The 55,023-nt window shown below is 67.1% G+C and carries 39 protein-coding genes and 2 pseudogenes; 19 read left to right on the top strand and 22 right to left on the bottom strand.

The window, feature by feature from the left end:
• Positions 1 to 56: 56 nt before the first annotated feature.
• Positions 57 to 2,774, bottom strand: a complete 2,718-nt coding sequence (gene acnA, locus ACFWN1_RS06105; protein ID WP_384358699.1) for an aconitate hydratase AcnA — start codon at positions 2,772 to 2,774, stop codon at positions 57 to 59.
• Positions 2,775 to 3,029: 255 nt separating this feature from the next.
• On the opposite strand from acnA, the gene ACFWN1_RS06100 reads away from it, so the two are divergent.
• The gene (locus ACFWN1_RS06100) at positions 3,030 to 3,521 is read left to right on the top strand and encodes a hypothetical protein (protein WP_384358697.1); all 492 of its coding nucleotides are present in this window, start codon (positions 3,030 to 3,032) and stop codon (positions 3,519 to 3,521) included.
• Positions 3,522 to 3,570: 49 nt separating this feature from the next.
• Here ACFWN1_RS06100 and ACFWN1_RS06095 read toward each other — a convergent pair whose 3' ends face one another.
• The 7 genes from ACFWN1_RS06095 to ACFWN1_RS06065 form a co-directional block, all read right to left on the bottom strand.
• Positions 3,571 to 4,167 (bottom strand): DUF4291 domain-containing protein, encoded by a 597-nt coding sequence (locus ACFWN1_RS06095; RefSeq protein WP_384358695.1) that lies wholly within the window; start codon positions 4,165 to 4,167, stop codon positions 3,571 to 3,573.
• Positions 4,164 to 4,667: a hypothetical protein gene (locus ACFWN1_RS06090; protein WP_384358693.1), complete on the bottom strand. Its 504-nt coding sequence runs from the start codon at positions 4,665 to 4,667 to the stop codon at positions 4,164 to 4,166. Before ACFWN1_RS06090 ends, ACFWN1_RS06095 begins: the two co-directional genes overlap by 4 nt.
• 248 nt (positions 4,668 to 4,915) lie before the next feature.
• Positions 4,916 to 5,347 carry a hypothetical protein gene (locus ACFWN1_RS06085; RefSeq protein ID WP_384358692.1) on the bottom strand — a complete coding sequence of 144 codons (432 nt, stop codon included), beginning with the start codon at positions 5,345 to 5,347 and terminating at the stop codon, positions 4,916 to 4,918.
• Between the two features lie 22 nt (positions 5,348 to 5,369).
• Positions 5,370 to 5,801 (bottom strand): DUF4279 domain-containing protein, encoded by a 432-nt coding sequence (locus tag ACFWN1_RS06080; protein ID WP_384358690.1) that lies wholly within the window; start codon positions 5,799 to 5,801, stop codon positions 5,370 to 5,372.
• A gap of 9 nt (positions 5,802 to 5,810) precedes the next feature.
• Positions 5,811 to 7,475 carry a putative T7SS-secreted protein gene (locus ACFWN1_RS06075; protein ID WP_384358688.1) on the bottom strand — a complete coding sequence of 555 codons (1,665 nt, stop codon included), beginning with the start codon at positions 7,473 to 7,475 and terminating at the stop codon, positions 5,811 to 5,813.
• Positions 7,475 to 8,110: a hypothetical protein gene (locus tag ACFWN1_RS06070; RefSeq protein WP_384358686.1), complete on the bottom strand. Its 636-nt coding sequence runs from the start codon at positions 8,108 to 8,110 to the stop codon at positions 7,475 to 7,477. The genes ACFWN1_RS06075 and ACFWN1_RS06070 overlap by 1 nt, the downstream gene beginning before the upstream one ends.
• 44 nt (positions 8,111 to 8,154) lie before the next feature.
• Complete coding sequence (locus ACFWN1_RS06065) at positions 8,155 to 8,565, bottom strand: SseB family protein (protein WP_384358684.1); 411 nt, start codon at positions 8,563 to 8,565, stop codon at positions 8,155 to 8,157.
• 170 nt (positions 8,566 to 8,735) lie between these two features.
• Here ACFWN1_RS06065 and ACFWN1_RS06060 point away from each other — a divergent pair, with 170 nt between their 5' ends.
• Positions 8,736 to 8,933 carry a DUF4236 domain-containing protein gene (locus ACFWN1_RS06060; RefSeq protein ID WP_031181605.1) on the top strand — a complete coding sequence of 66 codons (198 nt, stop codon included), beginning with the start codon at positions 8,736 to 8,738 and terminating at the stop codon, positions 8,931 to 8,933.
• Positions 8,934 to 9,017: 84 nt separating this feature from the next.
• On the top strand, positions 9,018 to 10,547 hold the full coding sequence (locus ACFWN1_RS06055; RefSeq protein WP_384358682.1) for a helix-turn-helix domain-containing protein: 1,530 nt from the start codon (positions 9,018 to 9,020) through the stop codon (positions 10,545 to 10,547).
• A 272-nt stretch (positions 10,548 to 10,819) separates the two neighbouring features.
• Here the strand turns inward: ACFWN1_RS06055 and ACFWN1_RS06050 are convergent.
• Positions 10,820 to 10,971 (bottom strand): annotated as a pseudogene (locus ACFWN1_RS06050) (IS630 family transposase); the annotation flags it as partial.
• A 262-nt stretch (positions 10,972 to 11,233) separates the two neighbouring features.
• Here ACFWN1_RS06050 and ACFWN1_RS06045 point away from each other — a divergent pair.
• Both ACFWN1_RS06045 and ACFWN1_RS06040 read left to right on the top strand, forming a co-directional pair.
• A complete protein-coding gene (locus ACFWN1_RS06045; protein WP_384358680.1) occupies positions 11,234 to 11,635 on the top strand; it encodes a hypothetical protein in 402 nt (133 codons plus the stop codon).
• Between the two features lie 53 nt (positions 11,636 to 11,688).
• Positions 11,689 to 14,097 (top strand): tetratricopeptide repeat protein, encoded by a 2,409-nt coding sequence (locus ACFWN1_RS06040; RefSeq protein ID WP_384358678.1) that lies wholly within the window; start codon positions 11,689 to 11,691, stop codon positions 14,095 to 14,097.
• A gap of 113 nt (positions 14,098 to 14,210) precedes the next feature.
• Here the strand turns inward: ACFWN1_RS06040 and ACFWN1_RS06035 are convergent, their stop codons facing one another.
• The 10 genes from ACFWN1_RS06035 to ACFWN1_RS05990 all read right to left on the bottom strand — a co-directional run bounded on the left by ACFWN1_RS06035 (position 14,211) and on the right by ACFWN1_RS05990 (position 36,598).
• Entirely contained in the window at positions 14,211 to 14,654 is a 444-nt protein-coding gene (locus tag ACFWN1_RS06035; protein WP_384358676.1) for a transposase, read from the bottom strand.
• Between the two features lie 78 nt (positions 14,655 to 14,732).
• The gene (gene drmC / locus ACFWN1_RS06030; RefSeq protein WP_384358674.1) at positions 14,733 to 15,578 is read right to left on the bottom strand and encodes a DISARM system phospholipase D-like protein DrmC; all 846 of its coding nucleotides are present in this window, start codon (positions 15,576 to 15,578) and stop codon (positions 14,733 to 14,735) included.
• Entirely contained in the window at positions 15,575 to 17,446 is a 1,872-nt protein-coding gene (gene drmB, locus ACFWN1_RS06025) for a DrmB family protein (protein ID WP_384358672.1), read from the bottom strand. The genes drmC and drmB overlap by 4 nt, the downstream gene beginning before the upstream one ends.
• Entirely contained in the window at positions 17,443 to 20,970 is a 3,528-nt protein-coding gene (gene drmA, locus ACFWN1_RS06020; protein ID WP_384358670.1) for a DISARM system helicase DrmA, read from the bottom strand. Before drmA ends, drmB begins: the two co-directional genes overlap by 4 nt.
• Positions 20,971 to 21,059: 89 nt before the next feature.
• On the bottom strand, positions 21,060 to 25,175 hold the full coding sequence (locus tag ACFWN1_RS06015; protein WP_384358668.1) for a DNA methyltransferase: 4,116 nt from the start codon (positions 25,173 to 25,175) through the stop codon (positions 21,060 to 21,062).
• Positions 25,175 to 28,462, bottom strand: coding sequence for a DISARM system SNF2-like helicase DrmD (gene drmD, locus ACFWN1_RS06010; protein WP_384358666.1), 3,288 nt, complete (start codon positions 28,460 to 28,462; stop codon positions 25,175 to 25,177). Before drmD ends, ACFWN1_RS06015 begins: the two co-directional genes overlap by 1 nt.
• 126 nt (positions 28,463 to 28,588) lie before the next feature.
• Positions 28,589 to 31,252 (bottom strand): RNaseH domain-containing protein, encoded by a 2,664-nt coding sequence (locus tag ACFWN1_RS06005; protein WP_384358664.1) that lies wholly within the window; start codon positions 31,250 to 31,252, stop codon positions 28,589 to 28,591.
• A 23-nt stretch (positions 31,253 to 31,275) separates the two neighbouring features.
• Complete coding sequence (locus tag ACFWN1_RS06000) at positions 31,276 to 34,542, bottom strand: hypothetical protein (protein ID WP_384358662.1); 3,267 nt, start codon at positions 34,540 to 34,542, stop codon at positions 31,276 to 31,278.
• Positions 34,533 to 35,825: a hypothetical protein gene (locus tag ACFWN1_RS05995; RefSeq protein ID WP_384358660.1), complete on the bottom strand. Its 1,293-nt coding sequence runs from the start codon at positions 35,823 to 35,825 to the stop codon at positions 34,533 to 34,535. The genes ACFWN1_RS06000 and ACFWN1_RS05995 overlap by 10 nt, the downstream gene beginning before the upstream one ends.
• 65 nt (positions 35,826 to 35,890) lie before the next feature.
• Positions 35,891 to 36,598 (bottom strand): hypothetical protein, encoded by a 708-nt coding sequence (locus ACFWN1_RS05990; RefSeq protein ID WP_359315927.1) that lies wholly within the window; start codon positions 36,596 to 36,598, stop codon positions 35,891 to 35,893.
• A gap of 748 nt (positions 36,599 to 37,346) precedes the next feature.
• On the opposite strand from ACFWN1_RS05990, the gene ACFWN1_RS05985 reads away from it, so the two are divergent.
• A complete protein-coding gene (locus ACFWN1_RS05985; RefSeq protein WP_384358657.1) occupies positions 37,347 to 39,608 on the top strand; it encodes a hypothetical protein in 2,262 nt (753 codons plus the stop codon).
• A gap of 114 nt (positions 39,609 to 39,722) precedes the next feature.
• On the opposite strand, the gene ACFWN1_RS05980 is transcribed toward ACFWN1_RS05985, so the two are convergent.
• Positions 39,723 to 40,469, bottom strand: coding sequence for a DNA methyltransferase (locus tag ACFWN1_RS05980; protein WP_359315932.1), 747 nt, complete (start codon positions 40,467 to 40,469; stop codon positions 39,723 to 39,725).
• A gap of 578 nt (positions 40,470 to 41,047) precedes the next feature.
• On the opposite strand from ACFWN1_RS05980, the gene ACFWN1_RS05975 reads away from it, so the two are divergent.
• The 11 genes and pseudogenes from ACFWN1_RS05975 (at position 41,048) to ACFWN1_RS05925 (ending at position 51,751) form a co-directional block, all read left to right on the top strand.
• Positions 41,048 to 42,193, top strand: a complete 1,146-nt coding sequence (locus ACFWN1_RS05975; RefSeq protein WP_384358655.1) for a C40 family peptidase — start codon at positions 41,048 to 41,050, stop codon at positions 42,191 to 42,193.
• Between the two features lie 87 nt (positions 42,194 to 42,280).
• Positions 42,281 to 42,588, top strand: a pseudogene (locus ACFWN1_RS05970) (DUF6112 family protein).
• Entirely contained in the window at positions 42,588 to 43,277 is a 690-nt protein-coding gene (locus tag ACFWN1_RS05965) for a hypothetical protein (RefSeq protein WP_384358653.1), read from the top strand. The pseudogene ACFWN1_RS05970 and the gene ACFWN1_RS05965 overlap by 1 nt, the downstream one beginning before the upstream one ends.
• A gap of 27 nt (positions 43,278 to 43,304) precedes the next feature.
• The gene (locus tag ACFWN1_RS05960) at positions 43,305 to 44,699 is read left to right on the top strand and encodes an ATP-binding protein (RefSeq protein ID WP_384358651.1); all 1,395 of its coding nucleotides are present in this window, start codon (positions 43,305 to 43,307) and stop codon (positions 44,697 to 44,699) included.
• Positions 44,700 to 44,844: 145 nt separating this feature from the next.
• Entirely contained in the window at positions 44,845 to 46,317 is a 1,473-nt protein-coding gene (locus ACFWN1_RS05955) for an SCO6880 family protein (RefSeq protein ID WP_384358649.1), read from the top strand.
• Between the two features lie 34 nt (positions 46,318 to 46,351).
• Positions 46,352 to 46,804 (top strand): DUF6238 family protein, encoded by a 453-nt coding sequence (locus ACFWN1_RS05950; RefSeq protein WP_359315948.1) that lies wholly within the window; start codon positions 46,352 to 46,354, stop codon positions 46,802 to 46,804.
• A gap of 29 nt (positions 46,805 to 46,833) precedes the next feature.
• Positions 46,834 to 48,405: an ATP-binding protein gene (locus ACFWN1_RS05945; protein WP_384358647.1), complete on the top strand. Its 1,572-nt coding sequence runs from the start codon at positions 46,834 to 46,836 to the stop codon at positions 48,403 to 48,405.
• 55 nt (positions 48,406 to 48,460) lie between these two features.
• Positions 48,461 to 48,922 carry a hypothetical protein gene (locus tag ACFWN1_RS05940; RefSeq protein WP_384358645.1) on the top strand — a complete coding sequence of 154 codons (462 nt, stop codon included), beginning with the start codon at positions 48,461 to 48,463 and terminating at the stop codon, positions 48,920 to 48,922.
• A gap of 28 nt (positions 48,923 to 48,950) precedes the next feature.
• Positions 48,951 to 49,649, top strand: coding sequence for a hypothetical protein (locus ACFWN1_RS05935; RefSeq protein ID WP_384358643.1), 699 nt, complete (start codon positions 48,951 to 48,953; stop codon positions 49,647 to 49,649).
• A 141-nt stretch (positions 49,650 to 49,790) separates the two neighbouring features.
• Positions 49,791 to 50,936: a hypothetical protein gene (locus ACFWN1_RS05930; protein WP_384358641.1), complete on the top strand. Its 1,146-nt coding sequence runs from the start codon at positions 49,791 to 49,793 to the stop codon at positions 50,934 to 50,936.
• Between the two features lie 182 nt (positions 50,937 to 51,118).
• Positions 51,119 to 51,751 carry a hypothetical protein gene (locus ACFWN1_RS05925; RefSeq protein WP_384358639.1) on the top strand — a complete coding sequence of 211 codons (633 nt, stop codon included), beginning with the start codon at positions 51,119 to 51,121 and terminating at the stop codon, positions 51,749 to 51,751.
• A 175-nt stretch (positions 51,752 to 51,926) separates the two neighbouring features.
• On the opposite strand, the gene ACFWN1_RS05920 is transcribed toward ACFWN1_RS05925, so the two are convergent.
• Both ACFWN1_RS05920 and ACFWN1_RS05915 read right to left on the bottom strand, forming a co-directional pair.
• The gene (locus ACFWN1_RS05920) at positions 51,927 to 52,331 is read right to left on the bottom strand and encodes a hypothetical protein (protein WP_359315966.1); all 405 of its coding nucleotides are present in this window, start codon (positions 52,329 to 52,331) and stop codon (positions 51,927 to 51,929) included.
• Positions 52,324 to 53,310, bottom strand: a complete 987-nt coding sequence (locus tag ACFWN1_RS05915) for a hypothetical protein (protein ID WP_384358637.1) — start codon at positions 53,308 to 53,310, stop codon at positions 52,324 to 52,326. Before ACFWN1_RS05915 ends, ACFWN1_RS05920 begins: the two co-directional genes overlap by 8 nt.
• A 514-nt stretch (positions 53,311 to 53,824) precedes the next feature.
• On the opposite strand from ACFWN1_RS05915, the gene ACFWN1_RS05910 reads away from it, so the two are divergent.
• Positions 53,825 to 54,034, top strand: a complete 210-nt coding sequence (locus ACFWN1_RS05910; RefSeq protein WP_384358635.1) for a hypothetical protein — start codon at positions 53,825 to 53,827, stop codon at positions 54,032 to 54,034.
• A 413-nt stretch (positions 54,035 to 54,447) separates the two neighbouring features.
• Positions 54,448 to 54,942: a hypothetical protein gene (locus tag ACFWN1_RS05905; protein WP_384358633.1), complete on the top strand. Its 495-nt coding sequence runs from the start codon at positions 54,448 to 54,450 to the stop codon at positions 54,940 to 54,942.
• Positions 54,943 to 55,023: the final 81 nt, after the last annotated feature.

The following is a 55,023-nucleotide window of genomic DNA, read 5'->3' as shown; positions in this document are numbered from 1 at the left end:
GCCGTGCCCCGTACTCTCCGTACGGGACACGGCCCTCGTTTCCGTCGCGGCGCCTGCTACTTGCGGATCAGGCTGCGCAGCACGTACTGCATGATGCCGCCGTTGCGGTAGTAGTCCGCCTCGCCGGGGGTGTCGATGCGGACGACCGCGTCGAACTCCACGCCGGTGTCGGTGGTGACCTTGACCGTGCGCGGGGTGGTGCCGTTGTTCAGCTCCTCGACGCCGGTGAAGGAGAAGGTCTCCTCGCCGGTCAGGCCGAGGGAGGCCGCCGTGGCGCCCTCGGGGAACTGGAGCGGGAGGACGCCCATGCCGATGAGGTTCGAGCGGTGGATGCGCTCGTAGGACTCGGCGATGACGGCCTTGACGCCGAGCAGCGCGGTGCCCTTGGCGGCCCAGTCGCGGGACGAGCCGGAGCCGTACTCCTTGCCGGCCAGCACGACGAGCGGGATGCCCTGCTCGATGTAGTTGCGCGAGGCGTCGTAGATGAACGACACCGGCGCGTCCGCCTGGGTGAAGTCGCGGGTGTAGCCGCCCTCGGTGCCCGGCGCGATCTGGTTGCGCAGGCGGATGTTGGCGAAGGTGCCGCGGATCATGACCTCGTGGTTGCCGCGGCGCGAGCCGTAGGAGTTGAAGTCACGACGCTCCACACCGTGCTCGGTGAGGTACTTGCCGGCCGGGGTGTCGGCCTTGATGGCACCGGCCGGGGAGATGTGGTCGGTGGTGACCGAGTCGCCCAGCTTGGCCAGCACCCGGGCACCGGAGATGTCGGTGACCGGGGCGGGCTCCATGCCCATGCCCTCGAAGTACGGGGGCTTGCGGACGTAGGTGGACTCCGCGTCCCACTCGAAGGTGTTGCCGGTCGGGACCGGCAGCGCCTGCCACTGGGCGTCGCCCGCGAAGACGTCCTGGTAGGACTTGTTGAACATGTCCTCGCCGATGGCGTTCGCCACGACGTCGTTGACCTCGGCCTCGGTCGGCCAGATGTCGGCCAGGAAGACCGGCTTGCCGTCCTGGTCGGTGCCGAGCGCGTCCTTGGTGACGTCCACCTTCATGGAACCCGCGAGGGCGTACGCGACGACCAGCGGCGGGGAGGCCAGGTAGTTCATCTTGACGTCGGGGTTGATGCGGCCCTCGAAGTTGCGGTTGCCCGACAGGACCGAGGTGACGGCGAGGTCGTGTTCGTTGACCGCCTGGGAGACCTCCTCCGGCAGCGGGCCGGAGTTGCCGATGCAGGTGGTGCAGCCGTACCCGACGAGGTTGAAGCCGACCTTGTCCAGGTACGGGGTCAGGCCCGCCTTGTCGAAGTAGTCGGTGACGACCTTCGAGCCCGGGGCGAGGGTGGTCTTCACCCACGGCTTGCGGGTCAGGCCCTTCTCCACGGCCTTCTTCGCGACGAGCGCGGCGGCGATCATGACGTACGGGTTCGACGTGTTGGTGCAGGAGGTGATGGCCGCGACCGTCACCGCACCGTGGTCCAGCTCGTAGGTGGTGCCGTCGGGGGCGGTCACGGTGACCGGGTTCGACGGGGCGCCGTTGGGGGCGACGGCCGGGGAGTCGGAGGCCGGGAAGGACTCCTTGCCCGCCTCGTCCACGACGTCGACGTAGTTGAGGACGTCCGTCTTGAACTGCTCGGCGGCGTTCGCGAGGACGATGCGGTCCTGCGGGCGCTTCGGGCCGGCGATGGAGGGGACGACCGTGGAGAGGTCCAGCTCCAGCTTCTCGGAGAAGTCGGGCTCGGCGGCCGGGTCCAGCCAGAGGCCCTGCTCCTTGGCGTACGCCTCGACCAGCGCGACCTGCTGCTCGTCGCGGCCCGTAAGGCGCAGGTACTTCAGGGTCTCGTCGTCGATCGGGAAGACGGCGGCGGTGGAGCCGAACTCCGGCGACATGTTGCCGATGGTGGCGCGGTTGGCGAGGCTCGTGGCGGCCACACCCTCGCCGTAGAACTCGACGAACTTGCCGACCACACCGTGCCGGCGCAGCATCTCGGTGATGGTGAGCACCAGGTCGGTGGCCGTGGTGCCGGGCTTCAGCTCACCGGTGAGCTTGAAGCCGACCACGCGCGGGATGAGCATGGAGACCGGCTGGCCGAGCATCGCGGCCTCGGCCTCGATGCCGCCGACGCCCCAGCCCAGCACGCCGAGGCCGTTGACCATGGTGGTGTGCGAGTCGGTGCCGACCAGGGTGTCGGGGTACGCCTGGCCACCGCGGACCATGACGGTGCGGGCCAGGTGCTCGATGTTGACCTGGTGGACGATGCCGGTGCCCGGGGGGACGACCTTGAACTCGTCGAACGCGGTCTGGCCCCAGCGCAGGAACTGGTAGCGCTCCTTGTTGCGGCCGTACTCCAGCTCGACGTTCTGCTTGAAGGCGGCGTCGGTGCCGAACTTGTCGGCGATCACGGAGTGGTCGATGACCAGCTCGGCGGGGGCGAGGGGGTTGATCTTCGCCGGGTCGCCGCCCAGTTCCTTCACGGCCTCACGCATCGTGGCGAGGTCCACGACACAGGGGACGCCGGTGAAGTCCTGCATGATCACGCGGGCCGGCGTGAACTGGATCTCCTGGCTGGGCTGGGCCTGCGAGTCCCAGCCCCCGAGGGCGCGGATGTGGTCGGCGGTGATGTTTGCGCCGTCCTCCGTGCGGAGCAGGTTCTCCAGCAGGACCTTCAGGCTGTAGGGCAGGCGGGCCGAGCCCTCGACCTTGTCCAGCCGGAAGATCTCGTACGACTCGTCGCCCACCTGCAGCGTGCTGCGGGCGTCGAAGCTGTTCGCCGACACGACAGTCTCCTTCATTGATGTGCGCGTTCCACCGCATCCTGCCGCCACGCCGGTCCGACGATCCGCTGAGGTAAGGCTAAGTCAGGTCACCCTTACCGGTGTGGCTGCCGCGGTGCGCCTTCGGCAGATATCTCGATGTCGAGATAACTCTAGTACATGAGGGCTGGATGGTCATGCCCGGACGGCGGGTGTGAGCGGTCCGTCACGCCCGGAATGGGGAGGCACGCGGGGGTGGGCGGCTGGGACGATCACCGGATGAACCATTTCTCGTACCACTCCGCCGTCCCGGGCCCGGAGCCCGAGTCGTGGACCCGTCCGGTCGAGCCTGGCAGCCGGCCCGACCTGGAGGCCGCGCTGGCGGCGGTGAACCGGGACCTGGCGGCGACACTGCCGGAGGCCGGGCCGGTGCGGCTGGTGTGGACGCCGTCGGACGACGAGGACATCCCGGACCAGTACCACGCGGCCCTGCCCGACGGCCGCTGGCACGACGGCGTGACGGACCCCGTCGCCGACGACATGGCCGGCGCCGCCCAGGAGACGGTCCAAGCGGTGCTGTGGCAGGTGTGGCCGGTGTGCCCGGAACACCGCACCGGAGTGCACGCGGGTTCCGGCGCGGACGAGCGGGCGGTGTGGTGGTGCCGGGCCGACGAGGGCCACGAGCTCTGCGAGGTGGGCGAACTGGCGCATACCCTCCCGGGCAAGTGGCGCCGGGCCCTGCGCCGCGAAGAACGCAGGCGGAACGGGTGACCGACGGCGGCAAGCACGGTCCCCGTCACACCCACAGCGGGCTCGGGCTTCAGCCGATGCGTGCCGTCAGCTCGTCCGAGAGCGGGTACGGCCGCTCGACGGGAAGCAGTGCGCGGGCCGCGTCCTCGCCCCCCGCGCGTACGGCCCCGTGCACCTCGTGGGCGAGCTGAGTCACATCCCTGACCGAGACGATCCAGTCCGCCACGTACCGGGGCACCGCTTCCCCCGACAGTCCGATCTGGATCGCCCGGTGCGGCAACGGGTTGAGTTGGAGATCACGTTCGGGGTCCCACTGGACCCGTACGGGACTGGCCCGAAGCGCCTCGCGCCAGTCCGCCTGGGTGGCGAAGCGGGCGCGGTCGAAGTGGCTGAGGCAGGAGCTGGCGAGCGCCCACTCGAAGCCCTCACGCGTGATGTCGAGGGCGAGGACCCGCTCCTGATCCGGCTTGGCCGCCCAGCCGCAGCGGTACATCATCCACAGGAACGACGGCTTGATCCACGTCATCCGCGTCAGCTTGAAGGGCTCGACGAACGTCCCGGCACGCAGGGCCGGTTCCGCGATCCGGGCGCCGTACGCCTGATATACGGTGACGACCCGCTCGTCGAAGGCCGCGCGGACCTGGCGGGTCGGGGGTACGCCGTTCATATCGTCATCTCCGCGGCCCAGGAGTCGGCCCCGACCACCATCGGGTCGGCAATCGCTTCCGCGCCGCAGGCGTGGAGCAGCCAGCGCAGCTCCTCACGGGAGAACATCGGCTCACCCCGGGTGTCGAGCCACAGGTGAAGCAGTCCGCTGCCGTCTTCAGCACGCGTGAGATCCCAGAACTCCCAGCCGCGCGCCTCCATTTCGGGGTCGAAGCGGAAGAGCCAGTCCTGGATCTCCCAGGCGCCGAGGGTGCGCCCGGCACCGAGGAACCAGTCCGGGATGCCGTCCACGGGAACCTCTTCCTGGTCGAAGTCCGCCTGCACGGCGAGGGAGAGAACCGCCCGCAGCGCTTCCCGCAGCCGGCCCGCGTAAGCCTCCGCATCACCTTCCGGAGTCACCGCGATGCAGGCAAGAACGGGAGTGCCCGAGTCGATTCCGGGACGCTCGGACACCCGCGCCAACTCCTGTGTGACACCCTCGATCTCGTGCAGCACACGCATCACTTCCACTCTTCACAGGTAGGCGAGGTCGCCGCCGTCGGCGAAGAACTTGACGATCTCTCGCTCGCCCCGATCCCCTTGCCTCGGGTCACACAGAATCCAGAACGCGGAGACGTCTCCGAGACTGCCCTCGAGGGCCGACGACCGGTCCCCCATCCCATGCGCATCCCATGACCGTTGGCCGATGACGCGATCGGCCCGCCTTCCCCGGGGGTTCTCGTCCCGTACCGGGCAGGGCGCACCGGGATTCAAGCGTCGAGCCAGGCGAGCGGGTCTTCCGGGTCCGCTCCGGATTCCGTGACCGTCGTGAAGGTGACCGGAATTCCCAGGTCGGCGAGTCCGGTGAGTACCGCCGGCGAGAAGTGAAGTCCCGATCCCGGTTCGGAACCGACGCCCGAGACGTCGACCTGGACCGACCTGCCCGCCTGCCGCAGCGCGTCGAGTTCCGGCTCGCGAGAGCGCAGGAATCCGAGGAGTTCCGTCACCTGCTCGTCGGCGCTCTCCGCGTCACGGTCGTGCACGGTGAGCGTGGCCCAGCCGGGTCCGGAATAGATACCCACACCTTCCGGCAAGGAGAAATCCCCACCGAGTCGCATCGCGGAAATCAGGAGACCAGAATGCACGCCCTCCCCCGTGACCACCAGGGATGTACTCAACCTGCCCCACGGCTTCAATCCCACCACTGACTCCCTGACCACCATTTCAACGCTCGTTCATATTGGCCGCGACCTTGAGGGGGAACCCCAGGGCGGCGATTCTCTCGACCTCGTCCGGCCGGAGAGTGAGGACGCAGTCGTTCCCGGCAAACCCGTAGAAGTCGACGGTCACGTCGTACCCGCGCCCGACCAGTCGCGTCAGCTCGTCCTTCTTGCTCTCCATGATGGACAGGACGTGAGCCAACTGTTCACGGAAGTCGTGAGTAAGGTTCGAGTCGCAGCGGATTCCCCAGAGTCCGTCGGTGTCGCCCGGCCGACTCCACCTGCTCGGTCCCGGACTACGCGTACCAGTCGGCTCGATTCCAAGGAGAGCAGTGACCTCTTCCGGCTGCAGATCATGCCCCGAGACGACGAATGACACGGCCGTCGACAGCCAGTAACGCTTTTCTGTTGCAGTCACGCATGACTCCCTAGACATCCGACTATTCTACTTCAGCTCACGGCATGCCGCCCAGTGAGTATTTCCCATGCCGGGCTTCAGCAGCTCACTCAGAGAGGCATTTCTGCCGACGGTCGTCGAATTCTCGAACACACTGAAACCTCCACCGCCCGTGGCGGCCGGAGGCCCCAGCGTATAGTTCGGGACGACCTCTCCCGGCCCGAATGTCTCCACGTACCCTCCCGGATACACTCCCCGCTCGACGGTCAGACCGTTGAGCCCCGTAAGACGCTCACCGTGCTGCACATAGAAGGAAATGTTGGTTCCCTCGGGAACCACTGTCTCCCCGGCCAGTCGTTCGAGATGCCCGTGACCGGCGAAGACGATCTCCCCGTCCGGGCGGCCACCGGCAAGCACCCGGTCGGCATAATAACGGCCGTCGGTGTCCGGCCATTTCTTGTTCAGTACCTGCGGGCTGGTTTCACGCAGCGCGTTCTTGGCTGCCTCGTGTTCCGGGATGGGGTCCCCGACACCTCTGGCGGCCTCACGCTCCATGCCCTGTCGCACGCCGCGTTGCGCCGCCGACTCCAGGCCCTCCTTCGCCGCCAGCCGCAGCCCGCCCCGCGCCAGCCCCGCCCCCTTGGTGCCCACCAGCTCGGGGATCAGCCGCCCCACGAACTCGGAGGGGTCCTTCTTCAGACCGTCGATGGCCGCCTGGACCGTGCGTTCGGGATGGGTGGCCGTGGAGACCAGGCCGGAGAGCGTCATGTTGACGTTCTGGAGGTAGGCCGCCGGGTGGGTCAGGTTGTACGCGTCGGTGGGGTTGAGGCCGCGGGCGAAGTTGACCAGGCCGGCCGTGCCCTTCAGGGCGCCGCCGACCACGTGGGTCAGTTCGGTGTTGGCGGCCTGGTAGCCGTCGGTGAAGTCGTGACCGAGGCGCTCCAGCGGCGGGGGCTCGGCCGGGGCGTGCGCCATGGCAGCCGTGACCTTGCCCTGGGCCTCCGCGGCGGCGCTGTTGCGCTGCTTGCGGGCCTCGTTCAGCTTCGTCGCGGCCGCGTCGCGGTCGGACTTGCCCGCCTGCATGTCCTGCACCGGCTTCGTACCAGGGTCCGCGCCCGCGCGCGCCTCGGCGTTATAGGCGTCGGCCTTCTTCTGGTACTCGTCGGCCGCGTCCTCGAACGCCTTCTTCCCCTTCTTGTACAGCTCGACGGCCTCCGCCGCCTGCTTCTGCGCCCAGGTGACCGTGTCGGCGTACCGTTCCAGCGCGTCCGCCGCCGACCCGCATGCCTCGGCCGCGTGGGCCCACTTGGTGGGGTGGACGCCGAACTTCTCCCGGAAGGCGTTGCCGCCCTCGCCCTTCCAGGCCGCCGAGTCGATCTTCTTCAGGCCGGACCCGACCTTGTCGAAGGCCCCGTGGAAGTCCTTCAGGTGCTTCGCGCTCTCGCGGATCTTCTCCGGCTTGCCGTGGACCAGCTCGTCCGGCTGCTCGGTCTGGTCCAGCTGCTGCTCGCCCGGGGTCGCGCCCAGGTCGGAGGCGACGTCGTCGCCCCAGTCCTCCACACCGTCGGCCCAGTCGTGCAGGCCGACGCGGTCCATCGCGCCGCCCAGCTCGTCCGTGCCCGCGTCGACCAGCTCGCCGACCTTCTTCTTACCCTTGTCGTAGAGGTCCTCGGCGCCGCCCAGCACCGAGTTGGTGATGTCCCCCAGCCCCATCAGCCCTCAACGCCCTGCTGCTGCTCGGCGGCCTTGGCGCGGGCCTCCGGGGACGGGCCGAAGGTGTCGTCGAGGAACTGGCCGTACTCCTGGTCCGACACGCCCAGCGCGCCGTGCGTGTTCTCCGGGGTGAGGGGGATAGAGCCGATCATGTGCGCGGTCATCGCGTCCCGGCCCGCGTCCTTCCAGCCCTGCTTGCTGTTCTCCCACGCCTGCTCGAAAGACTCCTGCGAGTAGTCCACCGTCTGAGCGGACTTGGCGATGTCCCCCCAGCCCATCTTCTCCACATCCTCCTCGGAGGCGTACGGATTGCCCACCGCCGAGTTCGCCACGATCTTCACACTGCCCTTGAGGTACTGCTCGGTCTCGTAGTACGTGCCCGCCGACAGACTCGTCTTCTGCGCGAACGCGTTACCCTCCGCGACCAACGCGCGCACCCCCCACTCCCAGCGCTCACAGAACGTCTTCAGCTCACCGGTGAGGCCCTCATGCCCCAACTCCAGCCCCGACAGGGCGATTCCGGAGAAACCCCGGCCCGCGCCGGCCTGGCCGGCCATGCCCAGCTCGCCCAGTTCACCCAGCGCCTCCGTCAGGCCCTTGGCGATCTCCTCCAAGCCCTGCGCCTGGAGATCCATCCCGCCCTCACCGCTCACACCGCACCCCCGTGCCGCACCTCGTCCTAGTCCAGGTCCACCGCCGCGCCGTCCGGCACGATGCCCGCCACCGGCGGGAACACCATCCCCTCCGACCCGTCCGCACAGTCCAGCGCCACCCCGCACGGCACACCCGCCGCAGGCACCGCCACATCCAGAAGCCGCCCGCCCAGAACCCGCTGATACGCCCACTCCCGCGCCGACTCCCCGCGCGCGGTGGCGTACCGGGCGAGCGCCTGCTCGTCGGAGAACGCCAGGATGAAGCGGATGCCGTTGAAGTCGGCGGTCAGCAACGCCTGTTCATCACCCAGCGGCACGAGAACCGGCGTTCGGCGGAACTCTCCGAGCAGCTCGGCGAACTCCCGTCTGCGCGACGCCACTTGCCTCCCGGCCGGCGTGACATCCGAACCCGCTGTCCGGTCCCCGTTCTCAGACATGCGGCCATCATCACGACCGCGAACGGCAGAAAACAAGCTCGTACCCGTCACACCCTTGGCACAGGGTGCGCCCGGCCGCAAGCCGCACGGTCTGTCGGTCATCAGTTCCCCGAATGGGGGTATCCGGCTTGTGCGCCACTCAGGAGCGCCGACAATCGGAGGAGACAGCCATGGGTCTGACGTTCCGCAAGAGCTTCCGCATCCTTCCCGGCGTACGGCTGAACATCAACCGCCACTCCTGGTCCATCACGACCGGCGGCGGCAAGCACGGACCCCGTCACACCCACAGCAGCACCGGACGCCGTACGACCTCCATGGACCTGCCGGGCCCGTTCGGCTGGCGCAAGACCACGACCAAGAAGCGCTGACCGCCCCAGACGGCCGCTGACCCCGCGTCACCCGAACGGACCCCCCAAGAGGCGCCATCTCATATCTGAGATAGCCTCGACCTCATGTCAGACGACTACCTCGTACGCATCGGCAAGCTCATCCGTGACGCCCGGCAGCACCGTGGCTGGACTCAGGCTCAGCTCGCGGACGCGCTCGGCACCAGCCAGAGCGCGGTCAACCGCATCGAGCGCGGCAACCAGAACATCAGCCTTGAGATGATCGCCCGGATCGGTGAGGCCCTGGACAGCGAGATCGTGTCGCTGGGCTACGCGGGTCCGATGCACCTGCGGGTCGTCGGCGGCCGTCGGCTGTCCGGCGCCATCGACGTCAAGACGAGCAAGAACGCGTGTGTGGCACTCCTGTGCGCGTCCCTCCTCAACAAGGGCCGCACGGTGCTGCGCCGGGTGGCGCGGATCGAGGAGGTGTACCGCCTGCTGGAGGTGCTGAACTCCATCGGCGTGCGCACCCGCTGGATCAACGACGGCGTGGACCTGGAGCTGGTCCCGCCGGCCGAACTGGAGATGGACGCCATCGACGCGGAGGCGGCCGTCCGCACCCGCTCGATCATCATGTTCCTCGGCCCGCTGCTGCACCGTATGGACCGCTTCATGCTGCCGTACGCGGGCGGCTGCGACCTCGGCACCCGCACCATCGAGCCGCACATGATCGCACTGCGCCGGTTCGGCCTGGACGTCGCGGCGACCGAGGGCCAGTACCACGCCGTGGTGGACCGTACGGTGCACCCGGACCGCCCGATCGTGCTGACCGAGCGCGGCGACACCGTGACGGAGAACGCGCTGCTCGCCGCCGCCCGCCACGACGGCCCGACCGTCATCCGCAACGCCTCCTCCAACTACATGGTCCAGGATCTCTGCTTCTTCCTGGAGGCCCTGGGCGTACGGGTCGAGGGCATCGGCACCACCACCCTCACCGTGCACGGCGTCCCGAACATCGACATCGACGTCGACTACTCTCCTTCCGAGGACCCGGTCGAGGCGATGAGCCTGGTCGCGGCGGCCGTGGTGACCGAGTCGGAGCTGACGGTGCGCCGGGTGCCGATCGAGTTCCTGGAGATCGAGCTGGCGGTCCTGGAGGAGATGGGCCTCGACCACGACCGCAGCCGCGAGTACTTCGCCGACAACGGCCGCACCCGCCTGGTCGACCTCACGGTCCGCCCCTCCAAGCTGGAGGCGCCGATCGACAAGATCCACCCGATGCCGTTCCCCGGCCTGAACATCGACAACGTCCCCTTCTTCGCGGCGATCGCCGCCGTCGCCCAGGGCCAGACCCTCATCCACGACTGGGTCTACGACAACCGCGCCATCTACCTCACCGACCTCAACCGCCTCGGCGGCCGCCTCCAACTCCTCGACCCCCACCGCGTCCTGGTCGAGGGCCCCACCCGCTGGCGCGCGGCCGAGATGATGTGCCCACCCGCCCTCCGCCCCGCCGTGGTCGTCCTCCTCGCGATGATGGCCGCCGAGGGCACCTCGGTACTCCGCAACGTGTACGTCATCAACCGGGGGTACGAGGATCTGGCGGAGCGGTTGAACTCGATCGGGGCGCAGATCGAGATCTTCCGGGACATCTGATACGCGCGGTGTCGTGCCCCTTGGAGGCAAAGGGCACGACACCTCAACATGTCAGTTGACCTGCGGATACCCACCTTCACGACCCTCCATTGATCATTGTTGTTTTTCAGCACCTTGTGCAACACACGTGCAAGATGATCTTAAATGGTTGACGATGCGTCAGAGATGCCTGAGTATCCGTCAGCCTTCACGGAGGGTTGTCGCCGAAGTGGCCTCGCAACGTCCGATGTCGGTCGTGTCACGCTGACCCCATCTGGTCGACCATCGGCACCCACGTCGAATGCGGCGAACAGGCTGGTAACGCCGTGCCGCAGGTAGTCGTGGGTGCGGCGCTCGGGCATCCCGGCAGCACGGGCTGCGACCGGTCCAGGGCCTACACCTGGGACTTCTCGTCGACACAGAGCACCACCGCACGCTCGAGCGGATTGCGGTGGCGGCCTTCGGCGTGGGCTTCCGATGGCCCATCTACGGCAGGAAAGATTCCGGTTTCTGGTTCTCCCGCTGCCTCGATGACGTCGTGACTGGGGGCACCAGCCCAGCGCTGCACCCTGCGGGTGCGCCAGAGCGGCCGCCGCCCATCCACAAGAGCTACCCCGCACCGTCTAGACTCAACGGCCTTGCATCTCAAGGCTGTTCGATACAGTGGACATCTCTTACGCACTCGATCATCCTCTGGGGAGGAATGCGTGGATCCATCGCTTGTCGATGCGGTGATGCCCAGCGTGACGGCGGCCGTGGCCGCCTACGGAGCGAACGTCTTGGTGCATGCCGAGGACGCGGCGGCCGTGGAGACCGTGCGCCTGGGACAACGGTTGCTGGCACGGTTGCGACGGAATGAGGACGTGCAGCCCCGTATCGATGTTGCCGTTCAGGATCTGGCCAGTGCCCTCGACGACGAGGACTTCCTCGGTGCATTGCGCGCCCAATTAAAGAAGGCCCTTGTAGAAGACGCCGGCTTGGCCTCCGACCTCAAGAAGCTTCTGACTGGATCGCCTGTGACGGCTCAGGCGACGGGAACACGTTCCGTCGCGGTCACGCACAACGACGGAGTCATCTCCACAGGCGACAACGCGACCATCCAGAGGTAGGTGTGGATCAGGGCTTCGAACGATCCGTCCTTGTCGGGAACAACACCGGGATCGTGTCCACCGGCGACAATGCCTCGATCACCCAGATCACTCTTGCGCCGGGCGCACCGAAGCCGACAGCGGCGGTGCCTGCTCCCCCCGATGTGTTCGGGTTCCACAGCGGCAAAAGCCCAGTTTTCTCGGGCCGGATCGGCGAGCAGAAACGTTTGAAGGGCATCCTCGGTGGGCCCCCCGGTTCGGTCGCTGTGATCACTGGATGCGGCGGCGTGGGCAAAACGTCGTTGGCCGCTCAGACAGCCTCCGAGTACCGGGGCAAGTACAACCCTGTTTGGGAAATATCGGCCGGAGACGCGACCCAGATCGAGTACGGTCTGTCCCGGCTGGCCTGTCGCATTGACCCTGGGCTGGTCGATCAGCCGAGCGAAGTTGCTGCGGAGTGGGCGCGAGCCTGGCTTCAGACTCATGACGACTGGTTGCTCGTTCTGGACAACGCCTCGTCCCCCAGGGAGGTACGCGCTCTACTCAGCCAGCTGCCTCGGGGACGATTCATCGTCACCAGCCAACAGGCTACAGGCTGGCACCACATCGGCCCGGTGATGCCCCTCGACGTTCTGGACCCGGACGCTGCGCTGGGCCTACTGGTCACGATCGCCGGACGGTCAGCCCTGAACAGTGAGGACCTGAGCGACGCTTCCCTCGTGTGTGAAGAGCTGGGCTACCTGCCGCTCGCGATCGAACTAGCGGCAGCCAATATCGCGCAGACCCGAACCAGACCACGCCACTATCTTGAGAATCTGAGCGCCACCCCGCTCGACGTACTCATCGACCATTCGGCTTCCGGGGACTCAGCGCACACAGTTGCCAGGGTCCTTCAGACAAACCTGAAGAGAATCAGCGGCCATCCACTTGCGGAAGAGCTGCTGCACGTAATGGCATGGTTTGCGCCTGACGGAATCCCCCGTTCGCTGCTTTTCCGGATGGAGTCTCCGCAAGCGGTGCGCACAGCGGTGGGACTGCTCGCGAAATACAGCGTGATCCGGTGGACCGAAGGTGCCGACGAGCCGACGTTGAATGTCCACCGCCTCGTGCAAAAGTTTGTCATTGCTAGGAGTCGAACCTCCCCTGATGGGACGTTCGAGTCGTCGTTTACCGCTACAGATCTTCTGCGTCAGGCACTGCGCGATGAGGATCCCGAGGAGGGTTTCAAAACACGGTGGCGCCGCAGTCTGATGCCGCACGTCGACTCGCTGACCTCAAAAATTGAAGCGAGCGACGAAACCCTTGGAGCAGCCGCACTCTATCAGATTGCCGCATATTTTCTATTGAGCCAAGGTCAGTTGGGGCACGCAAACTACTATACACAGAGGGCACATCAAGTAATGGCCCGGATCGGAGCGGGACCTTCAGGCTCACCAGACATCCAAAACTTGCTTGGACAGATACAAGTTGCCGCAGGAAATGCGTCGGGGGCTACCGAGCACTTCAAATGGGCTCTGGATGAAGCGACTCCGAGCTTTAGCGAAGACAGTCGAAGCGTTTTGACCTATCGGGTGAACTATGCGCGGGCCATCCTCGCAGGGGGCGATCACTCTGCTGCGATCTCCATGCTCGACGACGCCGTGTCCGACTGCGTAAACATCCTTGGCGGGGACGACCCGATGACCTTCTCCGCGCGAGCCTGTCTTGGTCATGCGTATGAGACCAGCGGAGATATAGCCACAGCGATGTCACTGTACAGCCAGGTCCTGTTCGATCGGTTGCGTACGCTCGGTTTGGATCACGAAGCAACTGCCGCTTCATCAGCCGTGCTCGGCGGTGTCCATCTTGCCAACGGGGATCCATCTGGCGCCATCCCCTATCTAGAACTGGCCCTTGTCGTGAGGGTTCGGATACTGGGGAGTGATCACCTGGACACAGTGACGTCGCGGAACAACCTCGCAGTTGCTCTCTGCGAGATTGATGAACCACACCGCGCCATTCCACTCTTAGAGCAGGTGATCGATGATGCGCCAGGCATCTTCGCCCCCGATAGCGCCGAGTTGACGAGCACGCAAGAAAGACTCGCCAGCCTGTACATTTCAACAGGGCAGCCGGATCGCGCCATCTCGATGTACAGCCAGCTGCTGGAAAATCGAATCCAAACTATTGGAGTCGACCATCCCACGACCCTCGCAACCCAGAACATGTTGGGATTCACGTACAGGGCAGCTGGTGATCTTTCCCGTGCCATCGTCTTCTACGAACAGGCGCTGATCGGCCGTACCCGAGTCCTTGGGCCGGAGCATCAAGACACGTTCAACTCGCGGAACAATCTCGTCTACGCATACAAGCTTGCCGGAGACCTCGCTCGGGCAATTCCGCTCTACGAGGAGACGCTTGAATTTGCCGCCAGCAGGCTGGGGCCTAACGATCCAGCCGTCGTCAACATGCGCGACGATATTTGCTCCCTGCGAGCTCAGTGACGAGTCCCTCCGACGACCGCCATTCAGCACGCCGTGGGGCGTTGTCAAGTTATCCGCGAGCGGGCTGGCTGATGGTGCGTCAGGGGGTGGTGGGGCCGGTGGTGGTGCTGTGTTCAGACCGCAGTGGATACGCCGGTGATCGCTTGTTCGGTGACCAGCACCCTGGGCACCCGGTACTGCTTCTTCATCAGCTTGGCCATAACCGCTTGGCGGCCTTCGCGTCCCGCCGGGACTGGACCAGGATGTCCAGGGATGTTGCCGTCCTGGTCGACGGCCCGCCACAGGTAGTGGCGCATGCCGTTGATCTTGATGAAGACCTCGTCCAGGTGCCGCTTGTCACCGGCCTGCGGCCGACGGCGGCGCAGGCCGGCCGCTTCCTGGGGCCCGAACCGGTCACACCAGGCCCGGATCGTCTCGTCGGAGACGACGATCCCGCGCACGAGCAGCAATTTCTCGACCTCCCGGTAGCTGAGGGGGAAACGGTGGTACAGCCACACCGCATGGGAGATGGTCTCCGCCGGGAACCGGAAACCCTTGCACGTCGCTTCGTTCTCCACAACCAGCCCTCCCAGATGATCAACAAATCTGACGATCACCCCAACCCCAAAGCTGGCAACTCAAGTTGACAATGCCCCCTATGAGACTGGTTGCCAAGGCAGACGGACCAGGGGGCCGTCCTCTGAGTGCATCAGGTTGATGAAGTGATCGACGAGACTGGCGACGGCGCTGGGGTCGCGGATGACAGCGCCTATTTCCAGGTTATCGCTGTATGCGTTGTCGGTGAGGTTGGCGCTGCCGAGTAGGGCGGTGTTCCGGTCGGCGGCGATGACCTTGGCGTGCATGCTGCCGCGTCGGCCGCCGGGACCGTGCCGCTCGTCGTTCACCCACTGCCACAGGTGCACGTCAGGGTGGAAGCGCAGTTCGTGGAACGCGGTACGCCCGTCGCCGTCTCCGTGCAGTCTGCCGCCGGAAGCGCGGGCGGTCTCCAGGACCAGATCCACGCTTACGCCGCGGTCTGCCGCTGCTCTGATCTCGCTGACGATCTCCTGGATGCCGAACGCGGCGTAGCTGGTGACCAGGAGCGTGATGCTGGCGGCCTGGATTACCTGGATTGCGACGGATGCGGTGAGCCTGATCGGCACCGCGTCGCTCACTGGTCCTGAGACGGCGATTTCGACGTGATGAGCGGCGAGATCCTGCTCGTATCGGTTGGCGGCAGCTTCGAGGGCCAGGGCCAGGGCGCATCCTGGCGGTTGTGGATCGGCGGACCGCCATGCGGACAGCAGCAGGCCGGCGCGCGGACCGAGTCCGACGCCCGGGTGCGCGGCGATGAGACGAGACTCCGTGCGTCCGTCAGGGGCAGGCACCGTGTGTAGGACGTTGATCCAGGCAGCGAGGTACGTCTCGGGGAGAGTGGCGACGAGTCCGGAGAGTACTTCGGACAGGCTGGGCGCGGTCTTGGGGGCGTTGTGGCTGGTCATGCAGTGAAGAACCCGCCCGGTCGGCCGCTGAATGTTTCGACGAGCAGTTCGCGATCCAGGAAGTGGTTGCCCCGTTCGCAGGACGTTTCTGCGGCGAACAGGCAGGCGTGACAGGCAGCACCATGCAGGCGGCCGTGGGCGACCGGGTCGTGGTCGGCGCACAGAGGATCCGAACCGCACAGCCGCGCGGCTTCGAGCGCTTGGTCGATCAACGTACCGAGTCGGTTCTGTCCGCCGAGGCTGACCAGCCCGCCGAGGGTGCCCTCGCTGTCGGGGGCTGCGGTGTACAGCAGGATCCCGGCCATCGGATCGGCGCCGGAGCGCGCGTAGATCCGCTCGCCGATTCCGGAGGCGCCGTATCCGCACTCAAGGGCGAACTCTCGGATCAGGACGTGGGAGAAGGTGTGGAGCAGCACATAGCGGATGCCTGGCCACTCCGCGTCGGTGCGCCGCTGGGCGCACCACTTCTCGTGTGCCTTCATCAGGGTTCTGGTGCGTCGGATGACGTTCGGGTCCTGTTCCCAGGCGGCGACCCGCTTCTCGTCGAAGCGCAGGAAGATCCCCTCGCCGCGGGTTTCCGCGCATGGCAGCCAGGTCGGCGCGGAGCTGGACAGGGGCGCGCGGTTCTCCTCCAGGGCCTCGCCTCCGCTGGTCGCGGAGCCCCATTCCGGAGCGTCGATCCGGCTGAATCCGTACAGTGCGGATACTTCGCGCAAGCGCTTGACAAGACGCACCTGGCTGAGCCAGCCGCGGTGCGCGGCCGGGACAGGCTCGTTGCTGACGCTGAAGTCGGGGTGGTTCTGCGGGCTGCCGATGAAGGCGAGCCATTCCGGTCCGGCGATGTCCAGTGCGTCGGTGTCTTCCGCGGCGCTGGACTGGTTCTCGCCCTGGCGCCGGGTGATCGCGTCCAACACCTCGTCTGCGCCGAAGCGTTCGAGTTGTGGCCACATCACCTGGGTGGGCAGGACCAGGCGCGCGGTTTCGCGTGGCAGCTGCGCCACCACCCGCAGCCCGGCCCAGTGTTCGGCCACGGCACTGTCCACCGGATTGTCGGCGTGCGGGATGGAGAAGACCCGCAGCTGCATGGCGAACCAGCCGTTCGTCGCGCCCAGCGCCATGGTCCGGGTCTGTTCGGTGCAGGGTTCGAAGGTTCCCAGGTGCGGGTGCCGGCCCCGGCAGGCCGGTAGTACCTGCTCGCTGCGGGTGCCGATCGCCTCGGCCATGGACCGGGCTTTCACCTCGCAGGAGCATTCGACGAAGATGTTCGCCGCCTCGCCGGTGGTGCCGCGCTCGACGAGCTTCAGTGTGTGGTCCGTCCCGTACGGTGCGCCGCGGTGGACGAAGTACATCCACGGGAAGTCGTCCACATGCCCGGCCGGGCAGGCGGAGACGAACCTGGCCGGCACCGCGGTCGGCCGTTTGCGGCCGGTCTCGCGGCAGGAGTGGACGAAGCGGGTCTGGTCGGGTGCGACGCTGTTGGGCAGCAGGTGAAAGAGTCCTGAGTCGGCCGGGGCGAGCCGGTTGCACCGGTTGTCGGTGCAACGCAGCCAGCCCGGGAACACCGCGACCGGCACACCGATCCGGGACCAGACACCGGTGAAATCGTTCGGGTCCTCCGGCGTGTACGGCGGCATCCGCAGGTTCTGCACCTGAGCGCCGAGCTTGCTGCGCACCGCCGCCAGGAGCCGCTCCTCCGGCACGATCGCGGCCTTCTCCAGCTCCCACTCGTCGAGCCCGAGGATCATCACCGACAGGTTCGGGAGGTCTGCCACCGCGCCGACACCGTAGGTGTGCAGCAGTTGGCTGGGCCTCAGCTCCCCGACCCGCAGGTCGGTCGCCGAGCGTGCACCGTCTGCGGTGATGGTCATGAGGGGTCCCCTTCGTGTCCGGCGCCGTCGGCGTCCGGGTTCGGGCGCGGGAGGAACGGGTGCTGCTCGTGGTCGTCGGCGTTGCCCGGAGCGGTCCGCAGCACCAGCCGGATACCCGGCTCGACTTCGCGCAGCGAGGTCGGACAGGTCGTGCGCTTCCACGGGCCCGAATCCGGGCTGTGGAGCAGGCCGACGATGTCGTCGGCCTTGCCCTTGGCGTCGAAGGCGAGTCGGGCGGCGGGGCGGCGCTGTTCGCGCGCCCACAGGTCCAGGATGCTGTCGAGCTCCTCGCGTACTCGGGTCGCGACGGCCCGGTCGGTGGCTACCTCGCCCGCGCGGCGTTCCAGGTAGCGGACGATGTGGTCGGCCTTGCTGCTGTGTGTATCGAAGGTCTGCGCGCCGAGGTTGCCGTTGTCGCCGGCCTCCAGGTTGCGGGCCAGCGCCACCAGTACCCCGGTCAGGCCGCGGTCTATGGCGCGTTCTGCGAACGGGGTGACTGAGAGTGCTTCGACATGTCGGTACACGGTGGCGTGGAAGTGTTCGAAGGTCTCGTAGTGGGACAGGTCGCGCGGGCGGGCCCAGTTGAACACGGTGAAGACGAGGCCGGGCGCGGCGCGGCCGACACGGCTAGTGGCCTGGATGTACTCGGCGGTGGATTTGGGCTGGTTGGCAACGACCATGACACCGAGTCGGGAGACGTCGACCCCGACAGCGATCATGTTGGTGGCCAGGAGCACGTCGATCGGCGTCAGTTTGTTCGCCCGGGGGAAGGTGTACTCCAGTTGCTGGAGGATGTCCGGGATCTTCTCCGAGGTCAGGCGCGAGGTGAGTTCCTCAAGCCTCAGGTCGTAGCGCCGTGACAGGCCGCGTTCGTTAATCCGCTCCAGTCGCGTGGAGACATCGTCCTCGACCGACAGACGCATGCCGCCCAGATCACGCAGGCTGTTGAAGTAGCCAACGAGAGTCATATAGGGATCGGTCACCGGGTTGTGCCCGTACTTCTTGTGCACGGTCTGTGCGGCGGCGAGCACCGCGACGTACACCCGGATCATCGTGGACTTCGTGCGCACCCCCTGGGCGCAGATCCCGATGTAGCGGCGGCCGGGATGCGAGTCCGTGGACCGCTGCCTGGCGAAGAAGCTGTCGCCGATCTCCAGGCCCTGCGGCGGGAAGACCTCAGTGCGCCGGTCGAACAGGGCATGAATCTGCCGCTCGGCGCGCCGCACGGTGGCCGTCGAGGCGATCACCTTCGGCCGCGCCGTCTTGCCCGGCGCGTACTCCCAGGTGGCAAGACGGTCCACGGCGGCCTCGTACAGGCCGGTCAGCGAGCCTAGCGGACCGGAGATCAGGTGGAGTTCGTCCTGCACGACCAGGTCTGGGGGACGCACCGGCCTGGCCGCTGTGAGCGTCGCGGCGCGATAGCGTCCTTCCGCGAGATGGCTGGTGGCTTCCCAGTCCTCCTCGGCGATCTGTGCGGTGACATAGCCGTGTCGGGAGCAGTGCCGCGACGCGCGTCCGAACAGCGCCTGTGTGCGCCCGTTCCAGGTGAGCTGCGCGAACTTGTCGACGGTCGCGATCACCAGGCTCGGCAGCAGCCGGTAGATCTCCTCGTCGACGACGACGACCGGCAGGCCCTCCCCGTTCGGGTCGCCGCCGCCGAAGGGGCAACCGAACAGCTCAGGGCAACGCAGGAAGGTGCGGCGAAGGGTCTTGTCGACATCGACGTCCCGGCCCTTCTCGATCTTCGTTCCGCACCATGGGCAACTGGTTAGCTGATAGGGAGTGCCGGAGTTCTGATGGGGCTTCCCGCTCGCCCGCCGGACGTCTTTGACCCAGTCCGCGGCCTTGTCGGTCGTGTTCGGGGACACCTTCCCCCCGACCCACAGGCCGATCCGAAACGGTTCCTCACCCCACCGCTCCTCGTCCTTCCGGCGCAGGACCTCGCATGCGCAGATCAGCGCGGTGGCACGCTGGAACTGCTGGATCGTCAACAGCCGCAGGGTGTAGCGCATCAGGACAGCGACCCCGTGGCCCGCATCGAGACCGCCGAGGTTCGGTCGCAGCCTGCGGATGGCGAGGGTGTAGGCGGTCAGGCCGAGGTACGCCTCGGTCTTGCCGCCACCGGTGGGGAACCACAGCAGGTCCGCCACCGCATTGGCTCCCGTGACGCGCTCCGGGTGCGCCGGATCGGTCAGCGCGGGAAGGTTCAGCAATAGGAACGCGAGCTGAAACGGACGCCAGGAGCGGTTGGCTGGCTTGTCCTCGTCGCGGAACACCGCGTCGGGGTCACGGGATCCGTCACGGCGTCGGGCGGCGGCGACCCGTGTATGAACACGCTGCAAGTGCATCGCGCTGTTCGCGAAGCGGAACGCGGCAAGGGCATCCGGGTCACCGAGTACCAGCTCGATCCCCGCTTCGATTCGGTCGGCAGCCCGCTTCGCCTCGATCAGCGCCTCCCTGGCCTGATCCGCGTAGTCATCGAGATACTGGCCGTCCTGTCCGATCCGCGCCTCGGCCCGCTCGATCCACGTCCGATAGCCGGCCACCAGTGGCACCAGCCCCGCCCGCAGTCGTTGCGGCTCGCACTCGCCGAGTTCCTTCATGTCGACCAACAGGTCCACCAGCTCCGGCAGGTCCGGATCGCTGTCGAACGACGGCGCGTCGGTCTGCGCGATGTCGTACTCCGGCGCGGCCTTCGTCCGAACCGCGACAGCTCTCATCGGGTCGGCGCCACTGGCCGTCGCGCCCACCCCGGTCGCGTGCCCCACCACGAACTCCGGGCTGAACCGGTAGGCCATCGCCAATCGCCGCTGCTCGCCCTGGTCGACGGCATCGCCACCGGATCCGGGCTCATGCCGGGGCAGGAACACCGCCGCGCCGTCCGCGCCGGCCGCCGACAGCTCAGCCTGGAACACCCAGTGCAGCGCGGAGTTGGAGTCGGTCTCGGTCGCGTTGACCAGAAACAGCGTGACCAACCAGTCGTCGTGGAAACGGCGCACCCGCCCGCGCAGCACCACCTTTTCGTCCTCGGGATCGAGCACAAGCGCCTCCACCAGGCCCTCGACCAGCTTGACCGGGACGCAGCCGGTGTGGGGCGCACGACGCCAGATCAGCTTCTCGATGCTCGGATCCGTCGAATGCGAGCGGATGTAACGCGCCCATCGCCCGGTCACCTCCAGACGGTCGGCGTCGCCGCGCACCCGCGCGGTGAAACCGACCGACGACGGAGCCAGGCTCGGCACGTTCGGCGCGTCCGCGTCCGGCGACCCTTCATCCGCACCCGGCAGCTCATTGTCGCCGAGCGAGGCATCCAGCTCCTCCGGCACGATCGTGGTGCCGTTCGGTGCAAGCCGCCCCAGCACATACCAGTCCGTCGGTGAGTCAGCGACCTCCTCCAGCTCGCCGCCCACCGGTCCGAGCAGGTCCAGCACCACGAGCTCGGCCAGCTCGTCACGTACCGCGCCTGGGGACGGGACAGCCAGAATCGGGCTGTTCGACGTCGTGGACGGCAACTTATCGCTCATGGGTCACAACGATAGGGCGAGGCACTGACAGAGCAGGCGGGTCGTGGCCAAAGCGTGCACCGCAGGTGACCTCCGATGGCGGACGGCTCCTACCAGATCACATCGCCAGGGTCGTGGGTCGCCCTAGGGGCGGCGGTCTTCCTGGGCTTGGCGGATCCCCTCTTGTTGTGGAGGCCGCGGCGGACTTCGTCTTCGTAGAGGGAATGGTTGAGTTCGAGGAGACGGTCGTTCATCTCGATCTGGACATCCGGGTCTACGGTCCATCGCAGCCCGTGGACGGTCTCGTGGAAATCATGGTTCAGCACGAGCGGCGTCCAGCCGAACCCCGCGGCGAGAGGATGGGCGAGGTACGACTCAGCGACCGCCTCGTCGATCTCCACATGGATCTCACGCAGACGCTGGATGTCGGAGTCGAGATTCGCCGGGTTGTGAACCTCGTTGTAGAGGTCGGTCATTCCGAGCTGCGGTGTCCGCGACAGCTGGACATGGCGACGGTAGGTATCCAAATCCTCGCCAGCGGCACGGATACGCGGGGTAAGAGCTGGCTGCGGGAACGTGTCGAAGCCATCGGAGGGGGTGTAGCGGAGCCGCGTCTCCAGCGAAGATTCACCTTTGACGGTCCACCAATTGAAATGCCAGGCGCTGGTCAGGAGCGCAAGCGTGGCTCTCTGATCGGGAGTATAGAAGACGGCCAACGAGTTAGAGTAGACCTGACCATTGGGGACGATACTTGGCAACCCGTACTTGCTGTGCAATCCGATTACGAGCACCCGGCCCAATCCGGCAATGGCGTTGCGCATAGCAGACCGCTTCTCCGCGTACTGCCACCACCTTTGCGGCAGTGGACTGCGCAACTTGAAGCTTCCGTCCGCTGTCTTACGTTGACGCTCGGGACGTACCCTTTCATTGAGAATCGCGAAACAATCTGGGTACAGGCGTGCTTCTTCCTCAGGCATTTCATTGAAGTCGATTGCCCATCGTTTTGCTGAGGAGTCAGGTCGACCATTGACCTCATCGTTGATGAGATAGGGGAGAACGACCTCCCTGTTCCTGTCATCCTTCGCGATCAGTGCCTGTGCCTCGGCCGGTTCAAGTAGGAAGCCCGCGCCAGTGACCTGGCAGCCTACAGAAACTTGCCCCGCCGAAGCGGAAAGCTTGTTCGGGCTTCCAACTACCCGGGAAGGCAACGTGAGGCCCGGAGAGATCTTATGTACTGCCCGCCCCTCGAGCACGGGTCGTTCGGCTGCGCTATCGAGGCCGATCCACACCAGCGAGACATACACGCCAGCTTCGCCAGGCCATGGTTGTGACTTAACTGCGCGGCTGATCTGCCAACCGTGCGCCACAATTCGATCCAGACCGACTTCCCGCGAGTCGGTCTGAGCGATGGTGTTGGTCGCGATGATGCCAGTACGTCGATCCGTTGCGAGTTGGAGATTCCGTAGCAGAAAGTAAGTGCACAGGTCGGCGCGCCCGCCTGCGGTGTGGCCGTCAGCAATAACTTGGCCGACGTAACTCAAGCTGTCTTTGCCGATGCGCGCGCTGGTCTGAACGCCGCCCGAGAACGGCGGGTTCCCCACCACCGCGTCGAAGCGGTGCTCACCACGAGCGGGATCGGCCATGATCTCCGGGAATTCGAGTGGCCAGTGCAGCGGACGCAGCGAGGCCGTGCGCGGTCCGCCGCTGGGGCCGAGAAGCCAGCCGTCGACGATGGTGCGGGCCTCAGCCCCTGCGGCCTTGTCTCCCCGCAGCGCCTGTTCGACGAGGTCGGCGATGGAAGCGAGGCGGTTGTCGTATGCGTCATCGGACTTGGTGGTCGCGGTGGACAGTTTCGCCGCGACCACAGCGTCCGCGGCGAGGCGGAGCTGTTCCGTCAGCGCTTCGGCCTCGACGAGCTTCGCAGCCTTCGCCCGAGCGTCTCGGATGTCGATGACCTCATGCTGCTCGATGTCACGGCGCAGTTCCGCGGCTTGGGCGAGTAGCGGACCAGTGATCTTGTCGATTTCGCCGCTAAGGCGGGTGTTGAGGCGATGACCTTCGCCTGGGGTGAGGTGGAAGGCTTCGATCTGGTCCGCCGTCAGACAGCCGATAAGGGAGTCGCCGCAGCGCAGGGCGTGGTCGACGAAGTTGAAGGGACGGCTCTTCGCCAGGGTGACCAGCCACAGCGAGAGTTTGGCGAGTTCCACCGCCATGTCGTCGATGTCGACACCGTAGAGGCAGCGGTCGGCGACCATGCGACGGGCTTCGAGGAGTTTCGCGTCCCGGTCCTCGCGATGCTCGCCGAGACGTGCACCGACCGCGTCCGGCAGCCCATCGCGGTCCCATGCCTCAACGACCCTCTCCGACAGGTACCGGCAAGCCGAGACCAGGAACGCACCAGAGCCCATCGCGGGGTCGAGGATCTTGAGCGCAAGGAGTTCCGACGCCGGACGCACTCGCCATTCGGGCGGCTGGATCCCATCGGCGGGTCGCGGAATTCCGTCCGGCGAGCCGGGCGAGAAGCACAGCGGGTCGAGGGTGTGCAGGACAATCTCTTCGGCGAGGGCGCGCGGTGTGTAGTGAGTGCCGGAGTCACGCCGGTCGCCGACCTGGGTGACGATGACCGTCCCGGCGGGGTGGACAATCGGCTCACCGCGCAGGTCGGGCCGCAGCAGTCCGAAGAACGGCAGGACGCGGGCGGCGAGTTCGGAGTCGTTGTCGCATGCGGCGTCGAGCTTCCCGATCTCCTCTCCGGTTGGGACAGTTGCCAGTGCGGAGGCGAATTGCTTTGCAGTCAAGCCGACGAGCTTGGCTGCTTCAGCTTGCAAGCGATCGGCAGCGTGCCACGCTTCAAGGTCAGCGAGCTTGGCGTCAGCACCGGCCTTGCCTTTGAGCCCGAGGCGTGTCTCGTCGAGCCGAATGGCGGAGTGTTCGAGCAGACCCTCGTAGACATGGCCGATCTGTTCGACGTCGAGGCCCTTGTAGGACAGGCGTTCCGTCGAGGTGACCTTGCCTGCCGGCGTGGTGCGCTTGAGCTTGATCAGCGCGTCGAGCATGGCGAAGACGACGCGGTCGGTGACCTTCAGGCGTTCCAGCCAGGCAAACCGCTTCGGGTCGAACAGTGATCCGCCGTATGCGGGGATCCACATGTCCGGGTGCCGAGCCCCGCCGTGGACGGCTCGGAAGGTGGCAAGGAGCGTGGGCCAGGCGGCCTTCCAGCGGTCGGCGATGTCGGCGTCGTCCTGGTCGAGGCGGTCGTAGAGCCTCGTAACGGAGTACGAGTCGGCGTACAGCTCGTCATCGGCCGGGAGCAGGTTCTGTTCCTCCGCGTAGAGGAGGAAGACGATGCGCATCATGACGGTCAGCGCGGCGCGGTAGACGGTAGGCGGGGCGACGCCTTCCAGCACGGTGCCGTCGGCCTCGCGGTCGAGGCGGGAGAGTTCCGCGACGAGGAGTTCGACGGCTGCGCGGACCTGCTTGCCGAGGGTCTTGGTGACGGCGGTGGTGTCGTCGGCTGTGCGGGTGAACAGGGCGGCGAGGGAGTCGGTGTCCTTGCCCTCGCGGTCCTTGGGCGCGATCGCGGCGCAGCGGACACCGAGCAGAGAGGTGAAGGCGCGAAGCAGCAGCGGTTCTTCGAACCAGGTGTCGGCGTCGAAGACCGCCACCGATGTCGGCGCTCCGGGTCGGGCGTGGACGAGAACCCACAGGGTGCCGTTGGTGAGCAACGCGAGGGGGACGGCACGGCGCCGGCACAGTTCGGCGGCCTGTTCGGCCAGCGACGGCAGGCCCTTCACTGCACGGGTGAGGGGTTCGCCCCAGGGGCGGCGGTAGATCAGAGCGCGTTCGGCCGCGCCGGGCAGGCCGGTGGTCGGGTCGGGCGGGCCCATCAGCAGTGCGTCGGGGGCTGTGCCGAGGTGGTCGGTCAGTTCGCGGGGCAGCATCGAGCCTTGCCGCAGTGCCTGGCCCTGGTAGCCGAGCAGTTCCTCCAGGACCAGGTGCTGCCATGCGCTGCACAGCGTCGCCGGTTCGGCTTGCAGTTCAGCCCAAGCCTGCCGGAGACGGGCGCGCAGCGGAGTGTCGGCAACGTCAAGACCCTGCGGAAATGCTTCCGCGAGGATCTTGGCGGTGAGGAACGGCCCCTCCGGGCGGAGCAGGTTGAGCCACTCGGCGTGCTGCTCGATCGGGGTCTGCTGCTCCGTTTTCGGGAAGCGGGTGCGCGCCGACATCAGTGACCTGCCTGGTGTGAGGGAGCGGCTACGGTGAGGGAGGCGGGGACGAGGAAGGTGACCGCCACGGGGAAGCGGCGGGCGACCGGGTCTGCGTACCGGTGGCGCAGGGCCGCTGCCTCGGACACGAGCTGTTCAGGAACGGCGGCGAGGCGTGCTTCCAGTTCCGTGTGGTCCTTCTTGAGCTGTTCGCGTTCCGGATCGGGGGCCAGCAGTGAGTCCTGGCGCCAGATCGGGTTGGAGTTCAGGGAATCCCTGATGTTGCGCTCCAGTTCGGTCAGTACCGACTGCATCGCCTTGACGTCGTCCTCGCAGCGCTTGTCCAGGACTTTGCGCTGCTTGCGCGCGATCTTGTTGGACTCGGTCTGCAGGGCCTTGCCGAGCGGGGTCTCCAGCGCGCCCCACAGCGCGGTGAGCCGATCAAGGAATTCGGGCGGTGGCGCGTCCTGCGACGCGGCGGCGAGCCAGTGTTCCAGGGTCTCCGGGCTCTTCTCCACGGTCAGTCTGCCGTGTTCGATCGATCCTCCGGCCAGGGCGATCTGCTCGTGCAGTCGCACTCCGCGGTTCCCGGTGAGCACGACACGGCCATGTGCGATCACCGCCGGGTTGCGCAGCAGGTCGCCGGGGACGATCCGGGCGGTGACGCGGGTCAGATGTGCGCCGTGCTCGCCCTGGGACCACAGTTCGGCGCGCAGCAGACGCAGACACAGGTCGACCAGGCGGTGGTTCAGGTGCAGCAGCACGACGTCGGTGCGTCCGGCGTAGTCCTGGTCGAAGGTGATGGGGCGTTCCTTGCCGCTGACCGGGTGCCGCAGGCCGTCGTTGCGTGCCTGCGCCCAGCCCTCCTTCAGCTCCGGGAGCTTGAAGCAGCGTGCGTTGACGCCCTTGGGTGACGGAGCCTCGATCAGATCCTTCTTGTGGGCCAGGCGGAGCGCGGTGCGTACGACGCGCTCGATCGTGTCCGGGTTCAGGTTCAGCTCCGTGCGGGTCCGGGTGAGCTGTTCCTGGGCCTGCTGGAGGTCATGCGCCAGATTCCGTTCGATCTTCAGTACGGCCTTGCCAGCGAGGCTCTGGATCTCCTTGTCGGTGGTCTGCCAGCTGGAGCGCTTACCGAGCATTTTCTGCTCGACCTGGCTGGCGATCACCTCCCCGGCGCTGCCGAGGTCGGTGCGGATCTGCTCGACCTTGCGCACCGCGACGCCGAGGAAGGCCATCGCGTCCTCCAAGGTGCCCTCGGTGAACCCTGTGTCCTCCTCGCGCTGCCGGTCCCAGCCCTGGGGCACGAAGTGGACGATCTCGACCTTCGCCGCGGTTTGTCCATGCCGGTCCACTCGACCGTTGCGCTGCTCAAGGCGGTTGGGGTTCCACGGGATTTCCCAGTGCAGGACCCGGTTGCAATGGTTCTGCAGGTTGATGCCCTCGCTCGCGGAGTCGGTGGCGAGCAGGATCCGCATCGGGTCGACATCGGGGTCGTCCTGGAAGACGTTCTTGACGCGCTCGCGTTCATCACGGTCCTGGCCGCCGTAGAGCTGGGCGATCGCCTCGTTCGGCACACCGGCGCCGATGAGCCGTTCGTGCAGCCAGCGCTGGGTGTCGCGGTATTCGGTGAACACGATGACCCGCTTGCCGTCCCAGCTGCCGCTCACCCCATCGGTTCCGATTCGCTGCACGATGCCGCGCAGCCAGCCAAGGAAGGCGGTGAACTTGCCGTCGGCCTTCTCCGAGTTACGGTCCCCCCAGTCGCGTAGGTCCTCCAGCAGCTTCTGTTCGGCCAGGGTAAGCGGCGGGGCGAACCGACGAGCTGTGGCAAGGGCCTCCTGTGCGGTCTCCTCAAAGGCGGCGTCGTCCTCAGCCGTCTCGTCCAACTGCCCGATCATCTTGGCGAGGACCTTCTCCGCCACCGTGTACGCACCGCGGTCGTAATCCCGCTCGGCCTCGTTGTGTCGCTCCCGGGCGAGCATCGTCTTCAGATGGGTGTCCACTGTATTGGCGAAGGCCTTCGGGCTGGACAGGAAGCGGCGCTTGAGCAGTGTGACGACGAAGTCCGCAGCCCGGCTCGGCGCGGCGCCCTTCAATGTCAGCTGCCCGGAGATCGTCTCGCGGCGGGACTGCGCGTACTGGTCGAGTTTCGCGTAGGCGTCCCGGGTGGCGGCGTCGTAGACGACCTCCAGGGGATGATCCAGATCGCGTTCCGGGAAGCGCGGGCTGCCGTCCCAGGTCGGCGGAAGATCCCGCTTCAGTCGCCGCACCATCACCTGTGCCTTGGCCTCCTCTGAAGGTTCCAGGGTGCGGGCGAAGCGGTGGCCGTCCAACAGGGCCAGCAGGGCGGTGAACGAATTCAGGTAGCCGTTGTGCGGCGTCGCCGACAGGAACAGCCGGTGCTCGGTGTGCGGGGCCAACGTCTTGATCGCGTCGGTGCGCTGTGAGTCGACCGCGTACTTCCCGGACCCCGAAGGTGCACACGTATGCACCTCATCGACGACGAGGAGATCGAAAGCGCGCGGATACTGAGGCGCCGACGGCAGGATCGAGCGCAACAGCGCCATGGGCCGCTCCCGCTTGAGCCAGTCAATCGAGACGATCAACCGCGGGTAGTGCGTCCACGGGTTCGCGTACAGCCCGCGAGACCTGCGCAACTCCTTCAGGAGCTCCGCATCCACGATCTTGAAACCCAGGCCGAACTTGTCGCGCATCTCATCGCGCCACTGCAGGGTGAGCGAAGCCGGGCACACGATCAGCATCGTCCGCGCCCGGTGCCGCAACATCAGCTCCTGCATCACCAGACCCGCCTCGATGGTCTTACCGAGACCGACGTCGTCCGCGATCAGCAGGTTCGTACGCGGCATCTGCAGAGCCCGCACCACCGGGTCGAGCTGATAGTCCTCCGGCTTCACTCCGGAGCGGAACGGCGCCTGCAGCAGTGTCTTGTCCGCCGTGGCCACCGAGCCCCAGCGCACCGCATCAAGGAAGGCGTCCAACTTCGCCGGGTCATCGAACCCGCTCACAGGAGAGGGCAGGGCGTGCTGCTCACGGGCCGTAGCACCAGGCTCAAGCTCCCACAGGACGCGCAACTCCTCGTCACCGGAGTCGCCGTCCACTGAAACCAGGGAGACCAGGTGCTGTGCCTCGGCAAGCAGCGGACTGCCCGGCTGCTCCACTGCGATCGAGGAGCGCTCCACCGCAGTGGCCACCCAATTTCGATTACGTACCGTAACCAACTGGCCGACGGTCGGCACCGTCGTGTCTCGTACGAATTGATCCGCCTCGTCGACCTCTTCGATGCCCACCCGTGTCAACTTCCGCTCCCGGCTCGCCCGTCGTTCCGTGCATCCTGGCACGAGCCCGATTCCTGCCCAAGATCCATGATCCCAGCCTGGCAGACGCCTCTGATGGAACACCCTGATCCATGGGGGCTACTCGTCCTCGCTGTTCGTCTCGCCGTCGAGGTCCTCGGGCGTGATGGTGCGTCGGTACTGCGGGTGGTCCTTGTCCATCTGGAGGGCGGCGTGGAGGGGGATCGGGTAGCGGGTGCGGTGCTTCCAGGCGAGGGCCTGGTGGCAGAGCCTGGCGGTCACCATCATCAGTTCTCGGCGGTGGTCGGTGTTCACGGCGATCGGGAAGATCTCGGTGGCGGTCATGGCGTAGTAGTTCGCCTTGATCTCGTTCTTGCCCTTGTTCCACGGCAGTGCGCCATAGCGGGTCTTCTTCGAGCCCTGCCTGCCGGCGCCGTTTCCGTCGAACTGGTGGGTGGTGTTGACCAGCAGCCAGGTGCACTGCTCGCCGAGATCCGGATCCGAGTCGATCCGGAAGACCTGTGTGGTGCGTTCCTTGGTCTTGATCTCGCTGTCGTTCTCGTCGGTGATGGTCACCTGTACCGGGCGCGGGACCTCCTCGTCGGTGGTGTTGAGGCGGATCACGGCGAACGGCCGGTACTTGAGGGCGATCGTGGAGCCCGGTAGCCAGGTGGTGTTGGGCTCGGGTGGCTGCCCCTGGGCCTTGTTGTTCAGACCCTTCCACAGCCGTCGGCAGGCAAAGCCGTCCACTGTGACCGTGTACGGGATGCCATCCAGGTAGTCGGCCAGGTCTTCCAGAGCCTGGTCGATGACCTTAGCGGTGCTGGAGTAGCCGGCGAAGTTGTCCACGAACTCCGTCATCTTCCCGGCCGGGTAATCGGCGGCGTGGAAGGCAGCTTCGGCCAGGTGGTACGGCTTCCAGCTGCGGTCGGTGTAGGACCATCCATGGAGCGTCCACGCGCCGTCCGGCACGGTAGGGGGCTTGAGGACACTCGCGGCAACGGAGATCCTTGCGTCCCTCTCGCCCCGGCGCCGTGACTGCCTGCGGACGTGAACACCGCAGTGCGCTACCCCGTCGGCGGGGAGCTCGCCGACGGGTTTCGTCAGAACGCGGGCGATCCGCCGGTCGATGAACCCGAGATTGCGGTAGAGATCCATGAGGCAGGACAGGCTCTGGTGGTCCATGCCGGTGGACTTGTCGATGCCGGTCTGGACAGCCCTGTCGATGTACTGGACAACCAGGTCCATCTTCGCCAGAACGCGGTGGGTCTGATGCTTGGCGTCTTCGCTGTCCTTGGGCCTCGGCAGAGAGCCCTTCTTCCCGTCGCCGTACTCGGTTTCCGCCCACACGCCGACGATCTCTCCCGACGCCGCTTTCAAGGAGACCAGGTCGGCCGTGTGCGCGGACCTGCCAACCGCAGGCCCGTGCTGGAGGAAATCGGGAACATGGTGGAAGACGACACTGACCCGGGTGCCGTGCAGAGCGACGCCCTTGCCTTCGGCGGGGTTGAGATCGGCGGGGTCGAGTCCATAGGCGCGAGCGAGTGCGTTGATCATACGCTGACGGATTTCGTCGGTCGCCCAAAGGCAGACGATGCGCAGGTGCTCGCGGCCCATGGCGTCCAAGGAGCGCGTGATGTCCAGCGGCTCCATGAGGACTTCGTCCTTCTTGGCCTGCTTGAAGTTGCCGCCCTCGAAGAAGCCGTACAGCGGTTGGCAGTTGTCGCCGAGAGTGGTCTGGATGTGGTCGTGCAGTCCCCGGTAGTAGTCCATACCGACACCGGAGCCGACGGGAAAGTAGAAGTTCTTGGCCATGATGGGCCGCACGGTGCCCAGTGGCTGCGGGGCAGGTGACTTCTCGCCGCTTGCCTGGGCTTGCTCGCGGGCCAGCCTGTCGGCCTGGACCTGCCGGTCGACCTCGTGGAGGACGGAGCGGCCCATGCCGAGCCGGGAGAGAGCTTGGAGGGCGAGGCGGTTGACGTTACGCAGGCGTCCCCGGCCGTCGAGTTCGACCTCGACCAGTGGCCGGTCTGCTCGGTCTTGCTCGGCGAGGACGGTGCGGGCGAAGTCCATGGAACTGCTGATTCGGGTCGCCGAGGCGGAGACAAGGATCAGGGGGTCTTTCACGTTGGGCTCGGTCTTCATGCGCAACCGGATCCGTGGCAGGGCGAACCGGGTTCCGGTCTCGTCCGGCCACGGATCGTCCCATGCGACAAGGCCGCCCGCTGTGTCGGGGCGAAGCCGGACGGACAGGCCGTCGATCGCCAAGGGTTCGGCCGCGATCCGGCGGGCGAGGTCCCAGGCGACAGTCTCATACACCCAGTTGGGGGCGTCTGGCTGCTGGCTGGGCGAATGCTGCAGGTAGTCGGCCAGCGCGCGCTGTTCCTGCGGGGTGGAGGCGAACTTCTCGGCGATGCTGACCGGCTGGTTCAGGTCGATGTCATCGACATCTTCGCCCGTCGCCAGCCCATACAGCAGGGTGAAGACGTCGCGGACCGTGTCGTCGTCGATGGGGTCCCGGCTGGCCAGGACGGCTCGTTTGGCATCGAGCCAGACGTACCCGCCGGTGAGGGCGCGAAGGGCCGTCGTCGCGACGGAGTGCGGGGCCTGGACCTCGTCCCGCCCGGCCCGCCGACGGTAGGCGTTGTCGAAGATGTTCCACAGCTTGACGCCGGCCGGGCCGCAGTCGCGGACGTGGACGGAGGCATCCGAGAGGAGGCTGCGCGTGACCCGGACGGCGAGGAGATCGAGACGCTGGGTCGCCTTGGGCGGGCGGGAGGACATGTGAACGGATTCTCCTTCGGAGGTCATGCGGCCGGGTCGATTCCGGCGTAGGCGAGGAAGGCCGCAAGGGCTTCGCGGTAGATGTCATTCATGCGGCGGCGTTCGTCCTCGTCCCAGTTGGCGTGCATCCGCTTGAGGATGCTGGCCAGGTCGGCCTGCCACGAGTCACGGTGGAAGGCGTAGTCCACGAGGTGCAGGGTCATGTCCGTTCCGCCACGCCGTGCCCGTCCGGCGAGCTGGATCATGTCCACGACCATGCCCGCGACAATCTCCTCCTGAAGGACCTTGTGGGTCGACCCGAAGCCGGGCGCGGAGCGCATGATCAGGCTGAGGCGCCTCCACGCCTCGGTACGTGCCGCTGTGAGAGCGGCGACAGGATCGTCACTGGGCTCCTGCGGCAGGCTGTTGAGGCCAGCGGCATTGACCGAGGCGTACATCTCCGGAGGATCACTCAAGAGCGCCAGAGGGCGGGTGCACAGGTAGACCGGAGTGATCGCCGACTTGGTACCGATGACGATGTTCAGGCCGCGAGCGATACGCGCCATGGGGACGACGAGGATCTTGCCCTTCTTGGGGAAGGTCTCGAACTCCTCGGGTGTCAGCTCGACGATGCCGGCGGGCAGCGGCGGCAGGTCACTGCGGCGTTCCACGTCCGGTGGGACGGCGACACACAGGCCGCCGGCGTAGTTCCCGGAGTTGTAGATACCCAGCGCGATGTAGCGACAGTGCAGGTAGGAGTTGACCACCACGGCGGCGTGCGCGCGGTCCTTGTCCTCCTTGGCGAGGCGTTCGAGCTCGGGGTGGATGCGGGTGTCGTACAGACTCTCGCCGAGCGCCTTGAGGGCGGCGGCCTTGAGCTTCTGAGGGAGCCCGGAAATCTGGATGGGGTTGTTGAGGGAGTCGGTGATGGTGTGCTTCTTCGCCCGGATGCTGTCCGGCGCGGCGTCGGTCATCCACCACTTCACAGTGCTGTGGATGTGCTCGCGGACGGCCTGCGGGAAGTACGCGGTCGCGGACAGGCCCATGACAGGCCGCTCTACACCGGCAAGAGCGAGGGAGACGATGCTGCCGAGCTGGGCGGTGTAGGTGTGAGGGTCCCCGGTGATGCTCTGGGAGGTGAGCTCGCCGGTCTTGGCCGGGTCGTCCAGGCCGGTGACGCGGTAGCCGAAAAGGGTACGGCCGAGCATGCCGAACGGGAGGATGTTCGCTCCGATGCCTCGTTCGAGGCGTTCGGCGAGGGCACGGGCCGAGGCCAGACCACTGGAGCGAAGCTGGGCCGTCTTGCCCATGAGGTCGTTGAGGGTGTCGTCGAGCTCGGACAGCCAGGTGCGGACGATGAGCAGTTCGACGGTCTCGGCGCGGTCGTGTTCGTTCTTGACGATGCCGCTGAGGACGTCGTCCAGGCGGTGCTGTGCGTGGGTAAGCAGATCAGTACCGCGGTGGCCGAGAAGGTCACCGAGGACGCTACGGACCTCCCGGTGGTGGTCTTCCAGTTCGACGGTGCTGAACGGGTCGGCGAGCGGGTCCTGGCCGGGTTTGGGCGGCCTGAGCGCGTTGAGTGTGTCGAACAACTCTTGCGGGATCTCGTGTTCGCCGGTGATGCCTGATTCGGGGAACAGCAGGTGGATCAGGCGGCGGTCCCGGCCTCCGGAGATGTGCCATCCGGTGCTGTTCATAGCCGCCCGGTCGCCGACGGGGCCTCCGTCGCCCTCGTAGTGCCGCAGGTGGAGCTGGCCTTCGCAGACGGCGGCCAGCAGGAACTCGGTGAGGTAGCGGGCGTAGGTGACCGGCGGGACGAGTTCCTTGACCGTGGCGGGTGGCTGCTTGCCCAGCTCGTCGTGGAGCTGCTGGAGCGGGATCTTCTTGTCGAGGCGGGAGTCCAGGACCAGCTCACTGGAGCACTTCCCGATGGCCGTGGACTGGAACTGGTCAATCTCGTCGATGAGGGCAGCATGGCACCGGCGCAGCAGGAACTCGGCCACGCTCAGGCCGTCGGTGGGCCGACCGTCGAGGTCGATGCCGATGGGCATCCGGCCCATCATGAAGTTGTGGTGGTTGGTCACCACGACAGAGGCGGTGCATGCGTTGTGGTGCTGCTGGTACTTCCCGCACACCGGTACGAACGGGCAGCGCCGGGTTCCCTTGGCCGGGGGCAGCGGGTAGAGGCTCGTACAGGATTCCGAGCCCGCCGGGTACGGGTGTGTGGCCTCGGTGAAGCGGTTCAGCGAGCAGCCGTAGGAGAGCTGGCTGACCTTCCACCGGATCTTGGCCGGCTGCTCGGCGATCGATCCCTCGATGCGGGAGGCGACCTTCATGGCCCGCTCGTGCAGTCCGTAGGGAGACATCAGGGGCGTACACGTCTCGGCGCGGCCGAGGAACGCGAGATCCTGGCTGATGTCCCACGCTGCCGAGAGTGTCGCTTCGACGGTGGGCAGGACAATCGCAAGGGTCCGGTTGTTGATGGCGAACCACGAGGCCATGACGCGGACGAGGACGCTCTTCCCGGTGCCGGTGGGGGCGTTGAAGACTTCGGTGGCACCTGCGCAGAGGCCGATCATCTCCTTCGGAGAGATCGTGTCCGTAGTGTCGAGCTTGCTGAAAAGCGCCTTGAGGACCTGGTGGAGGTGCCGCCCCTCGGGCTTCAAGCGCTGATCCAGCTGCCGGGCGAGATCGAGAAGACCGCTGGTAGGGATCTCGACCAGCGGCACGTAAGCGGTGGTATACACCTGCGGCGGGTTCTGGCACGCGTCGGTCTCGGAGCTGCCCGCGAACGCGGGGATGACGGCGCGGCCCTGGATCTCTCCGATGCCCCCGGCGTAGAGCTTGCGGGTCATCCACACCCCGGCCGCGGCGGGCGGCGCTGGCTTGGGACGGGGATGATCCTTATGGATCCGTTTCAGGGTCCGGTCCACGTAGGCCAGGAGATCGTCTCCGACTCTCGGTGAGGCCGCTTCCGCTACGGGCGGTTCACCGACGGGAACGAACTGGGGGGCCTGCCCGGCAGGGGGCGTGGCCAGTCGTTTGCGGGCGGCTCGCGCGAAGGCCGAAGCGCTGGCCAACTCGCCCGGAGCGTTGACGAGAACGTCGGCGAGGCGTTGCTTCTCCTCGTGCGGGAGGCTCGCCCAGGCCGACCATTTGTCGTACTGGCCGGACAAGAGGAACGCGGCGTGCCTGAACCTCGCGGTGGGCTGCCCGTGCTCGTCGGGCGGCCCGGGAAAGTAGTGGGCGGCGAGCGCCAGCGCGCAGAAGACCGCCGCGTCGTCCTTGCGGAACTTGCTTGTCAGGCCCATCGGACTCCCGCCCTCCTGCAGATCTTCTCGCCCATGTCACCCGCGGTGGCCACGCTCAGGCGGAACTCCTCACACACCCCGCGCAACAGGGGAAGAGAGGCTTCGCGGTAGTCGGGGACGACGATCCACTCCGCTCCACCCACATCGCCGCCGTCAGCCTGGATCTTCTTCGCCAGCAGCTTCTCCGAGGTGAAGTCCTTGATATCGAGCAAGAAGGACTCCGTCTCGCCGTCGCCGTGCCACACATCCACGTGCAGGTCATAGGCGTCCTGGTAGGGCCACACGGTGACGGTGCCGGGGCAATCGGCCCCGACGCCCAGGGCGACGGGGCTCATGTAGGGCTCCGGGGCAGCGACGAAACCGCGTGAACGCAACGCGTCGTACAAGGCGATCTCGACGAGGCCAGGGATGGTGGTGTATCGCCACGGCCCGCGTGTCAGCGCTAGGTACCGGGCGGCCAGCAGCGGCTGAGGCACGGGTCCCCGCAGGTCGGGGGCGAGGATGGACGCCGCCCCGGTGGGAGCCGGGGGTGGGGCGCCGGGGATCAGTGACGGCGGCTTGCCGGCATCGGGAATCTTGAAGGTGTAGGACGCTCCCATCAGTTCCGCGTGCGGTCGGTAGAAGCACCGGACCCTGCCGGTGACCGATTTACGGGAACGGTGTCGGGTGACCTTCATCGGCCAGCGGCACACGGGACAGGCGAACCACCACTGCTCGTAGAGCGCGGCAAAGCTGATGGGCCGGTAAAACTGGCCGACGACGCTGGGGAGGTTCAACCTCCGAACCTCCGTCTCGGTCCCGGCCGGCATACGAGACAGGTCGGAACGGCCCTTGACGTACGCCTCTTGGGTGCCTCGTTTCCGTAACCCCTCATAGACGGTGACCTGATCCATCTCTTGTTCGAGTTCCGCGAGGGAGGTGGAACGGCCGTCCCGGGTAGCTTTGTGGACGGCTCGCGCGACCTCCCTCTGTTCATGGTCCAGGTCGAACAGGTCCTCTTCGAACAGGCCGTCGTCATTGATGAGTTGGACGCCGGTCATCTCCTCCGGCGGCACCCCGTCAGGGAGGAGGAGCGCGAGGTCGCCGGTCAGCATCTGCAGGAAGGCGTCGAAGGGGAGCGGCTGGCCGGGGCCACGGGCGGCGAGGACCTCCCCGTGGCCCTCCATCAGAGTGCGCAGGCGGCCTTCGGGAGACTGCTCAGTGTTCGTGAAGGCCTCGGCCGACATGGCCGCCGCCCGCATCACCATCTGCCGGATTACGTCATGACTGATCGGCTCGGTCATGGAAGTGAACATCACGCTCGGCAACATAGACCAGGGGTCTGACAATCGAGCGGCGATCGGGGCCGTTACAGCGAATCCGGGACGTTGACCTGGACATTCGGATACGCAGTCTGATAGGCGGCGCGGTACGCGTTGATGTGCCGCCTTCCAGCCTCGGTGATCCGCCACCGGTACTCCAGGACGAACGTCCCTCGCCCCTTCTCGGTACGAACGGCGAAACAATCGATGTAGCCCCGACTCGGTTTGCCGTTGGGGCGGTAGTCGGTACCGAGGTAGTACTTGGCTTTGCCTCCCATCACGTCCTCCGACAGCCCGTCCGAACCGGCGGTGGCGACCCTGGCCAGGTTGTCCCACAGCCACTCCGACAACAGGTGCTTGGGGCGGCGCGGCGCAGGGGCAATGCCGAGTCCGACACGGGCGCATGCCCGGCCCGCACGGGTCAGTTCCACCAGGACGCGGGCAACAAGACCCACCTCCGGAAGGTCGATCCGGTCTTCGGTGATCTTCAGAAGCCCTCGGCGGGCGAGAGCGTGCAGAGTGGCTCCGGCTCCGGCATCGAGGCTGCCCTCCTCTCGGAGGCGCCTCTGAATCGTGGTGTACTCGGCGAACGGAAGCTCGGCCTTGATCGAAAACGGCAGCTTGCGCCATTCAGACGCCGACCCTGGGACCTGGTAAGCGGACCGAGCCGCTCTGGCACGGCGCTCCGCGTCCTGGTCCTCACGAAAACAGGCGAGCAAGTAGCTACGCTGACGGCTGTTCAGACCATCCCACATCGTGTCGGCCTTCTCCCGCAGGGTGCATCACACGCAGAGCCATCGTCCGGCGGCCACCCCAGTGGCTGGCAGCGCCCGGCGATGTTTCTACGCCTCAGAGCCATGTCGAAATCAGGCAGCCCCGCGCCGCCCTTCGGGCCGCGCGGGGGCGGCGTAGCAGCATGCCAGTCAGGCTACGGCAGCCCAGTGACAACCCTCGGGCATCGAATCCTGCGGGACACTGCTCAAGCGGGTGAATCAGGAACAGATCGGCTCCAGTGTCCTGCCGGGGACAACGAAGAGTCAGTTTCTCGATGTACCAGCCGCCCTGTCTCTTGCATCTGCGGTCAGTCGACCCCGGCCTGGTCGCTCTCATGCTCACGCCTCCGGCCCCGCCAGGACGAAGTCTTCCTGGGTCAGCTCCGCTCGGATCCCTCGCTCAACTGGTGCAGTGCGGGTTTCACAACGTGGACTATTCCGCGACCGGACGGGCAGCGCCAGAACGGCCCGCCGGATGGCCTCGCCTGGCCTCTGGCGCGGGGTCGGGCCGTCGGCCACTGCCACGGCTTCACGCCCGCTCATGTCCAAGAGTTGTAGGGCGGTTGCGCAGATGCCTCAGATGATGCCGCTGTCCGCCTACGCGCGCTACCAGCGATTACCTGACGGCCAACCCTGGTTGTTCCCCGTTGTTCCACAACCAGGTTGACGGGCCGACAGATCCCTGCCACTCTCACACCTCTCGGAACAACTGGGAACAACGGAGGCGTAGATGGGCAAGCACTACACCGCGTCGAAGAACCGGACCCAAGGGCGCGACGGGTGGTCCGTCATCTTCCGCCACCCTGTCCGACTGGACCCCACGACGGGGCGCCCGGGTAGACGTGTGCGGCGCGGGCTGGGGACCTCAGATGACGCCGAGGCAGACGCCCTGGTTGAGCAGCTCAACGAGATCCTCCGAACACCGTCTCTATGGGAACCACTCGCCCGATACAAGGCCGCGGGACTCTTCGACAGCCGTGTCGTCGACGTGTTTTATGAGGGCCTCGAAGCCGCTAGGACCGACTTCAGATCAATTCGGGACGACCTCCTTGCGTTGCCCACGGCTGCCGACGGTTACAAGCACGTCCTACTTCTGGGCACGACCGGGGCCGGCAAAACGACGGCGGTGCGGCAGCTTCTCGGTACAGATCCGGAAAATGAACGCTTCCCGTCCACGTCGACAGCCAAGACCACCGTTGCCGACACCGAGATTGTCCTCACCGAGGATGGGCCGTACCGAGCGGCAGTCACCTTCGCCGGCCGGGAAGAAGTCGTTGACCATCTCACGGAGAACGTCTCGGCTGCAGCCCTCGCACTCTTCCAGGGCAAGTCGGACCAGGATGCATTGCGGCGCCTGCTGGATCACGTGAACCAACGATTCCGCTTCAGCTACGTGCTCGGACGGCCAGCGATCTCGTCCGAGGATGAAGACGACGACATGCCCGAGGACGAGGACGACGCCGATGCGATGGCCCTGGGCACCGCCGATCTAGACGTGATCGAGCCTTCCACGACAGCGGCAATGCTCGCCCAGGCAGTAACCGACCTGCACTCGCTGGTGGAGAAGCAAACTGTCAGCGCACGCGCAGAGCTGCAGGCCACCGAGGAGGACGAGCGCGTCCTCGAAGAAATCCTGGAGGAGGAGCTGGACACCGAGCTCCGCCAGCTGGAGGAATTTCACGCCATCGTCGATGGCCTACTCCACGAAGTCGAGCTCAGGTTCTCCCTCCTGACCGATGGCGAACTGCGCCGCACCCGCCAGGGTTGGCCTTTGAGCTGGACGCTGGAAACCGAGGACCGCAGCACGTTCCTGAAGACCGTGATGAGATTCTCCAGCAACTACGCACCACTTTTCGGCCGCTTGTTGACGCCACTCGTAAATGGCATCCGTGTTGCAGGACCCTTCGTCCCGACATGGGCGGAGAAGAGTGAACGCCTAGTCCTCATTGACGTCGAGGGACTGGGGCACACTCCAAAATCGACTGCCTCACTTTCGACAGGTTTGGCCAAGCGGCTCGACGAGGTTGATGCAATCCTCGTAGTCGACAACGCTACTGCTCCCATGCAGGCCGCTCCGATTGCGGCCCTCAAATCAATTACCATCTCCGGGAATTCGAGCAAACTCGATTTCCTGTTCACCCATTTCGATCACATGAAGGCCGACAATCTCCCGCGCTTCTCGGACAGGGAAAGGCATGTTCTCGCCTCCGTCGAGAATGTACTCGGCGCCATCGGTGAAGAGCTGGGCCCCGCAGCCGAGCGTGGGATCCGCGTGAGGCTTGAACAGCGCTGCTACTTTGCCGGGGGAATGCACGAGCCGCTGAAGCCCTCCAAGAAGGAAGCTCGCCGGACTATTGAACAACTGCGCTCCCTAAGCGCGGCGCTCTCAGCCGAAGAGGAACTGCCGTCAACGGGCCCGGCGAAGCCGGTCTTCGACCGCATGAATCTATCGCTCGCGGTTACCGAAGCGGCACGAAACTTCCACAGGCGGTGGCGCGGCCTGCTTGGCTTGGAGCATAATGCGGCCGCACCCAAAGAGCACTGGACCCGCGTAAAGGCACTTACACGTAGGCTCGGTGAAGGGTGGAGGGATGAATACGACTCGCTAAGGCCAGTTGCTGACCTGCGTACAGAGCTTCAAGTACAGATCTTCCTGATGCTGCAGCGGCCCGTGCGCTGGGAAGGAGGCGAACCCACCGAAGAGGAGCGCCAAGCGGTCATTGACGAAATCACCAGTTCGGTCACCGGAAAGCTGTACACGCTGACCACTCAGCGACTCAAGGAAGACGTCCAGAACGCCTGGCTCGACGCCTATCGCCAACAGGGGGTCGGTTCAACCTTTACCCGATCCCGCATCATCGACGCCGAGGTATTCGGGCGCGGAGCCCCCATCCCAACTGTCGCCGCATCTCCCGACCAAAACAGCTTCTTGAAGGCTGTGGCCAATACCGTGACAGAGGTCGCGCATGAACGCAAGCTGATCCTAGAATAAGAGCCTGATCTCAATAGATCCCAGATTGATCGAGGGCGGTTGTGACTACCGGGGTTTCGGTAGCGCAACCGCCCCCTTCTACATTCTGGCCCGGCTCACCCAGGCGTCTTGTTCTCACTCTTCGGGTCCGGCGAGCTCGAAGTTATCCTGAGTTAGGACGCAGCGCAGTCGCTGTTCAGCGACATCGGCGTAGTGCGAGGACAGCTCTACACCCACGAACTGCCGGCCCTCGCGCAGGGCGGCGACGCCTGTCGAGCCGCTGCCGGTGAACGGGTCGAGGACGGTGCCGCCTTCGGGGCAGATCTGCACGAGCTGCTGCATGATCTCGACCGGCTTCTGGGTGATGTGGACGCGGTCCTTGCGCGGCTGGGAGGCGATGAAGTGGCCGGGCAAGTAGAGGTCCCGGTCCTTTTCGAGGCTGCCCTTGACGCCCCAGGTGATGAACTCGGCCGACTGCTTGAACCCGCCCTTGCGGGGCCGGCTGGCGGGCTTGATCCAGGGGATCGTGCCGCTCCAGGTCCACCCCGCCATCTGCAGGGCGTCGCTGGTGGTCGGCTCCTGGCGCCAGTCGGAGAAGACCATGGCGACGGAGTGCTCGGTCGCGGCCCGGTACGACTCGGTGAGCAGCGCGGTCAGCCAGCTTCGATAGCTCCGCTGATCACGGTTCTCTCCGGGGAAGTTCTGTAGGTCGTGCGCCGATCCGCTGGTGACGTACTTGGCGCGGGCGGTGCGGCCGGTGCGGTCCGAGCTGGTGCGTCCGCCGGAGTTGTACGGGGGATCGGTGATGACGGCGTTGACGCTCTCGTCCGGGAGGGTCTTCAGCACGGTGAGGGCGTCGCCTCGGTGCAGTGCGTAGCTCATGTGCGAGGCCTCTTTCAGGGCACGACGGGACTGGGCCCGTTCCGGACGGCGGTCAACAACGGCCGTTCGGAGTGGGGTTGCGCCGGAGATTAACCGCGATTTCCGGCCGCACCCAACGAGCCCGTGCCGTGCTCCGGGCCCGGGTTCGACGGTCGTTTGGTGCGGCCGGAATCCCGGTCTACTGTCTCGCCATGTCACCGAGGCGGAGCCCGGCTCCACCCCATCTGACCTGTGATGATTCGTGCTATCGCGTCCAAAAAACGCGACCCGGAAGGCACGTTGACCCCCCGTTCCCGAAACCGTGAGGAGACCCGGTGCACCACCTGAGATTACGAGCGCGGCTGGCTGCCGCGCATGACCGGAGACCGGCGTCCGGGAGCTACCAACTCCCCTGACCCGGGCCCGCCCTGAGAGGCGGATTCACATCGGCGCGGTGCCGACGGCTTTGCACGAGAAGTCGGCACTGCGTCTCTACGAGCCCGAGGAGCCGCTGCGATGCAGCACGCCCCGATACACCCACGCCCTGACCCAACCCCGTTGTCCAACCGGGCTGTCCACCCCAGCGAACGGCGACGGCGATGAAGAAGACCACCGGAACCGTCGTCGGTTTCTTCGCCTCCGGTCCGCTGCTGCTGGCCGTTCCGATCCTCGGTATCGCGGCCGGGAGTGCCTCGGCCTCCTGCTCCACCGGCGGTACACAGGCTGTGGATACCTCGGCCGTGGCCGCTCAGGTGAAGGCGATCCTGGATGGCGGCGACAAGGGCACGGTCTCCGTGCCGGGCCTGGACGACTCGGACGAGCAGGTGCCCAACGCCAAGACCATCCAGGCCACCGGTGTCGCGATGAACATCCCAGCCCGAGGCCAGATCGTGGCCCTGTCGACCGCCTTGCAGGAGAGCGGCCTGCGGAACCTGACCTACGGCGACCGCGACAGCCTCGGGTTGTTCCAGCAGCGTCCGTCGCAGGGATGGGGCACCGCGAACGAGATCCTCGACCCGGTGCACGCCTCAACAAAGTTCTACGAGACGCTGGAGAAGGTCTCGGGCTGGCAGTCCCTGTCCGTCACCCAGGCCGCCCAGGCGGTGCAGAAGTCCGGCTTACCCGAGGCTTACGCGAAGTGGGAGCCCCTGGCCAGCGCCTTGCAGCAGGCGATCGAGCCACTGGTGTCGAAGGCCGGCGGCACGTCGCCGAGCCCTTCACCATCCGGCTCGGGCAGCACGGGCAGTCCTCCACCGAGTACCGCGGGCGGCTGTACGAGCGGCGGGGACGGAACCGACTTCGGAACCATCCCGCCCGGCACGGTGCCAGCCGGATACAAGATCCCGGCAGACGCTACGCCCAAGGTCCAGACGGCAATCCGCTGGGCTCTCGGCCAGCTCGACACCCCGTACCAGTGGGGCGGGAGCTGTACCGACTCCCGCGGGCCCGACCCTATGGGCCGCTGTGACTGCGCCTCGTTGATGCAGCAGTCGTACAAGGCATCCGGGGTCACCCTCACCCGGACGACTTACAAGCAGGTCAAGGAGGGCAAGAAGGTCTCGGTCAACGCTCTCCAGCCTGGTGACCTCCTCTTCACCGGGGGGACCGCCGAAGTCCCAGAGCACGTCGGGATGTTCATTGGCCAGGGGCTGATCGTCAACGCCCCCCACACCGGCGACGTAGTCCGCCTCGCGACCCTCGCCTCCTGGAAGCCGCAGATTCTCGCGGCCCGCCGAGTCGTCTGACCGGCGCTTCTCTCCCCCCTCTTCCTGCACTGCCGCTTCGCCCGCTCGGGCTTTGGCGTGCACTAAATCGAACTGGAGTGCACAGCAATGTACCTCGCCGACAAGGTCGTCCAGCTCGCCTACGACCCCGGAATCAAACCGAACGAGGGCGGGCTGCCGGGCCTCTCGGTCCTCAAGCAGGTGATGGGCTCGCTCAACCTCTTCGGATCATCGTCGTGGTCGGCGCGCTCGCTGTCAGCGCCGGCGTATGGGCCTGGGGCCACCACTCCGGCGGACACCAGGCCGAGGCCAACGGCAAGAAGGGTGTGCTGGTCAGCGCTGGTGCCGCCCTACTGCTGGGCGCGGCCAACGGCGTCGTGGCCTTCTTCAGCACGCTGGGGACGCAGGTCCACTGATGTCTCCCCGCTCCACGAACCCCGGCGGCGCATCTCGCGTGCGCCGCCGGGCGCTGCTCGGCACCGCTGTCCTGGTGGTGCTCGTCGCCCTCGCCGGCCTGGCCGCCTACCTCACCCGCGACGGCAGGACCTCATCCAAGGCCCCTGCACCGCAGGCTAGTTCGGCTTCCCCCTCCTTCCCGACCGCTTCTGCTTCCGCCTCGTCACCACTGCACGGGAGCCACAGCGCCCTGCCCGTTCCCCCGTCCACGCACGACCCGATCACCTTCGGGAAGGCGGCAGCCTCAGCGCTGTGGTCCTACGACACCCGCGCCTACTCCCAGCATGAGCTGCTGGCCGCCCTGCACAAGTGGCTGACCAGGAAGACCAAGTACGCCGACGCCGCCTCGGTCGACGCACTCGTCCCCTCGCCCGTGCTGTGGAAGGAAATGGCCGCCAACGGCCAGTTCGCCACCGCCACGGTGAACGAAGCCCACTTCCCAGACTCGTTCACCCAGGCCCTGCAGGCGGACCCCGGGGCGATCACCACCGCGTACGTCTACGCCGTGACGGTCTCCGGCAAGCAGTCGATCGCCTGGAACGGCTCACCGCACGGCGGCGCCGAGAACCGCGTCACCACCCTCGCGGTCCAGTGCCGCCCCTCCCAGCCCTGCGCCCTGGCCGGTGTCCTGCCGGCCGTCGCGCCCTGACCCCCACCCCAGAAAGGAGGTACCGCCATGGGAGTCTGCGACCTTCCGCTGATGGGCACCGTCTGCGACACCGTCGACTTCGCCACCAACCCCGCAGGGACCGTCACCGACGGCATCGGGGCGTGGATCGCGAAGTCAGCGGGTGAGCTGGCCGCCAGCGCAGCCGATCTCGCCGCCAAGGCCGTCAACGAAACCACCGCCATCGATCTCAACGCCGGTTGGTTCCGGGACAACTACGAGCTGCTGCTACCTATCGGACTCGCTCTGACCGTCGGTACGTTCTGCATCCAGTTGATGTCCGCGGCCTGGCGACGGGACGAACGCGCCCTCGCCCAAGCCGCGATCGGCACCATGACCGGCGTCCTCTTCTCCTTCTGCGCCGTCGCCTTCACCTCCGTCGCCATCACCGTGGTCGACGCCCTTTCCGACGGCCTGTTCCAAGCAGCCAACAGCTCAGTTGACGACGCGATCCGCCGCGTCATCAAGGTCAACAACCTGGGGGCGATGTACGGCCTCGGCTGGACAGTCCCAGCCCTGGTCGCCCTTGGCTGCGCAATCGGCGCGTTCATGTACTGGGGTGTCATGGTCGCCCGCAAGGTCGGCGTCCTGATCATGGTCGCCCTTGCCGTCTTCGCCGGATCCGGCGGCGGCTGGGAGGTCGCCAAGCGCTGGCGACGGGGCTGGATCGAGGCCACCGCCACCCTCGTCGTTTCGAAACTTCTGATGACCGTGGTCTTCCTGATCGGCGTCTCGGCGATGGGCAAGTCCGCTACCAAGGACGGAATGACCGCCCTGTCCGACGCGATGGCCGGCATCGTCGTCATGGTCCTGGTCCTGCTCTGCCCATACGCGACGTACAAGTTCGTCCATTGGGCGACCGACGGCGGCGGACACGACGACCTGCACCGCACCGGCGTCGCCGGCATGGCGGTCGCCGCAGGGGCCGCGAAGACCGCGGGCAGCCTCGCGATGCAGGCCAGCACCGGCACTCCTGCTCCGCAGGGGCCGAGTCAGGTCCCCGGCGCCGGCAGCGACGGTGTCGCCTCCGGCATCAACCCCACCGGGGGCAACCTCAGCAAGGAAGGCATCGACGCCGGACCGCCGAAGCCGCATACCAGCTTCCGGTACGGCGAGGACCCGAACGCCTCCGGCGACAAGGGCCGCGCCCTGATCCAGCGCCCCGGCATCCCGGCGCTGATCACACGGCCTGCCGATCCCGAAGCAGGAGGCTCCGAGGGGGGCGCTCCCTCCGTCGCCCAGCCCGCTGGTGCGACGGCTCCAGGCAGCAGCTTGACCCGCGCAGGTGCCGTGTCGCCCAGCGGTCCCGCCGCACCGCCGCCGCCCTCCACCGATCCGTCGGCGACCGGCTCCCCGACTCCGACGAGCTGGGTCTACCCCAACCAGCCGCCGTCCAGGTCCTGACCCACCACCCAGGGGGCGGGCTGCATCCCTCCAGTCCGCAGCCCGCCCCTTCCCCCGACCACCCGAAACGGAGTCCTGCCATGACCTCCAGAAGAGCGCCGCGACTTCCGCCTCTTCCCGCCCGCTCCCACCGTCTGGAACCGCCATGTCTGACAACCCCCAGGCCGAAGCCACCACGGCCACCGTGAAGTTCCCGCACCGCAGCAGGCGCGGCATCCTGCTCGGCCTGACCGCCCCGCAACTGATCGTCGTGAGCCTCACCGGCCTGCTCCTGCTCGCCGTGATCCTCGCCCGTGGTGTGGTCGGCGCTCTCGAACTCGTCCCGCTGTGGGCCGCCATCGCCGTGCTCGTCTTCGTCCGCCACCGAGGCCGCGCCCTGGCCGACTGGGCTCCGATCGTTACCCGGTACGGGCTCCATCGGATGCGGGGCCAGTTGATCTGGCTCGCCCGGCCCTCCCGCCGCCCGATCCGCGAAGGGCTCCTCCACCTGCCCGGCACCGCCGCCAGTCTGCGCGTGGTCACCGCACCCGACCGCCGGTACAGCGCGGTCCACAACCCCCACACCGGCACGTTGACCGCCGTCGTCAAGGTGTCATCCCACGCCTACGCGCTGCTCGACCCGGGCACCCAGAACGCCAACGTCAACGGCTGGGGACGCACGCTCGCCGCGCTCGCCCGCACCGGCCAGGTCGCCCGCATCCAGGTGATCGAGCGCACCGTCCCGGACTCCGGCGATGCCCTTCGCCGGTACTGGGAGGAGCACGGCCAGCCCGACGCCCCGGTGGCCGGCGCGATCTACAGCGAGCTGATCCAGAGCGCGGGCCCGGCCGCGGCTCCGCACGAGGCGTACGTTGCCATCTCGCTGGACGCCAAGGCCGCGCGACGACTGATCAACCAGGCTGGAGGCGGTCTGACCGGGTCCTTCAGCGTGCTGGCGCAGCTGACCTCGACCTTTGACCAGGCCGCGCGCACCGCCGGGCTCAACCCCACCGGCTGGCTCACCGCCCACGAGATCGCGGCCGTCGTGCGAACGGCATACGACCCCAAGGCCCTTGCCGCACTGGACCGTTGGTCCTCCTCCGGGCGTCCCGAGGCCGACCCCGCCGCTGCCGGCCCGGTCGTGGTCGTCGAGAAGTCGGACCACATCGCGACCGACTCCGCCGTCCACTCCACGTACTGGGTGGAGAACTGGCCCCGCACCGAGACGTCGGCGGGCTTCTTGCACCAGCTGCTGTTCACCGCGGGGGTGCGGCGGACCCTGTCGCTGTCGTACGAGCCGAAGGGGCTGGACGCCGCACTGCGCGATGTCCAGCGCAAGAAGGCCACTGTGATTGCGGACGCCGCCGAGCGAGCACGGCGCGGCCAGGTCGACTCCGAAGCGGACTCCATCGAGTACCAGGACATCAAGTCCCGTGAGCGCCAGCTCATCACGGGCCACGCGGATGTCGCCCTGACCGGCCTACTGACCGTCTCGGCCGACTCCGAAGAGGAGCTTCGTTCCGCCTGCGCGGTCGTGGAGACCGCGGCAGTCGGCGCCCAGCTCGACCTCCGGCCGCTCACCTGGCAGCAGGCCGAAGCATTCACCGCCGCCGCCATGCCGCTCGCCCTCGCCGCCTGATGCCGACCCGCCTCCCTTCCGAAAGAGCACCCCCATGTCCCGCACCGCCAGCCCGACCGCGCAGGACTTCGTGCCCTTCGCCACCGCCGCGCTCGACTTCCACCGCGCGCTCAACGTGCCAGGCGGTCCTCTCGTCACCACCCGCGCCGAGCTGGACGCCCTGCACGCCCACCTCGTCTCGCTGCACGGCCTGCTCGACGCCCACGCCGCCCGCACTGGCCAGCTCGTGCCGATCGAGGGCGACCAGCTCCGCGCCGCCCGCACCCGAATCTGGCAGGCCGCCGACCACGTCCATGCCGCTTACCACGCGGCACCTCGACCGGACTCCGAGGAGGTCCCCGAACGCGAGGCGTGCCAGGCCGGCCTGGCAGAAGGCGCACCAGAGCTGACCATCTGCCAGCGCCACCAACTCACCGCGCACCTGGTCCGCCGCCGCACCACTCCGGCCGACCTCCACGCGCCGTTCACCGGCCTCGTCCGCCACTGACACCCTGCCTTCCGTCTGGAGAAACGTTCATGCCTCGCACTCGCGCCAGCGCCTCCCACCTGTTCGTCCCCCGCAAGACATCGCGTGCCGAGCAGCGAGCCGCCCGCGCCGGTTTCGCTGAGGCCCGCCGCCAGGCCCGCCTCGCCGGAGCCCCGCCCAAGCGCCGTAACGAGGAAACCCTCGACCCGGAGCTGCGGCCCTCCTATCCGCCGTCCGGACGCCCCAGCCCCTCCTCGGCACGCGGCGGCAAACTCAGCCTGCCCGCCCACCGAATGACCACCGCCACCGTCAGCGGCGCCTATCCCTTCCTCGCGGAAGGCGGTCTGGGCGCGGAGGGAATCTTCATCGGCCGCGATGTCCACGCGGAGGCCGCGTTCTGCTACGACCCCTTCTCGCTGTACAGCAGCGGCCGGATCGAAGGCTTCACCAATCCCAACGCCGTCCTGGCGGGGATCATCGGCCTGGGCAAGTCCGCGCTGGCCAAGTCCATAGCCACCAGGGCAATTGCCCACGGATACCGGGTCTACGTGCCGTGCGATCCCAAGGGTGAATGGACGGCCGTCGCGCAGGCTCTCGGCGGCTGCAGCATCGCCCTGGGACCAGGGCTCCCGGGCAGGCTGAACCCGTTGGATGCTCCGACTCGGCCCGCCTCGGTGAGCGAGGACGACTGGTCAACCGAGGTCCGCAAGCGCCGCCTCCTGCTCCTGGCCGGCCTCGCGCGCACCGTACTGAAGCGCGATCTCCAGCCGATGGAGCACACAGCCCTGGACCTCGCGCTGGACCTGGTCGTCGCCGAGGCCGAGGCCTGCGGCACCGTGCCTCTGCTCGGCGAGATCGCGCACACCCTCGGCTCGCCCGAACGACTCGACCGGGCCCTCGGCGACCAGGCCGGGCACATGGGGCCCGCCGCGCAAGATCTCGCGCACGCACTCCGTCGTCTCGTGCACGGCGACTTGAGCGGTATGTTCGACGCGCCCTCGACCGTGGCCTTCGACCCGACCACCCCGATGCTGTCGATCGACCTCTCCCGCCTCGGCGGCTCGGGCGACGACACCGCGCTGGTCCTCGCGATGACCTGCGCGAGCGCCTGGATGGAGTCCGCGCTCGCCGACCCCGACGGCGGCCGACGATGGGTGATCTACGACGAGGCATGGCGCGTGATGAGGCATGTCGGCCTCCTGGAGCGCATGCAGAGCCAGTGGAAGCTCAGCCGAGGTCTCGGCATCGCCAACCTGATGGTCATCCACCGCCTCAGCGATCTGCTGAGCGCGGGCGACGCCGGCTCACGCGGCCGGGTGCTGGCCGAGGGCCTCCTCGCCGACTGCAGCACCCGCATCATCTACCGCCAGGAGCCCGACCAACTCGCCGCCGCCGCGTCGCTGCTCGGCCTGACCGGTGTCGAAACCCAGGCCGTGTCCGCCCTGACCAAGGGCCGGGGCCTGTGGAAAGTCGCAGGTCGGAGCTTCATCACCCAGCACATCCTGCACCCGGCCGAACGCCAGTTGTTCGACACCGACGCCCGGATGTCCGCGAACCCCCGCGAGTTCAGCGCAACTGACGGTTTCTCAATTCCTATGCAGCGCAAGGAGGTGCGGCAATGAGTCTACGTGGGGTCGTGGTTCCCAGTCCGGGCTCGTCCCCGGTCTCCGGTTCGGTGTGGTCGAGAACGCCGCCCCACCCCAGCGCCACCCAACGACCGGCCCGGCCGCGAGTCCGGACAGCGGCGCACCGGCCACTGACTGGAACGACCGCCTCGCCGCAGCCCGAACCGAGGAGTTCACCAATCTGTTCCACGAGGCCGTTACGGAGGACTTCGGCGCGGTGACCCGCCTTCACCAGATGCTCGAAACCGCCTTCGAGTGGTGTCGCGCCCACGGTGCCCGAAGCAGCGCGTCTGAGTTGGAAGCCATCGTCTCCCGGCTGACCGACCTCGGCGAGGAGCTGCACCTCGTCGCGGAGAACGTCGACCACGAGATCTGCTCCCGGTCGCACCGAGCCGCAGCAGCCGCCCGCCTCTCGCCAGCAGCGTCGGCCCGGGGAACTTCCCCCGGCCAGCAGAGCGATGCTCCGGCTCCCGTCTCACCGTCCGCTGTGCGCTCGGTGCCGCGTTCGCGGTGAAGCACCCGTACAGGAACGAGGCACAACCATGCCCACTTCTCCCGACTCCCCCACCTCCCCTGACAGCCATCCGCAAGACACCAGCGAACAGGCGGCATGGCGGGTGCGTGTCCAGGCCCTGGCCTCCGCCGCTGACAGCATCAGGCAGGCGTCAGACCGATGGGATGCCGTCTCGGACTCGTACTGCGACGAAGACGGCTGGCCCGTCGACGAAACCGGGTACGCCGACGGCAAGGTGGCCCGGGACGCCGCCGCCTGGGAGCACGTCGAGACCTTTCTGACCCACGGCCCCGAAGTCCTCGCCGGTGTACGGGCAACCGCACAACCGGCCGACTATCTTGACGGCGCGATCAGCGCCGACCTGCGGCGCCTGCGGGGGATCGACTCTGTACTGGCGCGGGCGGGCGAGATCCGCCGCGAGTGGGATCAGGTCATCGCGCTATTGGAGGGCTCCATGCCCGGGTCGCGGGAGCTCTACGAGGAACGAGCCCGCGAGATCCGCAACTCCGAAGGCTGGCACTACGCCGACGAACTCAGCTACAGCGGAGCGGCGTTGGCCAGGGCTGCCGATCACCTGACCGACCGGATCGGCGTCGACCAGTCCGCGCACACCGGGCGCGTCCAGGCGGCCCTGGCCCGATCCGCCTCCGGCCAGCGCGGAACCTCTCCCCCGTCGCCGCCCGCCTCGGCGGCGACGGACCCCTCTGCCGCGCGCCGCTCGCGCTGACGCCTCTAGCACCGATTTCCGGCGAGGCCAAACCGAGATATCGCCGCATCCTCGACGAACGCCACTACCCCTACAAGTCCCCGCTCGGCTGCGGCTTCCCGCCGGCGCCGACCGGGGGCGACCGGCCACGGAGAAGCCCACATGCGCCCCGATCAGACCCTGGTCACCTTCCAAAGCGAGGGCACACACGTCACTGCACGCACCAGCGAACCCTTCATCCAGGAAGACACCGTCGGTGCCTCGGAACATGAGCATCAGTACAGCCACCTCAGCGCGCCGCTTCGGCAGCGTGGCCTGGCCTGCACCGTCGAGTACGGCCTCAGTGACTACATCGTCCACGCCGAACTCCCCGACGGCAGCGCCCTGATCATCTCTCCGCCCCAGGAACCACCCACCGACCACCCGCCCGGGTATCCGGAGAGCTGGTTGGTGACGCGCGGGCATCCTGACGACTTCACGCTCCACGAAGTGATCTACGACTCGGAGCCCGACGGCCCTCACGCCCGGCATGGCGGCAGCGTCCCCCGCCTGCTCGCCGCCATCGACGCGCGCCTGGATCAGCTCGGCCTGCCGCCCCGATCGAAATCCCAGCGACCCGCTCAGGAGAGCGCCGCCGACGCGGTCCTCCACCGTGCGGGCCTCGTCCCCGTCGTGCTGTTCCGCGAGCGCTTCCACCGACTGCCCTCCGCCATGACCGACCTGGTCGAGCAGCGACAGATGGTGACCCGGGCCGTCGACATGCTGCACGCCGAGGGCTTCGACGTCTCGTGCGACCCTGACCTGCTCGACCCCAGCCGGCCGCCCCCTGGCGATCACAGGCTCAGCCTCGCCGACCGACTCGGCCACCTGACCCAGTCCATCCAGTCGGCGGCACATACGAGCGAGGCCGTCGCCGCACTGAGCGAGCTGACCGCTCCCGGTGACGGCGTTCTTCAGCGCGTCGTGGAGTCCCTCAACACGACGGCCGACTGGTGGGAGGGCCTGGGCGCACCCGCCGATCCCCACTACGCGCACCGCCTGCGCTACATCACCGAGAAGCTCGACTCCTACGCGCTCGAAATTCGGTCCATGCGCGGCGACCTGGCCGACCGGCACACCGACCACCCCGACAGGGTCCAGGCCCGTGTGGACCGAGTCGCCCCGGAAGAACCGGCGGCGCCCCGAGTCGCCGCCGCTCTCGCGGTCTCCCCGACCGGACGGCGCACGATCCCAGCCGGGCTGCCGTCAGCTTCAGCCGTACGTACCGCCCTGCCTCCCGCCCGCCCCTCGTCCGCACCCGGTCGCTGACCGCTGCCCAGCTTGGAGCCCGCCATGTCCCGCACCAGCAGAACCATCCTCGCCCTCGACCACCCCTCTCCTCCTGCCCGCACCGGATGGATCCGCCATGCCCACCACCGAGCACGACCCGCTTCCCGACATCGCAGTCGGCCGCCACCCCGACTTCGGCGCAACTGGCCGCGAGCACCTGGATGTTGAAGGGATTCGACTTCCACCCCGTCTCCGACCATGCCAACCTGTACGCGTTGGCCAACCAGCAGCGCGACGGGCAGGGCCGCGCCACCCGGGCCGTCGGGCTGTTGCGCAAGGCCGGCTACCGGGTGGACGCGGACGCGGCATTCGATCCTTCGCCGGCCTCCAGCCCAGCCGCCGCCCGCGACCGGCCCCCGCGCGTTGAGCCGAACGTCGCGTTCGCCGAGCATCCGCAGCTCGGCGTGGTAGCCGCCACCGCCGACGGTACTTCCCTCGGCGGCCAGCTCCTCAAAGAACACGGTTGGCGGCATAACTCGAGCCTGGACATCTACACGCTGCCCATCACAACCGACCGCAGCGAGGCGCTCGGCAAGGTCGCCACCGCCACGCTGGCGATGCACCGGGTCGCCCTCCAGGTGGCCGTGCAGCCCCTCCTCGCCCAGGACGTAGCCGGGTGCCGCCCATCAGGGCCCATGACGGCAGGGCGCCACGAGCGCAGCCGGGGCTTCACCACACACAAGTTCCCCGCCCGCGCCGGCCTGTCGGGTAAGGCGCCGGTTGCCACGACCGCCGCCTCCAGCCCGACGGTCCGACCGGTGGACCCGCGCATCACGTTCTCCCGCAACCGCTGACCCAACTCCCGTAAGGAGCAGTTCCCAGGGCCGTTATTGGTCAGGGGGCTGCCCCCGAATAACTCCTCGGTTTTCGGGATGCGTTGGGTGCCACCTCATCGGCAAGGCCGTCCCCACACCGCAGAGTTATTGATCGGCAGCCCCCTGGCGATGCATCGAGCGCGAGTCTCGACCACTAAATCTCGATCGCCGCGTTCGGCTCTGCCCAGACAGAGCGAAGTTTCATGATGTCATTGAGCGGCGAGTGTTTGGTGACTTCGACGATCCCGGTGACGCAGGCCTGAATGGTTACGGGGTCGCGATCCTCGATGGCCTTGTCCAGCCTGGCAAAGAACCCTCGGTGGAGTTCGCGACGCTCCTCGAAAACGAGGTCCAGATAGTCCCGCAAACCCTTGCTCGCGGCGTGGATTCTGGCAACCTCTCTGTCGCGTTCTGCGGCGATTCGAGCACGCTCGGTGATGTCGGCATCGATACCTTTGGCGACGTCGATGATTGCGAACAGGCATTGAGCAGCGTTCGCTTGCGTGACGGTGCCGCGGGCTGATTCGAGGACACCTGTGACCATACGAACGTCAACCATTTTCCTGCTCCGGTTTGTAGTTGCGGTACTTGACCACCAGGTACTCACCCTTCGAGTCAAGCGTCAGATCCGGATTCACCACAGTCGCGGCGGCGATGTCGCCCACGCCCTTCGTGACCAGGAGCGCCGTTTGGAGCCGATGGGCATGGTCGTCGTTGTCGAGGTCAAACCCGCCAGGCTCGCGCTCTGTCGCTTCCAGGTGGCGAAGGGCCTCGCCCGCCTGAGAAACCAGTCCTGCGAGCACGTCTCGCAACTCGTCCACTCGTCTGTCCACGCCGCGAAGAAGCGTGTTGCGGTGTTTGTAGGTGGCGATTGCCTTCTTGACGTCACCGTCGGACTTCGTGACGGCCTTGTCGGCGTCGGACTTTGACTTGATCATCATCCCGACGGTCAGCACAGCCGCTGGGATCGCAGTGATGACGTTGAGCCTGAGCACACCTGCAGCAATGCCACCACCGCCAGCAGCCTTGGCCCCGCCTCCGATTGCCGCGAGGGTGGCACTTCTTGCAGCCGCTCCGTTCAGGGTGTTGATCGCGGCACCTGTGGACGCGGTAGCGAACTTGGCCACGGCCGCGTAGGCCGCGCCACTCAGCCCAATGCCGGCAAAGGCCGAGCCGACACCAGCCGATGCGCTCAGGGCGGCGCCGAGGCCTGAGACGACTGGCGATGCGTCAATCTCGCGATTCGTGGACGCTTCACCGCCGTCGACGATTTCGCGCGCAAGTATCCGTAACTGTCGCTCGTTGCGCTCCACAAAGGCCTTGATTCGAGACAACACGTCGTCGAGTGCAGCCTGTTGCTTGTCACCGAGACCCTTCAACTCCGCAGTGGTGGAGTTCGCGATCTGGCGATGCTTCTGGTACTCGTTGTCGTGGTGCTCCTGCTGGTCTGCAATCTGGTTCTTTGCCTGCTCCGCGATGATCTTGTTGCCGACCAGATTGACGACCGTCGTGTCGACGCCGATTGCTACCAGGATCACGGGGAGCGGCATCGTGAGTCTCTGCTTCTTCGATCGGTTGGTGGGAAATACACAGTCATGACCGTCAGCAACAGTTAGGTCCCGGAGCGCGGTGCTCCCCGTACCGGCTGTGGCGCTGCTGAAAGTTAGCACCTGGACGCCACCGTTGAGCAGGGTTCCGGGGTGTTTGCCAGGAACCGGCTCGCTCGGCGTCTCAGCCGTGGTTCGCGGCCACCGTCGGACAGCGCCGGACGGCTCCCCTCACTCCGCCGCATCCAGGTCCGGTCCCCGAATCCGTACTGGCTACACCCTCCAACTCGGCTCTTGTATCGACGGGTCGGTGGACATCGTCGTTGCCGGTGATCGCCCGTCAGGGCTTCGTCCTCTGCGGGCAGACTTCGGGACGCGCCCGTCGGCCCAGCAGTGCGTACGCCGCTGGCCCATGGGATCAGACCGTGGACGCCGGCGGCCAGTGTCCACACCGGGAGGGGGAACACTGCGACCGTTCCATGCCTCCCATGCCGAGTCCGATGTTGTGGTCGTCGACGCCACCTTCATCGAGCCGGACGACGACCAGGCCGTCTGCCGGTGGGCCGCCCTGCGCAACCAGGCCCACGGACTCCACATCGTCGCCACCGTCATCCGCCAGGACGGCCGCTCGGCCCGGCTGCACAACGACGCCCACTTCGTCCGCTCCGCCTGCGCTGACTCCGCCTACGACCACGGCCTCGACGAGCCGCGGTGACCGCAGGCGTCTATCACCCATCTCCGGCTGGGCGTAATCGCGGATTCTGCGGATCCTCTCTCCCTGACGGCCCAGCCACCCGGGCTCCCGTTCGCCACTCCCCTTCGAGGTAGACGCCGTGATCGCCCACCTGCAGCGCGCCAGCCACACCGCCGGTCTGCTCACGTATCTGTACGGGCCGGGCGAGCGCGGCAACCACACCAACCCCCGCCTGATCGCCGGGGACGGCCATGGCGCCCCGATCGAGATGCTCGCCCAGCCCGACGTGCTGGCGTACCTGGCCCACGCCCTCGACGCACCCGTCGAGCGTCTCGGGGCCCGCGCCCGAGCGGCCGGTGTAGGTCTGCCCGGTCCGCTCCGATCCCCGGCACCCCGACCTGACCGACTCGCAGTGGGCCAAGGTTGCCCGCCGGGTGGTGCCATCTACCGGCATCGCCCCGCACAGCGATCCGGACGCCTGCCGGTGGATCGCCGTGCGCAACCAGGCCCCCCTCGCGCGCGAGGACGGCGGCGTCCACCACGCCTATCGCGACGCCTTCCAGCTGCAGACCGAGTGCCACCGCATCGCCACCGAACTCGGCCACCTGCCCCCGGCCCCACGCCCAACACCTCGCGCCCAGGAGACCCACGTGCCTGCCCCCTACATCACCATCAACACCAAGCCCAGCAGCAGCGTCTCGGCGAAGGGCGCCAGCGACGACTTGTCCGCCACGCTCCTCAAGCACGCCGGTTTCCAGCAGATCGAGGACTGGTACGGCCGACGCCACCGCCTGCCGACCACCACCCTGCAGGCTGACCGCGCCGCCGTCGCGTCCCACGCAGCCGAGATGCTCCGCGCCGCCCGGTACAGCGTCGACCTGGACCCCGACCTCGACACCAGCCGGTTGGCTAGCTGTATTGCCCTGTGAGGTTGGGGACGCGGCTGGCGGGTGGTTTGCCTGCGAGGGCGGTGTGTCCGCGGTGGTGATTGTAGGTGTGGAGCCATTGCG

The sequence above is a fragment of the Streptomyces sp. NPDC058459 genome (assembly GCF_042721685.1).
Classification (GTDB): Bacteria; Actinomycetota; Actinomycetes; order Streptomycetales; family Streptomycetaceae; genus Streptomyces.
Note: the sequence above shows the minus strand (reverse complement) of the source record. Positions and strands in the feature narration are given on the sequence as shown.

What these genes read in the sequence shown, in the direction of transcription:
- ACFWN1_RS06100 (WP_384358697.1), top strand. Translation starts at nt 3,030, where the DNA reads ATGAACCATTTCTCGTACCACTCCGCCGTCCCGGGCCCGGAGCCCGAG.
- ACFWN1_RS06095 (WP_384358695.1), bottom strand. Translation starts at nt 4,167, where the DNA reads ATGAACGGCGTACCCCCGACCCGCCAGGTCCGCGCGGCCTTCGACGAG.
- ACFWN1_RS06090 (WP_384358693.1), bottom strand. Translation starts at nt 4,667, where the DNA reads ATGCGTGTGCTGCACGAGATCGAGGGTGTCACACAGGAGTTGGCGCGG.
- ACFWN1_RS06080 (WP_384358690.1), bottom strand. Translation starts at nt 5,801, where the DNA reads ATGTCTAGGGAGTCATGCGTGACTGCAACAGAAAAGCGTTACTGGCTG.
- ACFWN1_RS06075 (WP_384358688.1), bottom strand. Translation starts at nt 7,475, where the DNA reads ATGGGGCTGGGGGACATCACCAACTCGGTGCTGGGCGGCGCCGAGGAC.
- ACFWN1_RS06070 (WP_384358686.1), bottom strand. Translation starts at nt 8,110, where the DNA reads ATGGATCTCCAGGCGCAGGGCTTGGAGGAGATCGCCAAGGGCCTGACG.
- ACFWN1_RS06065 (WP_384358684.1), bottom strand. Translation starts at nt 8,565, where the DNA reads ATGTCTGAGAACGGGGACCGGACAGCGGGTTCGGATGTCACGCCGGCC.
- ACFWN1_RS06060 (WP_031181605.1), top strand. Translation starts at nt 8,736, where the DNA reads ATGGGTCTGACGTTCCGCAAGAGCTTCCGCATCCTTCCCGGCGTACGG.
- ACFWN1_RS06055 (WP_384358682.1), top strand. Translation starts at nt 9,018, where the DNA reads ATGTCAGACGACTACCTCGTACGCATCGGCAAGCTCATCCGTGACGCC.
- drmC (WP_384358674.1), bottom strand. Translation starts at nt 15,578, where the DNA reads ATGACCAGCCACAACGCCCCCAAGACCGCGCCCAGCCTGTCCGAAGTA.
- drmB (WP_384358672.1), bottom strand. Translation starts at nt 17,446, where the DNA reads ATGACCATCACCGCAGACGGTGCACGCTCGGCGACCGACCTGCGGGTC.
- drmA (WP_384358670.1), bottom strand. Translation starts at nt 20,970, where the DNA reads ATGAGCGATAAGTTGCCGTCCACGACGTCGAACAGCCCGATTCTGGCT.
- ACFWN1_RS06015 (WP_384358668.1), bottom strand. Translation starts at nt 25,175, where the DNA reads ATGTCGGCGCGCACCCGCTTCCCGAAAACGGAGCAGCAGACCCCGATC.
- ACFWN1_RS06005 (WP_384358664.1), bottom strand. Translation starts at nt 31,252, where the DNA reads ATGTCCTCCCGCCCGCCCAAGGCGACCCAGCGTCTCGATCTCCTCGCC.
- ACFWN1_RS06000 (WP_384358662.1), bottom strand. Translation starts at nt 34,542, where the DNA reads ATGGGCCTGACAAGCAAGTTCCGCAAGGACGACGCGGCGGTCTTCTGC.
- ACFWN1_RS05995 (WP_384358660.1), bottom strand. Translation starts at nt 35,825, where the DNA reads ATGACCGAGCCGATCAGTCATGACGTAATCCGGCAGATGGTGATGCGG.
- ACFWN1_RS05990 (WP_359315927.1), bottom strand. Translation starts at nt 36,598, where the DNA reads ATGTGGGATGGTCTGAACAGCCGTCAGCGTAGCTACTTGCTCGCCTGT.
- ACFWN1_RS05985 (WP_384358657.1), top strand. Translation starts at nt 37,347, where the DNA reads ATGGGCAAGCACTACACCGCGTCGAAGAACCGGACCCAAGGGCGCGAC.
- ACFWN1_RS05980 (WP_359315932.1), bottom strand. Translation starts at nt 40,469, where the DNA reads ATGAGCTACGCACTGCACCGAGGCGACGCCCTCACCGTGCTGAAGACC.
- ACFWN1_RS05975 (WP_384358655.1), top strand. Translation starts at nt 41,048, where the DNA reads ATGAAGAAGACCACCGGAACCGTCGTCGGTTTCTTCGCCTCCGGTCCG.
- ACFWN1_RS05965 (WP_384358653.1), top strand. Translation starts at nt 42,588, where the DNA reads ATGTCTCCCCGCTCCACGAACCCCGGCGGCGCATCTCGCGTGCGCCGC.
- ACFWN1_RS05960 (WP_384358651.1), top strand. Translation starts at nt 43,305, where the DNA reads ATGGGAGTCTGCGACCTTCCGCTGATGGGCACCGTCTGCGACACCGTC.
- ACFWN1_RS05955 (WP_384358649.1), top strand. Translation starts at nt 44,845, where the DNA reads ATGTCTGACAACCCCCAGGCCGAAGCCACCACGGCCACCGTGAAGTTC.
- ACFWN1_RS05950 (WP_359315948.1), top strand. Translation starts at nt 46,352, where the DNA reads ATGTCCCGCACCGCCAGCCCGACCGCGCAGGACTTCGTGCCCTTCGCC.
- ACFWN1_RS05945 (WP_384358647.1), top strand. Translation starts at nt 46,834, where the DNA reads ATGCCTCGCACTCGCGCCAGCGCCTCCCACCTGTTCGTCCCCCGCAAG.
- ACFWN1_RS05935 (WP_384358643.1), top strand. Translation starts at nt 48,951, where the DNA reads ATGCCCACTTCTCCCGACTCCCCCACCTCCCCTGACAGCCATCCGCAA.
- ACFWN1_RS05930 (WP_384358641.1), top strand. Translation starts at nt 49,791, where the DNA reads ATGCGCCCCGATCAGACCCTGGTCACCTTCCAAAGCGAGGGCACACAC.
- ACFWN1_RS05925 (WP_384358639.1), top strand. Translation starts at nt 51,119, where the DNA reads ATGTTGAAGGGATTCGACTTCCACCCCGTCTCCGACCATGCCAACCTG.
- ACFWN1_RS05920 (WP_359315966.1), bottom strand. Translation starts at nt 52,331, where the DNA reads ATGGTTGACGTTCGTATGGTCACAGGTGTCCTCGAATCAGCCCGCGGC.